Origin of the sequence: Pseudoflavonifractor phocaeensis (assembly GCF_021531375.1) — a bacterium.
GTDB classification, from domain to species: domain Bacteria; phylum Bacillota; class Clostridia; order Oscillospirales; family Oscillospiraceae; genus Lawsonibacter; species Lawsonibacter phocaeensis_B.
Genome location: NZ_JADYTU010000016.1, coordinates 1 through 52,330, shown reverse-complemented (window position 1 = coordinate 52,330; position 52,330 = coordinate 1). Strand labels below are relative to the sequence as shown.

Genomic DNA, 52,330 nt, shown 5'->3' with positions numbered 1-52,330 from the left:
GGGGAAATGGCCGAAGGCCAAAAGGGGGAGGGATAAGCCCCCGCCCTACCAAGCCCTCACCCTACATGAAACGGTAAACTAAAATTTATTTTCCCCTGGGTGGCTGAAAATGTGCAACATCTGCGCTTTGGAGGGGGAAGGGTGAGGAGGGATAGGGTGGCTAACACAAAACTCCCGGGACGGGAGCAGATTTTAAAGCGCATGTGGAAGCTGGCCAACGCCGGGGCACAGGACGCAGTCCGTCTGGCCTGCTTCCCCGAGGAGGAGTGGGGCAGTCTGGAAGGGTTGGATCTGGATGCCCTGACCGAGTTCAAGCGGGGGGCCAACGGGGTCATCGAGCTGAAATTCGCCGACCGGGGGCGGCTGCTGGAACGGCTGCTGGACGCTGCGGACCACAGCGGGGAGGAGCAGGTGGACCGCTTTTTAAAGGCCATGGAGGAGAAGGGGGAATGAGGCCGTGGAGGACATGGTGTTTTCCCCGAAACAGCGAAAGGTGCTGACCTGGTGGCGGTCCAGCTCTCCCGAGCGGGAGAGGCAGGCCATTATCTGCGACGGTGCGGTCCGCAGCGGCAAGACCCTGTGCACCGGCCTGTCCTTTTTCTGCTGGGCCATGAGCGCCTTTCACCGGAAAAATTTTGCCCTGTGCGGCAAGACCATTGTGTCGGTGCGGCGGAACCTGCTGGAGGAGCTGCTGCCCCTGCTGGAGAACATGGGGTTCCGCTGTGAACACAAGGTCTCCCGCAACATTCTGAAGGTCCGGCTGGGCGGGCACAGCAACACCTTTTACCTATTCGGCGGCAAGGACGAGGGGTCCGCGGCCCTGATTCAGGGGATCACGCTGGCGGGCGCCCTGCTGGACGAGGTGGCTCTGATGCCCCGCTCCTTTGTGGAGCAGACGGTGGCCCGGTGCTCGGTGACGGGCAGTAAACTGTGGTTCTCCTGCAACCCCGAATCCCCAGCCCACTGGTTTTATCGGGAGTGGATCCTGAAGGCGGAGGAAAAAAAGGCCTTGAGGCTGCGGTTCACCATGGCGGACAACCCCGGCCTGTCCCAGGAGGTGCTGGAGCGGTACCGGACCATGTTCGAGGGGACCTTTTACCGCCGGTTCGTTCTGGGAGAGTGGGTAGCCGCCGAGGGGCGGGTCTACGACTTTTTTGACGACAGCTATACCGAATATTTAAAAGATCTACTGCGCCCCCTGGGGGTCTGTGACCTGAACGCCCCCTTCAACGCAGGAGAATTGGAGGGGGCTGGGGAGGCTCTGGACGGAGTGGAGGGCGCGCTGGAAGAGCTCCTGCGGGAATCCAGTCTGGCCACGGCGGAGAGCTGGGGGCTGGAGCGGATGGCCCGGCTCTTCGTCCGCCGGCCGGCGGCCGGAACGCCCCGGGCGCTGGGAGCGGCTCTGGCGGCGCTGCTGCGGATCGGCGGAGACAGCTTCACATTGGAGGCCATCAATGACACCATCGCGGGTTGCGGCATCGAGGCCAGTGTGGAAGAACTGGGGGTGGGGATCGTGGAGGTCTCCTTCCCTGGCGTGGCCGGCGTACCGGAGAACTTTGAGCAGATCAAAAGGATCGTGGAGGACATTCTCCCGCCTCACCTGGATATCCAGTATTTTTTCTGGTTTCTTACCTGGGAGGGGCTGGAGCGGAAGTTCTCCTGCTGGCAGGATATCGAGGATCAGAAGCTGTCCTGGAAGGAACTGGAGGCTATGGTGTACGGATCGGGACCGAAAAAGCCGGGGTGAGGCTGGAGTACAGCCTCACCCCGGCTTTTTTTGCCGCGGGATACTGGGAACGGATCACAGCCGCAGAACGGTGGGGAAGGCGGGCGTGATCAGATAAAACGGAAGATAAAAATCACGGGAAACAGCCTGCGGGCAGTTTCCCGTGATTTTTTAAAGATTGATTTGCCGGATGAAACGGTCAGCCCTGGTTTTGGGCTTCCACCAGGCGGACGCCGCAATACTGCTCGCGCAGCTTGGGCTTTTCGATCTTGCCGGTGGCGTTTCGGGGGACGGGGGCGAAGATGATCTTCCGGGGGCGCTTGTACCGGGGCAGCTCGGTGCAGAACTGGTTGATCTCGCTCTCGGTACAGGTCATGCCCTCCTTCACCTGGATGACGGCGGCGGCGATCTCACCCAGCCGCTTGTCTGGCAGGCCGATGACAGCCACGTCGTGGATCTTGGGATAGGCGGACAGGAAGTCCTCGATCTGGACGGGGTACAGGTTCTCACCGCCGGAGATGATGACGTCCTTCTTCCGGTCCACCAGGAAGATAAAGCCGTCCTCATCCTGCTTGGCCATGTCCCCGGTGTGGAGCCAGCCGTTTTCCAGCACCTCGGCGGTGGCTTCGGGGTTGTGGTAGTAGCACACCATGACGCCGGGGCCCTTGACGCACAACTCGCCCACGTCGCCCTGTTTGACGGGCTGGTTCTGCTCGTCTACGATCTTGACCTTCCAGCCGTAGCCGGGAATGCCGATGGCGCCGACCTTGTGGACGTTCTCCATCCCCAGATGGACGCAGCCCGGGCCGGTGGACTCGGACAGGCCATAGTTGGTGTCATACTTGTGGTGGGGGAAGTAGCTCAGCCAGTGCTTGATCAGGGAGGGGGGCACGGGCTGGGCGCCGATGTGCATCAGCCGCCACTGGGACAGCTGGTAATCACTGATCTTCAGGTCTCCCCGGTCCAGCGCGGCCAGAATGTCCTGAGCCCAGGGCACCAGCAGCCAGACGATGGTGCAGCGCTCCTGGGACACGGCCTCGAAGATGGCCTTGGGGGAGTTGCCCTTCAGCAGGACGGCCCGGCTGCCGGTGAACAGGGAGCCGAACCAGTGCATCTTGGCGCCGGTGTGGTACAGGGGCGGGATACACAGGAACACGTCCTGGTGGGTGGTCTCGTGGTGGAGGGCTTCCATCCGGGCGGACTGGAGCAGGGCCTGATGCTTGAGAAGGATGGCCTTGGGGAAGCCGGTGGTGCCGGAGGAGTAATAGATGGCGGCCTCGTCCTCGTCGTCGATGAGGACTTTGGGGGCCACGCTGGAGCAGTTGGCGGTGGCCCGGTGGTAGTCCTCGGCAAAGGAGGGGCAGGTCTCGCCCACGAAGAAGAGTAGGCGGTTCTTGCCCAGAGTGGACGCGATGTTCTCCACACGGCCGATAAACTCGGGGCCGAAAAAGAGCACATCGGCGTCGGCCAGCTTGACGCAGTAGTCGATCTCCTCCGAGGTGTAGCGGAAGTTCAGGGGCACCGCGATGGCCCCGGACTTCAAAACGCCAAAATAGATGGGCAGCCACTCCAGACAGTTCATCAGCAGGATAGCTACCTTCTGGCCCTTGCGGATGCCCCGGCCCAGCAGCATGTTGGCCACCCGGTTGGCCTTTTCGTCAAAGACGGACCAGGTGATCTCCCGGCGGTAGGCGGCGGTGGCGGTGGGCTGGATGAGCTCGTACTCCTTCCAGGTCACCCGCTGCTCCTCCTGGACCTCGGGGTTGATCTCCACCAGGGCGATCTCGTCGCCGTAGAGCTTGCTGTTTCGTTCCAGCAGATCGGTAATGGGCATGATACTCGACGTTCCTTTCCAAACCGGGAACAGAGGTCCCGGGTACATGGTCTCACATGGGGGAATTTCGACCTTTAAACCATTAAAGTCAGGATAATCGTTTTTCAGGGAAAAGTCAAGGGAAAGATACAAAAGTTTGCCGAAAACTGGGGCTGTCCGCAAGCCAGTTGTCCAAGAGCCCGGCGGGAACGGAAGGCTTGACCGCCGGAGGACTTCAGGGCTTTAAAGGAGCAAAAAAATTCCGGGACGGACCTTGACAAACGGAGAGCGTTGTGTATATAATGCAAAAAAACGAAGACGGAGGCACAGTAGAGCGCGGATGATTGCCGGTTCAGAGAGTTCCCGGTCGGTGCGAGGGGCACGGCGGCGCGGCTTGAAATTTCACCTCCTGAGTTGTCCGAGGAACGGCCTGCGGGCCAAGTAGAACGGTACCGGGTGCTCCCGTTACAGAGAGAGGGTGTTGTTGGACACCCGGCGAGGCCGTCCTTCGTGAGAAGGCGGTAAATAGAGGTGGTAACACGGGAAGCTTCTCGTCCTCTGGCCAATGGGGCCAGAGGTTTTTTGTTTCTCAGGGAAAGTTCAGGTTTTTATTTACCTTTACGCTTTAATGTGCTAATATTAAGGCAAGCGACAGGCGGAGACCTGAATCAATTTGCCTGAGGAGGAGCGGAACGTATGGCAAAAGCGGAAAAGCGGGCCCGCAGCCTGGCCCTGTACGAGACCATCTTGAAGCTGAAGGATCTGGACGAGTGCTGCCGGTTCTTTGACGATTTGTGTACGCCCACCGAGCTGCGCTCTCTGGAGCAGCGGTTCGACGTGGCGGTCTATCTCCAGCAGGGTCTGGTCTATCTGGATATTCTGGATAAGACCGGGGCCAGCAGCGCCACCATCAGCCGGGTCCGGCGGTCCATGCTGGATAACGGCGCCGGCGGCGTCATGCAGGAAGTCATCATCCGGGAGGGCTTGGGCACCCCCGAGAAGGAAACGTGAACAGCCGGCTCCGGGCCGGAATTCTGAGAAGAAAGCAGGGAAAAACATGAAACAACTGATGCTGGGCAACGCCGCCGTTGCCCGGGGACTGTATGAGGCGGGATGCTGCGTGATCTCCAGCTACCCCGGCACCCCCAGCACCGAGATCACCGAAGAGGCCGCCAAGTACGACGAGATCTACTGCGAGTGGGCGCCCAACGAGAAGGTGGCCATGGAGGTGGCCTTCGGCGCCTGTCTGGCGGGCAAGCGCTCCTTCTGCGCCATGAAGCACGTGGGTCTGAACGTGGCTGCCGACCCCCTGTTCACCATGTCCTACACCGGTGTCAACGCCGGTATGGTCATCGGCGTGGCCGACGACGCGGGGATGCACTCCTCCCAGAATGAGCAGGACTCCCGCCACCACGCCATCGCCTCCAAGGTACCCATGCTGGAGCCCGCTGACTCCGCCGAGGCTCTGGAGTTTGCCAAGCTGGCCTATGAGCTGTCCGAGGAGTACGACACCCCCGTGCTGCTGAAGATGTGCACCCGCATCGCCCACTCCCAGTCCCTAGTGGAGCTGTCCGACCGGGTGGTGCCCGAGACCAAGGCCTACGAGAAAAACATCGCCAAGTACGTCATGATGCCGGGCAACGCCAAGCGCCGCCACCCCTTCGTGGAGGAGCGCACCCGCAAGCTGACCGAATGGGCCGAGACCGCCCCCATCAACCGGGTGGAGATGGGCGGCACCAAGTTGGGTATTATCACCTCCTCCACCTCTTACCAGTATGTGAAGGAAGTGTTCGGAGACTCCGTCTCCGTTTTGAAGCTGGGTATGGTCAACCCCCTGCCCGTGAAGCTCATCAAGGAGTTTGCGGCCAAGGTGGACAAGCTGGCCGTGGTGGAGGAGCTGGACCCCATCATTGAGGACCACTGCCGCAAGCTGGGCCTGGAGGTCATGGGCAAGGACGTGCTGCCTCTGGAGGACGAGTTCTCCCAGAACCTCATCGCCGCCAAGCTGGGCGGCACCGTACATACCGGCGCGGCCCTGGAGGACGCCATCCCGCCCCGTCCCCCCGTCATGTGCGCCGGCTGCCCCCACCGTGGACTGTTCTACACTCTGAGCAAGAATAAGTGCACCGTCCTGGGCGACATCGGCTGCTACACCCTGGGCGCCGTGGCTCCCCTGGCCGCCATGGATATGACCCTGTGCATGGGCGCCTCCGTCTCCGCCATCCACGGCTTCAACAAGGCCCGCGGGGCCGAGACCGAGGGCAAGACGGTGGCCGTTATCGGCGACTCCACCTTCATGCACTCCGGCATGACCGGCCTGGCCAACATCGCCTATAACCAGTCCAACTCCACCGTTATCATTCTGGACAACTCCATTACCGGCATGACCGGCCACCAGCAGAACCCCACCACCGGCTATAACATCAAGGGCGACCCCGCCGGAAAGATCGACCTGGAGCAGCTGTGCAAGGCCATGGGCTTCAACCGGGTCCGGGTGGTGGACCCCTACGATCTGAAGGCCTGTGACCAGGCGGTGAAGGAGGAGTTGGCCGCCGACGAGCCCTCCGTCATCATCAGCCGCCGGCCCTGCGCCCTGCTGAAGTATGTCAAGCATGAGGCCCCCCTGGCGGTGGATACCGCCAAGTGCGTGGGCTGCAAGAACTGCATGAAGATCGGCTGTCCCGCCATCTCCATGAAGGAGGGCAAGGCCCATGTGGACAACACCCTGTGCGTGGGCTGCGGCGTGTGCGAGCAGCTGTGCGGCGTAAAAGCCTTCCACAGCACCAAGAAGGAGGGCTGAGGATATGGAAACCAAAAATATTATGATCGTTGGCGTGGGCGGCCAGGGCTCCCTGCTGGCCAGCAAGCTGCTGGGCCATCTGCTCATGGAGCAGGGCTATGACGTGAAGGTGTCCGAGGTCCACGGCATGTCCCAGCGGGGCGGCTCTGTGGTGACCTATGTCCGCTACGGCGACAAGGTGGCCTCCCCCGTCATTGACAAGGGCGAGGCGGACTACATCGTCTCCTTCGAACTGCTGGAGGCCGCCCGGTGGCTGAGTTACTTAAAGCCCGACGGCCAGATCGTCACCTCCACCCAGCAGATCGACCCCATGCCCGTCATTACCGGGGCGGCGGTCTATCCCGAAAATTTGGTGGAGAAGATGCGCGCCGCCGGGGCCAAGGTAGACGCTCTGGACTGTCTTGCCCTGGCTGAACAGGCTGGAAGCAGCAAGGCGGTGAATATCGTCCTCATGGGCCGGCTGTCCCACTACTTCGACCTGCCCGAGGAGGCCTGGCAGAAGTCTCTGGAGGCCATGGTGCCCCCCAAGTTCCTGGAGCTGAACAAGAAGGCCTTTGCCCTGGGCAAGAACGCCTGATATGATAGATCTTCTTTTGGTAGGATTGGGCGGCGCCATGGGCGCCATGGGCCGCTACGGGATCAGTCTGTTGCCCGTCAAGGGGGAGTTCCCTATCCTGACCCTGGCCACCAACCTGTTGGGCGCGGTCCTGATCGGTCTGGTGGCGGGGCTGGCGGGGCGGGAGCGCCTCTCCGGGGGCTGGACCCTGTTTTGGAAGACCGGCGTGTGCGGCGGTTTTACCACCTTTTCTACCTTTTCGCTGGAAAGCCTGGGGCTGTTTCAGCGGGGGCGCCTTTTGATGGGCGGCGCCTACATGCTGCTGAGCGCGGCCCTCTGCCTGGCGGGCGTGGCGCTTGGCCTGCGAATGAGTCAAATTATTTCCCGCGTGTGAGCTGACGGGAGTGAAAGGAATGATCCCCATGGAAAGATATTACCAGCCCGAGATCGAGTGTGCCTCTCGGGAACAGATCAGAGCTTGGCAGGACGAGCGTCTGGTGGCTCAGGTCAAGCACGTCTGGGACAACGTCCCCTACTACCGCAAGAAGATGGAGGCCAAGGGCCTGACTCCCGACGACATCAAGGGCGTGGACGACCTGCACAAGCTGCCCTTCGTTACCAAGGCCGACCTGCGTGAGGCCTATCCCTACGGCCTGGTGGCCAAGCCCCTGAAGGACTGCGTCCGCATTCAGTCCACCTCCGGCACCACCGGCAAGCGGGTGGTTGCCTTCTATACCCAGCACGACATCGACCTGTGGGAGGACTGCTGCGCCCGGGCCATCACGGCCGTCGGCGGCACCAACGAGGATGTGTGCCAGGTGTCCTACGGCTACGGCCTGTTCACCGGCGGCCCCGGCCTCAACGGCGGCTCCCACAAGGTGGGCTGCCTGACCATCCCCACCTCCTCCGGCAACACCGAGCGGCAGATCATGTTCATCCGGGACCTGAACGCCACCATCCTGTGCTGCACCCCCTCCTATGCCGCCTACCTGGGCGAGACCATGAAGGAGATGGGCCTGACCCCCGACCAGATCCCCCTGAAGGCGGGTATCTTCGGCGCCGAGGCCTGGTCCGAGGAGATGCGCCAGGACATCCAGAACACCCTGGGCATCAAGGCCTATGACATCTACGGCCTGACCGAGCTGTCCGGCCCCGGCGTGTCCTTCGAGTGCTCCGCCCAGTCCGGCATGCACATCAACGAGGACCACTTCATTGCCGAGATCATCGACCCCGAGACCGGCGAGGTGCTGCCCGCCGGCTCCAAGGGCGAGCTGGTCTTCACCTCCATCACCAAGGAGGCATTCCCCCTGCTGCGCTACCGCACCCGGGACATCTGCCAGCTGGACTACACCCCCTGTTCCTGTGGCCGTACCCATGTGAAGATGTGCAAGCCCATGGGCCGCTCCGACGACATGCTCATCATCCGGGGCGTCAACGTGTTCCCCTCCCAGATCGAGACCGTCCTGCTCAACCACGGCTATCCCGCCAACTACCAGATCATCGTGGACCGGGTGCGGAACACCGACACCCTGGACGTCCAGGTGGAGATGACCCCCGAGATGTTCACCGACAATCTGGGCGAGATCAACCGCCGGCAGAAGGAGCTGGTGGACGGCCTGCGCTCCATGCTGGGTCTGGCCGCCAAGGTCACTCTGGTGGCCCCCAAGTCCATCGTCCGCAGCGAGGGCAAGGCGGTCCGTGTGATCGACAAGCGTAAGATTTAAGGAGGGAAAGAGCATGAGCATCAAGCAGATCTCCATCTTTCTGGAGAATAAGCCCGGCGCCCTGTACGCCATGACCGGAGTGCTGGCCCAGCACAACGTGGATATGCGGGCCCTGTCCCTGGCAGAGACCAAGGACTTCGGCATCGTCCGCCTCATTGTGGACAATGTGTACGAGGCCACCACCGTCCTCAAGGACGCGGGCTATGTCCACTCCGTCACCCCCGTCCTGGGCGTCGCCATCCCTGACACCCCCGGCGGTCTGAACAAGGTCCTCCAGGTCCTCACCAACGCCAAGGTTAACGTGGAGTATATGTACGCCTTCCTGGGCGGCAAGGACGTGGACCACGCCTACATGATCTTCCGTGTGGCGGACAACGCCGCCGCCTCCGCCGCTCTGGCTGCCCAGGGCATCCAGGTCGTGGAGCAGGAGGAGATCGAAAAGCTGTAAGGCCGCGGAGCTATCCGCGCCGTCAATACCTCGTCAGAATGAAACAGCGGGGCCGCCTTTGGGCGGCCCCGCTGTCTCTTTATATACAGGCGGTCCGGTCGAACCGGCTGTAGTATTCTTTGGTCAGGTCAATAAAGGTGCGGGCGGCGGGGGAGAGGAAGCCGTTTTTCTTGTATACCACCGCGATGGGGCAGGTGAGGGGAGGGTCCCCGATGGTGAAGCAGGCCAGCCGGTCCAGATAGGGGGTGCGGGCAATGCCGCTCTCCTGGAGGAAGGCGAAGCCCATGTTTTCCGCCGCCAGATTGATTGCGGTGGTGTTGTTGGTGGTGATGAGGATATTCTGGGGCTCCACGTTGAGGACGGAGAAGGTGTTGTGGAGCAGCTTGGACAGCCGCCAGTCGCTGGGCAGCATGATGATCCGCTCGTGCTCCAGCAGCCTCAGATCCTCAAAGCGCTTGGGGGCGTCATAGGTGCTCTGCTGTCCGCGGAGCAGGGGGTGGTCCCGGTGGCCGATGAGGAAGATGTGCTCCCGCATGACCAGCTCGTAGGCCAGCTCCGTCAGATCCCCGGGGATATGCATGATGCAGAAGTCGGTGACGCTGCCCTCGGCCAGCTGGGCCAGCTCCGGGACCGGGGCCTCGTGGAGAACCACCTGGACGTCCGGATAGTGCTGGGTAAAGGCGGGCAGCACGTCGGGCAGGAGCGTGGACCCACGCCAGGGGGATACCCCGATATGGAGGGTAGGCCGCTTCTTGTTCTGCAGGTCCCGAAGGTCGCTGACCAGCTGACGGTCCAGATAATCCTGCCGCTCCAGATAGGCGTAAAACACCTCTCCGGCGGGAGTCAGCTTCAGCGGGGTATGGGAGCGGTCCAGCAGTACAACACCAAGGCTGTTTTCCAGCTTGGCCAGGTATTGACTTAAATAGGGCTGGGACAGGTAGAGGCGCTCCGCAGCCTTGGAGATGCTGTGCTCCTTGACGATGGTCAGAAAATATTTCGGGTTTTTCACGAACATGGCAAGCAACTCCTTATAACAAATTGCTTATGTTCCAGATTATAACACAGATCCCCGGCGGAGGAAAGATAAAATAAAGCCCCGTCCGCGTGTATACGCACGGACGGGGCTGTCCGACGCGATGCCTGTCACGCCGGACCGTCTGGTGGTCAGAGAAAACGCCAATGTATAGATGGAAGAAAGCAGGGAGGATTGAGGAGGGAGGACGGCTTTCTCCAACCGAACATAGGTTAGCATAAGCTAACCAAAATGTCAAGAACTTTTCTGTATGTAAAAAATGGGGAAAGGAGAAAACGGTAAAGCTGTGCCCTGGCACCAACCTATTTCTCCCGGTCCGATGGCAGGTATGGTTCTGGAGCATTGGGATGGTTTATTGGGGGGTGTTGCCCGGGATCCATTCGCCCCATGGGTACGACGGACCTGAGTGGCTGGCACCAACTGAGCGTCTGGACGGGAGAATTGAAAACCCCATGAAAAAGTCCGGCGCGGGAACGTGAAAACGCTCCCACACCGGGCCTTTGATCCGAATTAGTTACCGGTCATCTGCCGCTTCCGCTCCACCAGATGCTCCACCATGGCCCGGTCAAAGGACAGGCAGGCCCCGAAGGGGTCCACCACAAACCCGGCGGCCCGGGTGTCCCGCACCACCATGGCGGCATAGTCGTCGAAAGTGAGGACCAGGGTCTGCTGGTTTTTGGGGCCGCACAGCTTACGCAGCTCCTCCCAGCTGGTGAAGGCAGGAAAGAAGGGCTGCCCCTCCTGGTTGGTGAGCAGCTGGAACTGGATCTGGGTCCCCTGGCCCAGCGCGGCCTCACCGGGGTCCTGCTCCTCCGGGGCCGGGGTAATGGTCACCGGGGCCAGGAACCGGGCCGTGGTGATGACCAGGTCCAGCACCGCCTCCCGGCTCTCCCGGCTGTTCTCCCGGCGCATCCGCTCCACCGCCGCCGTCAGCTCCGGGTTGGTAATGGGTCTGTTCACATCGTCCATAGATGGGGCCTCCTGTCGCGTTTTGCTATGCGCGAGAATAGTAAAATTCATGATGTGGCACTTCCCCGACCACTGTGGGACGACGGGAAATGATGCACAAAAGCTTCCTGCGCAACGAAATCTTCCGGTTCAGTGTGTTTGTATTGCGGATGAAGCTTTGTACCCATTGTACTACCGGGAGGAGCGGGAGACAAGAGGAATCTGCGGAGGAGGAGGGACGGCGTTCTACCACCGCACCCGCAAGACCGTCCGGAGGCGGATGCCCTGGGCGTGGAGGGCAGCCAGATACAGGATGGCGGCGAAGAGCAGACTGGACACAGCGGCGGGGAGAAGGGGGATTCCGGCCGCCTTCAGCTCCCGGAGCAACAGGTTGGTGGTGAGGGCGGCCAGCAGGGCGGACAGACCGGGGGCGATCAGCCAGGAAAAGAGGGGCGGCTTCAGACGGGTGTACCGGGCGGCCAGCCACAGACAGAGCCCCGCCTCCAGCAGGGCGGAGAGAAGGGACCCGGCCACATATCCAGCGATCCCCACGCCGGGCAGGGGGACCAGGACCAGGGTGCCCAGCAGCTGCACGCCGCCCCCCAGCAGAGAGACCACAGCCACGGCCTTCTGCCGGCCGATCCCGTTCAGCACCGAGCCCAGGACGGAGCAGAAGCAGCTCAGCGCCATGGTGAGGGAGAGGGGAATGAGGAACCGCCCCACGTCCTCCCGGCCAAAGAGCAGTGTGCCCAGGTCGGGGCCCAGTACCGCCATCAGGGACATGGAGGGCAGGGCCAGCACGGAGACGGCGGCTATGGCCCGGTCCGTCAGACGGCGGACCTCTCCGGGGCGGTCCAGGGCAGAGGCCCGGGCCAACCGGGGGACCAGGATCAGATTCAGAGCCCCCAGGAACACCGTGGGCAGGGCCAGCATGGGCAGCGTCATGCCGCACACCACCCCCAGCTGGGAGACGGCGGCGCTGCGGTCCATGCCCCCCTCCACCAGCTTCTGGGGGATCAGGGTAGCGTTGGCCGCTCCCATCAGATTGCCCAGCAGGGCGTTGGCACCCACGGGGAGGGCGATGGAGGCCAGCCGCCGGCAGCGGATGCGTCCGGGCTCTCCCGGACCGGCACATCCCCTGCGGCGGAGATGGACGCGGTACAGGACGGCCAGAGTAAGGGCGGAAAAGACCTCGCAGACCACCATGCCCGCCACGATGAGCCCCGCCGCCCGCTCCGGATACTGGGGAAGAAAGAGCAGCAAAAGCCCCAGTACGGCGGCGGCCCGGATCAGCTGCTCGGCCAGCTCCACCAGAGCGGGCGGGACCACCAGCCCCGCCCCGTAGAAATAGTGCTTGTGTACGTTTTCCACGCCGGTGAGGGCAACGCAGGGTACCAGGAGGATCAGTCCCAACTGGGTGCGGGCGTCCCCCAGCAGAGCCACGGAGATGGGGTCGGAGGCCAGAATGACCGCCGCGCCCAGGGGAAGGAGCAGGAGAAAGAAGGCGCGCAGGCAGGTGGACAGGGTCTGGGCCGCCGCCCGGCGGTTCCCCAGCGCCAGATATTGGGAGGTCAGGTTGGACACCACCGCGGTCAGTCCCACAGCGGTCAGGGACAACAGCACCGAGTACACCGGCATGAGCAGCTGGTACAGCCCCATGACCTCTGCCCCCACCAGACGGGACAGGGCCACCCGATAGCCAAAGCTCAGCACCTGAGACAGGACCCCCAGCACCGTGAGGAACAGGGCCCCTTTCCCGGCGGATAATGTCTGCTTGGACAAACCGATCCCCCCTTCGGGCTACTCTATTCCGGCGGCGGGAAAAACATGCCTGAAATCCGGCGGCGGGGCGGGACACGGGGCCGCGCCGTCAAATAGGAGCGGCTTGCAGAAAAGACATTGGCTGACAAGACTTGCGGCTTTGTACGTTACGCATTATAATAGAAAAGAACAAGAGCGAAATCCAAGCCGGTATTTCGATATTGAAGGAGGAGCTTACATATGGCTTTCGTAACACTGGAACAGAAGGGCCCCGTGGGGGTCATTACCATGAACCGCCCCGAGGCGCTCAACGCTCTCAACGACCAGGTGCTCCGGGACCTGGACGCGGTGCTGGATCAGGTGGAGGAGAATGAAGAGATCCTGGTAGCGGTCATCACCGGCGCGGGCCGGTCCTTTGTGGCCGGGGCCGACATCGGCCAGATGTCCACCCTCACCGCGGCGGAGGGCAAGAAGTTCGGCGCGCTGGGCAACCGGGTCTTCCTGAAGCTGGAGAACCTGTCCAAGCCCACCATCGCCGCCGTCAACGGCTTCGCCCTGGGCGGCGGCTGCGAGCTGTCCATGGCCTGCGACATCCGGGTGGCCAGCGAGAAGGCCAAGTTCGGCCAGCCCGAGGTGGGCCTGGGCATCACCCCCGGCTTCGGCGGCACCCAGCGGCTGCCCCGCATCGTGGGCACGGCCAACGCTATGGAACTGATCCTCACCGCCCAGACCATCAACGCCGCCCGGGCCCTGGAGATCGGCTTGGTCAGCCATGTCTACGCCCCCGAGGAGCTGATGGACAAGGCGATGGAGCTGGCCAATGCCATTGCCGCCAACGCCCAGGTGGCCGTCCGCCAGTCCAAGGCCGCCATCCGCCGGGGCCTCCAGACCGATATGACCACCGGCGCGGCCTATGAGAGCGAGGCCTTCGGTCTGTGCTTCGCCACCGAGGACCAGAAGGACGCCATGAAGGCTTTCCTGAACAAGGAAAAGGTCACCGCCTTCAAGAACCGCTGAGGGCGTTTATCCCTTGGCACAGGCTGCCGGTAAGAAAACAGAAGCCGGCGTGCCCTGTGGCCGTCGATTGTCCCCACCGCCTGCCGGAAACGGCAGGCGGTTTTATTTAGTCTGTCAGATGACAAAAGTATGATCCTTTGGTATAATGCTCCTACATTTCGACCGGTCTTATATTGAGGGAGAGGGTCGCTGGCCAAGAAGGAGGTCCTTCAGGTCCTCCGGCCCGAAATGAGGTGCAGAAAAGTCAATGTCTGTCTCTGTGTTATTCACCAATCTGGTGGGGCTGTTTTTGCTGATCGGGGTGGGCTTTCTGGCGGTGAAGGCCAAGGTGCTGAGCCCCTCGGCTGCGGGGCCGATGACGTCGCTGCTGATGAAGATCACGCTGCCCGCCACCATCATCTGCTCCATGCTGCGGCCCTTTGATCCCAGTTTCCTGCGGGATGCCGCGGTGATCTGCTGCCTGGGCGTCGTCCTGCATCTGGGATATATCGGGATCTGCGTGCTGCTGATCCGGCTGTTCCGGGTGCCCGAGGGAAGAAAAGGCATGTGGATGATGTGCTGCGCCTTCTGCAACAACGGATTTATGGGGTATCCCGTGGCTTACGCAGTCTTCGGCGAAGAGGGACTTGCCCTAGCGGCGATGCTGGGCATCCCCTTTAATGTGCTGGTCTATACCCTGGGGGCCAAGATGGTGGCTGCGGATAACAAGGACGGGGCAGGGGCACAGGTATCCTGGAAAAAAGTGATTTTCAGCATGATAAATCTGGCCATCGTGCTGAGCCTGTTCCTCTACTGTCTTCAGATCCCGGTGCCGGAGGCCATCCGCGGGCCCTTACAGCACCTGGCTAATGTGACGACTCCGCTGTCCATGATGATAACGGGAATGAATCTGGCGAAGAGCCGGATACGGGACATGGTCTGTGACCGGGATGCGATTACCGCCACCGCGACCCGGCTGCTCATCCTGCCGCTGCTGACCGGGGCGGTGCTGGCTCTGCTGCCGATCTCCAACCCCTTGGTGGTTGGCGTGGCATTGGTCATCATGGCGATGCCCAGCGCCGCGGCCTCTGTGGTGATGGGCGAGCAGTACGGCGGCTGTACTCAATTGGGAGCCCGGGCGGTGTGTCTGTCCAGCCTGCTGTGTGTCGTCACCATTCCCCTGATCGGACTGCTGCTGTGAAAACTGTCGGGGGCGGAATCAGAGCATAAAAACTGCCTGCCGCCGGATAGCGTCCTATGGGACGGCTTCCGGCGGCAGGCTCTTTCCATATCTGCAAAAAACCGGCCCGAGGCACTGCCTCGGGCCGGTTTATCATTGCTTTTGAGGGAAGCGGAAATTACTTCAGCTCGACCTTGGCGCCGGCCTCTTCCAGCTTCTTCTTCAGCTCCTCGGCCTCGTCCTTGGACACGGCCTCCTTCAGGGTCTTGGGAGCGCCCTCGACAGCAGCCTTGGCCTCGGCCAGGCCCAGACCGGTGATCTCGCGGACGGCCTTGATGACCTTGATCTTGGCAGCGGCGTCGAAGCCAGCCAGGACCACGTCAAACTCGGTCTTCTCCTCGACAGCCTCAGCAGCAGCGCCGCCGGCGGCGGGGGCGGCCATAGCGGCGGCGGACACGCCGAACTCCTCCTCCAGAGCCTTAACCAGCTCGGACAGCTCCAGAACAGTCAGAGCCTTCACTTCCTCAATGAGAGCGGTAATCTTCTCACTAGCCATGATGAAATACCTCCTAAATAATGGTTTTTTTAAAATTAAAAATTTGTTTTGCTCCTGATGGGAGCGGAATGCCGGGACTTACTCGGCAGCGGGGGCTTCGGCGGCAGGAGCCTCCTCGGCGGCGGGCTCGCCGTTCTTCTCGGCGATGGCCTTCAGGACGATAGCCAGGCTGGTAATGGGAGCCAGCATCATGCCCAGAGCCTGGGCCTGCAGGACGTCCTTGGAGGGCAGCTCGGCCAGAGCCATGATCTCGTCCAGGGACAGGACCTTGCCGTCCATAAAGCCGCCCTTGATGGTGAACTTACCGTTCAGCTGCTTGGCAAACTTGTTGACCACACGCATGGGGGCGATGGGATCGCCGGCGCTGGTGGCCAGAGAAGTGGTGCCGTTCAGCACATCATCCAGCTCGTTCAGACCCACGTTGTTCATAGCGAAGCGGACCAGGGTGTTCTTCACCACGCCGTACTGGACGTCGTTCTGACGCAGCTCGACACGCAGAGCGGTGTCCTCGGCCACGGTGATTCCCTTGTAGTCCACCAGCACGCCGCTGGCAGCATTCTGCAGCTGCTCAGTCAGAGCGGCAACGATGGCCTGCTTCTCGGAAAGAACCTTTGCGTTAGGCATTTTTGGATTCACCTCCAGAAAAGATTGGGTTTTACTGCTTGTGCGCAACAAAAAAATCCTCCGCGTCAACAGACAGGAGGACAGTACAATCAAAAGTATTCTTTTGAAAGCACTCTCGGCAGGACTTACTTCCGGCGGACCGGAAACCTGCTGTCTTTGAACGCAAGCGGTATTTTATCACCCCGGACAGGTTTTGTCAAGCAAAACCTGTCCGGGAACGATAAACAAAATAGATCAGGCGTTTTTGTCACGCCTTGGTTCCCTCGCGGGCGGGGGTGATAACTCCGACGACTTCGGGCAAACTCGGACCGGCTGCGCCGCTCCCGGGCTTTGCCCTGCGCTCTGTCGTTATGCCCCCTGCTCGGGAATTCGGCGCTTCTTAGGCCAGCTTGGCGCCGTTGATCTTGACGCCGGGGCCCATGGTGGACACCACGGTGCAGCTCTTGATATACTGGCCCTTAGCGGCGGCGGGCTTGGCCTTGATGATAGCGCCCATGATGGCGTTGAAGTTCTCGGTCAGCTTCTCGACGCCGAAGGAAGCCTTGCCGATGGGGCAGTGGATGATGTTGGTCTTGTCCAGACGGTACTCCACCTTACCGGCCTTGATCTCGTTGACGGCCTTGGTCACGTCCATGGTGACGGTGCCGGCCTTGGGGGAGGGCATCAGGCCCTTGGGGCCCAGCACCTTACCCAGACGGCCCACAACGCCCATCATGTCGGGGGTAGCAACGACCACGTCGAAGTCGAACCAGTTTTCCTTCTGGATCTTCTCCACCAGGTCCATATCGCCCACGTAGTCGGCGCCGGCGGCACGGGCCTCGTCAGCCTTGGCGGCCTTGGCGAAGACCAGCACGCGCTGGGTCTTGCCGGTGCCGTGGGGCAGCACGATGGCGCCGCGGACCTGCTGGTCAGCGTGACGGGAGTCAACGCCCAGCTTGACGTGGAGCTCGACGGTCTCGTCGAACTTGGCGGTGGCGGTCTCCACCACCAGCTTCATAGCGTCAGCAGTATCGTACAGGGTGTTCCGGTCGATCTTCTTGGCGCTCTCCTGATATTTCTTACCTCTAAACATTCTTGCACCCTCCTTACTCGCCCACGACGACGCCCATGGAGCGGGCAGTACCGGCGATCATGCTCATCGCGGCCTCGATGCTGGCGGCGTTCAGGTCGGGCATCTTGGTCTCGGCGATCTTGCGGACATCTTCCTTGCTGATGGTGGCCACCTTGGTCTTGTTGGGCACACCGGAGCCGGACTCGATGTTGCAGGCCTTCTTGATGAGGACGGCGGCAGGGGGGGTCTTGGTCACGAAGGTGAAGGAGCGGTCGGCGTACACGGTGATGATGACGGGGATGATCATGCCCACGTCGTTCTTGGTGCGCTCATTGAACTCCTTGGTGAAAGCGGCAATGTTCACGCCGTGCTGGCCCAGAGCGGGACCAACAGGGGGGGCGGGAGTCGCCTTGCCGGCGGGGATCTGAAGTTTTACATATCCAGTTACTTTCTGTGCCACGAAAGAGCACCTCCATTAGAAAAATGTGGTTGTTTGGCGGAGCCTCTGCGGCTCCTCCCACGGAGCGGCTTGTGCCGCATAGGATTTGTTGTTTGGTTTCGGCAGCCCGTCTGCCCACGGCAGAGCGGGCGCTTCTTGTTGTCACGCCTCGCCTGTTCGCGACGCTCCCCTTCCCGCCGACTCGGAACACAAACAGCCCCGCTTCGCGGTTCTTGGTTTGTATTCCTCGCTCCGGTCCAGGGTCGCTGCTCACGACGGCTCGGACGCTTCTTATTCGTTGGCGGGTTCCACCTGGTCCAGCTCCAACTCCACGGGGGTCTCGCGTCCAAACATGGACACCACCACGCGGACCTTGCTGCGCTCCAGGTCGATCTCCTCCACGGTGCCCAGGAAGGACTCCAGCGCGCCGTCGGTGATCCGGACGGTGTCGCCCTCCTGGTAGCTGACCACGACCTCGCGCTTTTCCACGCCCAGGGCGGCCACGTCGGCATCGGACAGGGGGATGGGCTTGTTGCCCTCGCCCAGGAAGCCGGTGACGCCGCGGATATTGCGGACCACATGCCAGGTCTCGTCATTCATGATCATCTTGACCAGAACATAGCCCGGGAACACCTTGCGTTCCACTTCCTTGGGGCCGTTGTCCGTGATCTCGGTGACGGTCTCCAGGGGAATGCTGATCTCGTGGATCAGGTCCCGCATGTTGCGGTTTTCGACATACTTTTCGATGGTGGCCTTCACCGTATTCTCATAGCCGGAATAGGTGTGTACCACATACCAATTCGCATTGTCCGCCATTTCGCTTACCTCAGGAGAGTGAGGAGGACGTCGATGGCGCCGCCGGCGATAAAGTCAAAGACCCAGATAAAAACGCCGACCACAATGACGCAGGCGATGACGATCAGGGTATTGTTGACAGTCTGCTTGCGGGTGGGCCACTGGACCTTCTTCAGCTCGCTCTTCATTTCCTTGAGCCACTTTCCGACACGGGCGAAGAGACCGGGCTTGGCGTTCTTCTTGTCCTTTTTGGCCTTATCGGCCTTGTCGGAGCTGGCCTGGGCGGCCTGCTCCAGCTTTTCGTTCTCAGCCATTGTTACCCTTCTTTCCTTTCAGCCTTGGGACGAATTACTTCGTCTCATTGTGGACAGTGTGCTTTCTGCAGAAGGGGCAGTACTTGTTCAGCTCCAGGCGGTCGGGGGTATTCTTCTTGTTCTTCATGGTGTTGTAGTTTCTCTGCTTGCACTCAGAGCACCGCAGGGTGATCTTGATGCGCGCGCCGGCCTTACTTGCCATTTGTTCGGCACCTCCTTTTAATGTGGCAGCCTCCCCGGTGGGGGGGACGCTGAGTTAGTTGAGCCATTTGCGGACGCCGCCAGAAAAGCAAAACGCCGGACCCGGCCCATACAGCCGGATCCAGCGACAGAAAGACGCAATAACAGCGTCGGCGCTACGGTGGGACCCGGCAAATTGCCTCCCTGCGTCCGCAATGCGGAGGAAGGGGTTCCTGCGTCATACACCGTAAAAATGCGCACGAAAAAAAGCCCCTTTCACAGGTAGAATCACTGTACCACAATCCCCACGGCGCAGTCAAGATATTTTTTATATTTTTTCGCAAAAAATTTGCAAAATGAGGCGGAAACCGCAAACACTCCGAATGCGCTTGAGCGAGGCCGGGGGAAATCCGTTGCAATCCCGACTTTGGTATGATATACTCAGGCTGGCAAAAAGCCTGTTTTGCCGGTCGGAGCAGCTTTCAGGACATAAAATGGACTGAAAGCGGTTGAACCGAAATTTTTCAAGAAAGCAGAGTTGATCTTTCCAACATGGAACTTGACAGTGCCAGTATAGGCATGCTGGTCACACTGGTGGTCCTGGTGGCCATGTCCGCCTACTTTTCCGCCACCGAAACCGCCTTCACTTCCCTGAACCGCATCCGTCTGCGAACCAAGGCGGACAACGGCAGCCTCCGGGCTGCTAAGACCCTGGAACTGGCGGAGGAGTATGACAAGCTGTTGTCCACCATCCTCATCGGCAACAATATTGTCAACATCACCGCCACCACTGTGGCCACGGTACTGTGTACCAAGTGGTTCCGGCAGTATGGTCCCACGGTGTCCACTGTAGCGCTGACCGTCATCATCCTCATCTTCGGGGAGATCACCCCCAAGAGCCTGGCCAAGGAGATGCCGGAGCGCTGCGCCATGTTCGCCTATCCCCTGCTGAAGCTGCTGATGGTGGTGCTGACCCCCATGAACTTCCTGTTTACCCAGTGGAAGCGGCTGCTGGGCCGGGTGTTCCGCAGCGGCGGGGACGACGGCATCACCGAGGAAGAACTGGTGGGCATGGTGGACCAGGCGGAGACCGAGGGCGGTCTGGACGAGCACGAGAGCGACCTGATCCGCAACGCCATTGAGTTCAACGATCTGGAGGTGTCCGAGATCCTGACCCCCCGGGTAGACCTGGTGGCCGCCGAGGAGGACAGCACCATGGAGGAGGTGGCCGCCCTTTTTGCCGAAAGCGGCTACTCCCGCATCCCCATCTACCACGAGACCATCGACAACATCGTGGGCGTGGTCCACGAGAAGGACTTTTACGCCGCCCGCTACCGGGGGGAGACCATGGTGTCCAACATCAAGGCTCCCGTGTTTTATACCACGGGCAACACCAAGATCTCCGAGCTGCTGCGCATCCTCCAGAAGAACAAGGCCCATATGGCCGTGGTGGTGGACGAGTATGGCGGCACCGAGGGCATCGCTACTCTGGAAGACATTGTGGAGGAACTGGTGGGCGAGATTTGGGATGAGCACGACGAGGTCATCGAGAATTTCCAGAAGCAGCCTGATGGCAGCTACCTCATCGCCTGCTCCGCCGACCTGGACGACATGTATGACCTGTTCCAGGTCAAGGGTACCTGCGACGCGGCCACCGTCTCCGGCTGGGTCATGGAGCAGGTGGGCCGGGTCCCCGAGGTGGGGGACCACTTCCAGGCCGAGGGTCTGGACGTCACCGTCACCAAGGTGGAGCACCGCCGGGTGCTGGAGATCAAGGTACGGGTCATGGAAGAAGAATCCAAATAAGCCAAGCGAAAACAAGGCGGCCGGTCTCTGGGGACCGGCCGCCTTGCGTATGTCGAGGGAACCTGCTGGCCTCAGGCCTTGCAGAGACACGGCTTGCCGTATCCGCTCCGCCTGGTCACGGCTGTACCGCCTCCGCCACAGCGTAGCCGCCGTCAGGCAGCTGGACATACAGCCTGCCGTCGGGGCCTTCAAACAGGGCGCAGCCCACATATTCCTCTGCATCGGTGGCGGGGTAGGGGGTGTCGGGATAGAGCCCGGACAGGGCCTCCAGCGCCTGGGCGTCCTCTGGCAGGTCGTCCCTGACTTCTCCGGTCAGGCGGTACTCGCCCCCGGCGGTAAAGATGGAAGCGCTGCGGGTAATATCTGCCGCTCCGGGTTCGGCTGCGGAGGCGGAGCTGGCACTGCCGCCGCTGGCGGCGTCCCAGGAGCCGCCGGGATAGGGTTCGGAAGCGCCGGCGGAAGCGGCGGGCGCGGCGCTGTTGCTGTTGCCGGACGTTACGGGCAAGTGGGTGGCTCCGTAGCCCAGGGCGGCCACCAGAGCCAGGCAGGCGGCCAGAGCGCCCCACTGTTTCTGCCAGACGGAAGCGGGACGGCGGCGGACAGGGGCCTCCGCCTCCCGGATCAGGTCGTCGTCGATGAGCCCCATGGCCTCCAATAAGTATTCCGCTGTCATACCGCGATCCCCTCCTTTTCCAGCGCCAGTTTCAGCTTTTGCCGGGTGCGGTGGAGCCGGGACTTGACCTGGCTCTCCGTCAGCCCGAAGCGTTCCGTCAGGGCGGCGATGGACTCCAAATGGAAATACCGCCGGATGAAGAGCCTCCGGTCCAGCTCGGGCTGGGCCCGGAGGAAGGCGGAGATGAGGGCGGCCGTCTCACTGGCCTCCAGTTCCTCGTCGGGGCGGCGGTGGTCGGGCAGACAGCCCTCCAGTTCGTGGAGGGCCACCTCCACCTGGCTGCCGCCCCGCTTGGCCGCCCGCTCCTTCCGCCAGCGGTCCAGAGACAGGTTTCGGGTCAGCTTGCCGAAAAAGGCGGACAGGATATTGGGCCGCTGGGGCGGCATGGCGTTCCAGGCCCGGAACCAGGTGTCGTTGACGCACTCCTCCGCGTCCTCCGCCCGGTCCAGAATGCCCCGGGCGATGGAGCGGCAGTAGGGGCCGTATTTGGCCTCGCTCTCCGCAATGGCCTGCTGGGACCGGGCCCAGTACAGCTCAATGATCTTGTGGTCTTCCATGGCGGTCCTCCTCGCTGTAAAAATGGCGGGGCCCTGTTGTCCGGACCCGTGGACGGACGGTGGGTTTTGTGTTATACTGCATGGGACTTCATTCGACAGGAGGTCCCCATGTATCAGGAGATCAAGCTGCCCAACGGCGCCCGTCTGTTGACGGAGGAGGTACCCGGCGCCCGTTCCGCCGCGTTGGGCTTTTTTGTAGGGGTCGGTTCCCGGCACGAGCAGGCCGGAGAGAACGGAGCCGCCCATTTTATCGAGCATATGCTCTTCAAGGGCACCGGGCGGCGCTCCACCGCCCAGCTGGCCCGGGATATGGACGCCATCGGCGGCCAGATCAACGCCTATACCACCAAGGAGCACACCTGCTTCTACGCCCGGAGCCTGGACGACCATCTGGACCGGAGCCTGGATATTTTAAGCGATATGCTCTTCCACTCCCGGTTCGCTCAAGAGGATGTGGAGACGGAGCGGGGCGTCATCCTGGAGGAGATCGGCATGTACGAGGACACCCCAGAGGACCTGGTGGCCGAGCGGCTGTCCGCTGCCGTCTACAAGGGAACGTCCCTGGCCCGGCCCATCCTGGGCACCCAGGCCACCCTGGAGGGGATGACCGGGGAGTGGCTGGCCCAGTGGCAGCGGCGGCACTACCGGGCCGGCGCAGTGGTGGCCGCCCTGGCGGGCAGCTTTTCCCAGCGGCAGGTGGAGGCGCTGAAGGACTGCCTGGCCGCCCTGGAGCCCGGCGGGGCCCCGGTCCAGAAGCCCGTCTCCTACCGCCCCGCCGTCACCACCCGGAAGAAGGCCATTGAGCAGAACCACCTGATCCTGGCCTGCCCCGCCCTGTCCTATCTGGACGAGCGGCGGCCTCAGCTGCTGCTGCTCAACTCCCTGCTGGGGGGCGGCTGCTCCTCCCGGCTGTTTCAGGAGGTCCGGGAGAAGCGGGGGCTGTGCTATACCGTGTACTCCTATGTTTCCGACCAGGCGGACACTGGATTTTTAGGGGTGTACACCGCCGTCAACAAGGAGCAGGAGGGTCAGGCCCTGGACACCGTCCGGCGGGTGGTGTCCGAACTGGCTGACCACGGCCCCACCCAGGAGGAGCTGGACCGGGTCCGGGAACAGGCCAAGGCCAACCTGCTTATGGGTTCGGAATCCGTCCAGACCCGGATGAGCCACCTGGGCTCCTCGGCTCTGCTGTACGGCCGGGTCCGGGAGTTGGACGAGATCCTGGGGCTCTATGACGCCGTCACCCGGGAGCAGCTGCGGGACCTGGCGGGGGAGATCTTTCAGATGGACCGGGCCTCCCTGTCCGCCGTGGGCCGGGTGGGAAGCGCCCAGAGCTACGCCCGGTGGCTGGGCCGGTAAGGTATCTCTATTTTAGCCCCTTCCCCGAGAGAAGACAAGTTACGTCTGTCAGGACGAAAAACATGGCCGGAGGTTGCGCCTCCGGCCATGTTTTTTAGAAAGATTTACGCCAGGGGCTCAAAGTCCGAGGCGGGGTGCTTACACAAGGGGCAGATAAAGTCGTCGGGCAGGAAGTCGCCTTCGTAGACATAGCCGCAGACGGTGCACACCCAGCGCTTTTTGGCGGCGGGAGCGGCGCCAGCCGCCTGGGGCTTGGGCTTGATATTGGCCTGATAATAAGCGTAGGTGACGCTGGGCACGTTGGACAGCACGTCGCCGTCCACCACGTCGGCCAGGAACAGGGTGTGGGTACCCAGGTCCAGCGTGGACACCACTTTGCAGGAGAGCCAGGCGGAGGTCCCCTGGGTCACCCGGAGGATCCCGTTTTCTCCCCGGGCGGTGTGCTGCTGGAATCCCTCAAATTTGTCCGTGTCCCGGCCGGACTGGAAGCCAAAGCGCTGGAACAGGGCGAAATCCGCCTGCTCAGACAGAATGGACAGGGTGAACTGGCCGGTAGCCAGCACCATGTCGTGGGTGTAGTTGCTCTTGTTGACGGTGATGGTGATGCGGTTAGGCGTGGTGGTCACCTGGGCGGCGGTGTTGATGATGCAGCCGTTGTCCTTCTCTCCCTGACGGGCGGTGAGGACGAACAGGCCGTAGCTCAGAGCGTACATGGCTTTCGGGTTTTTCATGGCGATCCTCCTATTCTTTGCGGTGGTTGGCGCGGAGCGGGTTTCTTGTGGCCAAGTATACCACAGGAAAAGCGAAAAGTCCAGACTAAATAGGAATTATTCTTATTTATTTTTCGGTCAGGGACAGTAGTTTGGCCGGAGACGGATAAAAAAACCGCCGGAAGAGCTTCCGGCGGTTTTTGGAATGGAGATTCTGGGTGGGGATCACTTCTTAGCCTTGGAATCCACCACGTCCTTCAGCAAGGCGGTGAAATCGTCCATAGACATGGCGCCCAAGTCGCCGTCGGCGCGGTGGCGGGGAGAGACGGTACCGTTCTCCATGTCCCGGTCGCCCACGACCACCATGTAGGGGATCTTCTCCAACTGGGCTTCCCGGATCTTCTTGCCGATCTTCTCGTTTCGGTAATCCACCTCCACACGGTAGCCCAGGTCGGACAGCTTTTTGGCCTGCTCCGCACAGTAGTCGGCGGCGCGGTCGGTGACGGGGAGGAAGCGGACCTGTTCGGGGGCCATCCAGGTGGGAAGGGCGCCGGCGTACTCCTCAATGAGGTAGGCCAGGGTCCGCTCATAGCAGCCCAGAGAGGTACGGTGGATGATATAGGGCAACTTCTTCTCGCCGTTCTCGTCGATATAGTACATGCCGAACCGCTGGGCCAACAGCATATCGATTTGAATGGTGACCAGAGTGTCCTCCTTGCCGTAGACGTTCCGGTACTGGATGTCCAGCTTGGGTCCATAGAAAGCGGCTTCGTCGATCCCGATGGTATACTCCACGTTCAGATCGTCCAGAATTTGGGCCATGACCCGCTGGGCCTCTTCCCACTGCTCGGCAGTCCCCTCATATTTGTTGTTGGGGTTGGCGGGGTCCCACTGGGAGAACCGGAAGGTACACTTGTCCAGCAGACCCACGGTGCCCAGGCAGTACTTGGCCAGATCCAGACAGCCCTTGAATTCCTCCTCCAGCTGGTCGGGGCGCAGGACCAGATGGCCCTCAGAGATGGTGAACTGGCGGACGCGGATGAGGCCGTGCATCTCGCCGGAGTCCTCGTTGCGGAACAGGGTAGAGGTCTCACCCAACCGCATGGGCAGGTCACGGTAGGACCGCTGGCGGTTCAGATAGACCTGGTACTGGAAGGGGCAGGTCATGGGCCGGAGGGCAAAACACTCCTTCTCCTCGTCATAGGGATCGCCCAGGATAAACATGCCGTCCAGATAGTGGTCCCAGTGGCCGGAGATGCGGTACAGGTCCCGCTTGGCCATCAGGGGGGTCTTGGTCAGCAGATAGCCCCGCTTCTGCTCGGTGTCCTCCACCCAGCGCTGGAGGGTCTGGATGACGCGGGAGCCCTTGGGCAGGATGATGGGCAGGCCCTGGCCGATGGAGTCCACGGTGGTGAAATACTCCAGCTCGCGGCCCAGCTTGTTGTGGTCCCGCTTGAGCGCCTCGGCCTGCTTGGCCAGATAGGCGTCCAGCTCGTCCTTCTTAGGGAAGGCGATGCCGTAGATGCGCTGGAGCTGCTTGCGGGAGGAATCCCCCCGCCAGTAGGCGGCATTGCAGGCGGTCAGCTTGATGCCGTTGCCCTTGATGCGGCCGGTGGAGTCCAGGTGGGGGCCGGCGCACAGGTCGGTAAAGTCGCCCTGCTTGTAGAAAGAGATGACCGCGTCCTCGGGCAGGTCGTGGATAAGCTCCACCTTGTAGGGCTCGCCTTTCTCCTCCATAAACTTCAAAGCTTCCTCCCGGGGCAGCTCGAACCGCTCCAGCTTCAGCTTTTCCTTACAGATCTTCCGCATCTCGGCCTCGATCTTCTCCAGGTCCTCGGCGGTGAAGGCCTCTTCGCTGTCCAGGTCGTAATAGAAGCCGTTGTCAATGCTGGGGCCGATGGCCAGCTTGGTCTCCGGCCACAGACGCTTCACGGCCTGGGCCAGCACGTGGGAGCAGGTGTGCCAGTAGGTCCGGCGGTACTCTTCGTTCTCAAAGGTATACTGGTTGTTTTCTTCGGACATTTTATAATCCTCCATTCCGCCGCTGTACGCGGCACAAATAAAATGATTTTCCCCCCGGCGAAATGGGGGATTTTCGCCATCATCGCCGGTTGCCGCGTCAGCGGCGAGGCGATGGGCAATTCGGATATCGTGGGAACATCACACGATATCCTCCTTGTATTGAGGGGTGAAAAAGAAAAATCTCACCCCTGATCTCATCAGGGGTGAGATACGAACAATCGTATTCCACGGTTCCACCCTGCTTACGGCCTGTGGCCGTCGCTCGTGTCCTCTGTAACGGGAGGGTCCCGTCCCGGTCATCCCGGGCGGCTCTGGAGTGGTACGGCCGCTTTCCCCGCGGGACGCTCCCACCAAACGCGTCCCTCTCTGGGCGGTTCCAACGGTTTCTTCTCCGTCAACGCCGATTTCACGCCTGACACTATATCACCCCGGTCCAAAATTGTCAAGGGAGGCGCCGGGACTTTCCACGCTTTTGATTGACAAAGGTCCACCGCTCCGCCTATACTGGATACCAATAAAAAGGGGGGCGAGGCCGTGACTAAAAAGGAACTGCTGGACCGCTGCGCCCACAGCGAGGAGGAACGGGTGCTGCTGGCCCGGGTGCTGGACAAGCTGGAGCTGGCCCAAAGCCGGGGCGTCCCCGCCCATACTCCCTTCCTGTCCCCTGGGGAGAGGGCATCGGTGACCGATCTGCTCAACGCCTGGGGCCGGCCCCGGCACCTGTTCTGGGGCGGCTGTGAGGGGGCGGAGCGGACCGTCTGCGCCTTTTTGCCCGACTGGCAGGAGGCGGAGGAGCTTCTCGCCGATCCGGAAGGGCCCCTCGCCGCCGTGGAGGGAGAGTTTCCAAAGAACGCCGCCCCGGGTCACCGGGACATTTTGGGTTCCCTCATGGGTCTGGGGCTTGCCCGGGAGAAGCTGGGGGATATCCTTCTGCCCGAAGAGGGCAGGTGCCAGGTGGTGGTCCTCCGGGAGGCGGCGCCTATCCTCCTGTCCCAGTGGGAGGGAGCGGGACGCTGGAAGGTGAAGCTGCGGGAGATTCCCCTGTCCGACCTGGCCCCCAGACCCGCCCAGGTGAAGACGATTCGGGACACGGTGGCCGCCCCAAGGCTGGACGCGGTGCTGGCTGCCGGGTTCTCTCTGTCCCGGTCCAAGGCGGCGGCCTATATCTCCGCCGGCAAGGTGGCGGTCAACCACCGGGACTGCCTGAAAGGGGACAAGCAGGTGGAGGAGGGGGACGTGCTCACCTGCCGGGGTCTGGGCAAGTGCGTGGTGAAAGAGGTCCCCGGCCAGTCCAGAAAGGGCCGCACCATGCTGGTGCTGGAGCGGTATGTATAGGGAAGCGGCTTTGGTAAATGCCGCCTTTGGACACCGCCGCCCGTCCTCGGATATATGGGAGATCGCACCGGATCGCCCCACGATCCTAAATCAGATTTAAGGAGAATATCATGGAACAATCCAAGCTTGACCGCATCAACGCCCTGGCCAAAAAGGCCAAGAGCCCCGAGGGCCTGACCCCGGAGGAGACCGCCGAGCGGGACGCCCTGCGCCGGGAGTATATCGACGCCTACAAGCGCAGCCTCACCGCCCAGCTGGACAATACCTACATCCAGTACCCCGACGGGACCCGCCGGAAGCTGGAGAAAAAAGGATGAAAAGAAGGACCCGCCGCAGGAGACGCGCGCTTCTCCCGGCGGGTCCATTTTCAGCACAAACTGCCAAAACTGTCGAAATCTGAAGACGTTCTGAACGGGGCGGCGCATTGACAAACAAGGACTTTTTTGCCATAATAACTCCGTATAATGCTTATGAAAACGGGGCTCGCCCCGCTTAAGGGAGGCTGCTATGGCTCGTATCAAGTTTTCCACCGATTCCGCCGCCGACATCCCTGACGCCCTGCGGGAGGAACTGTCCATCCAGGTCCTGCCCTTTCCCATTGCCATGGGAGAGAAGGAACTGAACGACGGCTTTGATTTTGCGCCCCAGGAATTTTATGGGATGCTGCTCTCCACCCCCCAGGCGCCCACCCACGCCCAACTGAATCCCTATGTGTTTACCCAGTGTTTCGAGCAGGCCTGGAAGGAGGGCTATACCGATCTGATCCATACCTCCATCAATTCCAAGGGCTCCGCCACCTACGGCAACGCCCTTCAGGCCCGGGAGGAGTTTTATGAGGACCATCCCGAGGCCAGGGATACCTTTCACATTTATATCATTGACTCCCATAACTACACCATGAGCTACGGCTGGCCGGTGCTGGAGGGAGCCCGTATGGCCGCCGCCGGAAAGGAAGCGGAGGAGATCGTGTCCTACATCCAGGACTGGGTGGACCACGCCCGGGTGATCTTTGCCGCTCTGGACCTGCGCTTTGCCAAAAAGTCCGGCCGGATCTCCGCGGCTGCCGCCTTCATGGGGGAGGCCCTGGGGCTGAAGCCCGTCATGACCTTTGAGGACGGGGAGTCCAAGATCCTGTCCAAGGTGCGGGGCGAGAAGAATGTGATCTCCGCTATCGTAGAGCTGTGTAAGAAGGAGCGCCGGCCCGACAGCCCCATCCTGCTCATCCGGGGCAACAATGACGAGCAGGCGGACAAGCTGGCTCAGGCCTGCCGTCAGGAGCTGGGCCGGGAGCCGGATCTGACCTACTGCATCGGCGGCGTGATCGCCATCAACGCCGGCCCCAATCTGGTGGGCCTGCTGTATTGGGACTGAATCAAACAGACAAAACAGGATTTCCCGGCTCCATGCCGGGGAGTCCTGTTTTTTGTGTCGGACCAGCCTGTACGCCACGCCTTCACACAGAAGGGCTTCCAAGTTTTACATTTTATTCATGCTTTTTGTGGTAAGGTGGGATAGGATACTCAAAAAAACAAAGGCGGCGAAACGAATGAGACCTGGACAATTGACCTGGCGCCAGCGGGGCTGGCTGTGGCTGCGGCTGGGGATCCGGCTGATTCTGGCGGTGCTGGTCCTGTTTTTGGGGGCCAGATTCGGCCGGCCGCTGCTGTCCCTGTTCGCGCCCTTTCTTGCCGCTCTGGCGGTGGCCGTCCTGCTGAATCCGGCGGTCAAGTGGTTCCAGCGCCGGATCGGCTGGTCCCGGCAGACGCTGGCCCTGTTGATCCTGATATTGCTCTTCGGGCTGGCGGGAGGGGCGGTGGCCCTTCTGGTCTATGCCGCCGGCAATGAGGCGGCCCTGCTGCTCCAGAACTGGGACGGCCTGCTGGCCGGCCTGCAGTCGGCCCTGGAGCAGACGGAAGCCCTCTTTGCCCGCCTGTGGACCCTGGTGCCCCCTCAATTGAACGAGTCGGTGCAGTCGGTGCTGGACGGACTGCTCAATTGGCTGAGCACCGCCACCCCCACCCTGCTGAACGGAGTGCTGGACTATACCAAGGACAAGGCCATGGGCTTGCCCTCCTTTGTGGTAGCGCTGGTGATTTTTGTCATGGCCACCTACTTTCTGACGGCAGACTACCCCTATCTGCGCACCCGGGCCGTCCAGAGCATGGACGAGAGCCTGCTGCGCTTCCTGGGCCAGGTCAAGACCGTGGCCCTTGGGGCCTTCGGCGGCTATCTGAGAGCCCAGGTCTGCTTGTCAGTAGGGGTGTTTTTCATCCTGCTGGCCGGCTTTTTTGTGATCGGACAGCCCTACAGTCTGCTGCTGGCCCTGGGGCTGGCGGTGCTGGACTTTATCCCCATCGTGGGCTCGGGGACCGTAATGGTCCCGTGGGCGGTCATCGCCCTGTTTACCCGGGACTTCCCCGCGGCTGTGGAGATCATGGTCATCTGGGGTGTGGTGGCCATGTTCCGCCGGGTGATGGAACCCAAATTTGTGGGAGACCAGACAGGGCTGTCCCCCATCCTCTCCCTGGTCAGCATCTATGTGGGCATGAAGCTGGCGGGGGTGCTGGGCATGGTCCTGGGTCCCATCCTGCTGCTGGTGCTGCTCAACCTGGCGGGGATGGGCATGTTCCGGGGACTGCGGCTGGACCTGGCTGCGGCGGCCCAGGATGTGGCCGCCATTCTGTCCGAACGTCCGGACCGGCGTTGAGGTCAAGAAAATTTTGGGGAAAGTTTAAAAATAAGTCCTGTTTTCTTCATGCTTTCTTCATAATTCCGCGCTATCATATCCACAGTTCGAAAAGAGAAGAAAAATATGGACAACATATTTTGAAGGGAGCACAATATTATGAGCGACTTCAATTTTTATAACAGCGAAAACGACGGCTATAGGGGCGGCTTCGGCGATTACACCGACCCCATCCCCACCAGCGGAGGCCACGTGGGTCCCGAGAGCCAGCCTCCCAAGAAAAAGGGAAACGGGAAGCGGATCGCCGCGGCCCTGCTTGCCTGCGTTCTGGTGGGCGGCTGCGCCGGCGCGGGAGGCGCGGCCCTGTACGGACGGCTGAGCGGCTCCGGCAATGAGACCACCATTTACGAGCAGGAGCGGCCCCAAGTCCAGACCGTGGTGAACACCAACAAGGGCCAGCCCATGGAGCCCCAGGAACTGTACGCCGCCAACCTGCCCTCCTGCGTGGGCATCACCGTCTCCACCACGTCGGTGAACATCTTCGGTCAGACCACCACCTCCGCCGCATCCGGCTCCGGCTTTGTGCTGACCGAGGACGGCTACATCGTCACCAACTACCACGTCATTGAAGAGGCTGCGGAGGACAGCTCCGTAACCATTGAGGTCTCCTTTGCCAACGGCGACAAGTATACCGCCAAGCTGGTGGGGGGCGAGAAGGATAACGACGTGGCCGTGCTGAAGATCGAGGCCACCGGCCTGACCCCCGTTACTCTGGGCGACTCGGACAAGCTGGTGGTGGGTGAGGCCGTCTACGCCATTGGCAACCCCCTGGGCGAGCTGACCTTCACCTATACCAACGGCATGGTGTCCGCTCTGGACCGCCTGATCTCCACCGGGGACAACGTGACCCTGAACATGCTCCAGACCAACTGCGATATCAACCCGGGCAACTCCGGCGGCCCCCTCTTTGACAGCTACGGCAACGTCATCGGTATTACCACCGCCAAGTACACCCAGTCCTCCTCCGGCGTCTCCGCCGAAGGCTTGGGCTTTGCCATCCCCATCAACGACGTGAAGGACATCATTGCCGACCTGATCGAGCACGGCTACGTCACCGGAAAGCCCTATATGGGCATCCAGGTGAGCGCCGTCTCCAGTGACGCCCAGCGCTACGGCATTCCCGCCGGCGCCGCGGTCACCTATGTGGCGGAGGGCTCCTGCGCCCAGAAGGCCGGCCTGCAGGTGAACGATGTGATCACCGCCATCGACGACACCGCCATTGATTCCCCCTCCGCCTTGACCGCCGCCCTGTCCAGCAATTATAAGGCCGGCGACACCGCCACCCTCACCGTCATCCGTTCCCAGCAGGAGCAGAAGCTGACCATCACCTTTGACGAGAAGAACGCCGAGACCCAGGCTAACAACCAGCTCCAGCAGGATACCCAGCAGCAACAGCAGCAGAACCAGAACGGCCAGAGCGGCTACTACTACCAGTGGCCCTTCGGCGGCTTCCCCTGGTGATCCATCCTCTTCCAGGCCTTCCGCCCGCGATCCGGCAGGACCGCGGGCGGTTTTTTGCGCCGTGAGGCGTTGGGCAGGAACGGGCTTCTCCACCCGCCCGGCTCGCTGGGTAAAATCGACGCCTTTTGGGACAAAGGGATGGACAAACGGGGAAAACGCGGTATAATGTAACATGGAATATTACGGGGCGGCAGAGAACCGTCCCTTGATTCGGGGCCGCGCCGGGAGAGGCGTTGAGAACATCGTTCAGTTGGGAGGCCTTGGATCGCATCCAAAGAGACTGCAAGGAAGGAACGACAAGACGATGGAAATCAACGGACAGACGGTAAACGATACGGTGGAGTACGCCCAGCTGGGCCTCTCCGCCGAGCTGATGCGGGCCATTGAGAAGAAGGGCTACGTTCAGGCCACTCCCGTCCAGGCGGGGGCCATCCCCTACTTTATGGAGTGGAAGGACGTGATCGCCAAGGCCCCCACCGGCACCGGCAAGACCTTTGCCTTTGGCATCCCCATGGTGGAGCATATCGACCCGGAGAGCAGCGAGGTCCAGGCCCTGGTGCTGGCCCCCACCCGGGAGCTGGCCATCCAGATCCAGGACGAGCTGCGGGACCTGTGCGCCTTCAAGGAGGGGGTCCGGGTGGTGTGCCTCTACGGCGGCCAGCCCATCGACAGGCAGATTACCCAGCTGAAGAAGTCTCCCCAGATCGTGGTGGCCACGCCCGGCCGCCTGATGGACCACATGAAGCGGCGCACCGTCCGGCTGGAGAAGGTCCAGACCGTGGTGCTGGACGAGGCCGACCGGATGCTGGACATGGGCTTCGTCCGGGACGTGACCCACATTCTGGACAAGATGCCCAAGCGGCGGAATCTGGGCATGTTCTCCGCCACCATCTCCCGGGAGGTCATGGATATCTCCTGGGTGTACCAGCGGGACCCGGTGGAGATCACCGTCCCCGCCGACCAGGAGAACCGGCCCGACATCGCCCAGTATCGGCTGGATGTGGAGCGCAGCGAGAAAGCGGACACCATGGCCCGGCTGCTGGACATGGGGGACTACGAACGGGTCATCGCGTTCTGCAACACCAAGAACATGACCGACCGGCTGGCCGGACTGCTGGGGATGCGGGGCATCTCCTGTCAGGCCATCCACGGCGATATCCAGCAGTCCGCCCGGGAGAAGACGCTGAAGAAGTTCCGGGACGGGCAGATCCGGGTGCTGGTAGCCACCGACGTGGCCGCCCGGGGCCTGGATATCGACGATGTGGACGCGGTGTTCAACTATGACGTCCCCGACGAGAACGAGTATTATATCCACCGCATCGGCCGCACCGGCCGGGCAAAACGCCACGGCGTGGCCTTCTCCCTGGTGTCCTCTGTCACCGAGGGCATCCGGCTGGACGAGATCAAGAAGATCACCGGCAGCGATATCCGCACGGTCCGCTTCAACGAGCGGGGCGATCTGGTGGCCACCGTGGGAAAATAAGGGGCAGCTTTCCGGGATTTTATCGTTTTTTAATCTTTTCCCTATGGATTTTTTAGTCCTCCAGGCGTATCCTGTATCCAGAAGAACAAATTGGACACTACATTTTGGAATAGGAGAGGATCTGTATGGATAAAAAAAGATTGTACCGGACCGAGGGCGGCTGCAAAATGATCTGCGGTGTGTGCGGCGGCCTGGCGGAGTACTTTGACATCGACCCCACCCTGGTGCGGGTGGCCTGGGTCATCGCCGCCTTCCTGGGCTCCGTCGGCTTCTGGGCCTATCTCATCTGCGCCATCATCATGCCCAAGAAGAGCGACGTGTACCCCGGCTGCTGAGAAACGTCAAAACAAAGCCAGGAGCGGACGGGCCGGCCCCGTCCGCCCCGTTTTTTATCCCGCCAGCTCTTGGAAACGGCAGATTACCCATTATATTTCATGTTCAGGGAGGAGACTTCAATGCGTACCGTCCGTCCGTCCACCCCCGCGGATATCCCCGCACAGCGGGAGCTGTGGACCCTGGCCTTCGGAGACCCCGCGGCCTACCTCGACAACTTTTATGATACCTACTACCGCCCGGAGCGGGTGCTGGTGCTGGAGGAGGAGGGGCGGGTCCGCTCCATGACCGCCTGGTTCGACACTACCTTTGTGGTTCCCGGCCAGGGGAAGTACCGCGCGGCCTATCTGTACGCCGTGGCCACCCACCCGGACTGCCGGGGGAAGGGACTGGCGGGAGAACTGCTGGCGGGGGCGGACGATTATTTCCGTTCCCTGTCTATCCCCGCCGTGACCACGGTGCCTGCCGAACCCTCCCTCCACGACTTTTTCGGGGCCAACGGTTTCCGGGAGTGCTTTCGGCTGGTTGAGAGCGAGCTGAGTCCGGCCGAGGTCCCGGCGCTGAACGGCGCCAGTCCGCTGCGTCCCGCCTCGCCGGCGGAGTATGGGGCGGTCCGGGAAGGGCTGCTGGCCCATCTGCCCCACATTGCTTACCCTGAGGACGCCCTGGCCTATCAGGCCGGCTGCTGCGCGCTGTCGGGCGGAGGGATGTATGTGGGGGAGACCCAGGCCGGTCCGGTCTGTCTGTGCGCCGAGGGGGCCGGGGGCGGGCTGATGGTGGTGAAGGAGTATCTGGGCGCCCCTGCCGCCCGGCGTCTGGCCCTCCCCGGCCTGCCCCAGGCGGCCCCGGCGGAGCGATGGCTGGTACGGCGGCCCATGACTGAGGACGGAGCAGAATCCGAAGGCTGGAAGTTTGCCATGCTGAAATGGCTGGACCCGGAGCGGCAGACCCGCTGGGATTGGAACTCCACCGCCTACCTGGGCCTTGCATTTGACTGAAAACTTGCATGATATGACAAAAATGACCGTTCTTTTTTGTGAGAACGGTCATTTTTTTGCAGTTACCCGGACTTTCGTCATAAGGGAGTTGGACACCACAGCTATTTGATTGTGGAGACCCCCACAAAATTGGTGCTTTACTCTTCCAATTTTTATGTTATGATATACATATAAAGAGCAAAAACGGAGCCTTTTCCTGGGAGTTTTCCTAGTTTCCTTCAAAAAATGAAGGGGCTCCGTCAAAATCACCTTGCGTTTCATATTTTGAAGGAGGAGATTCCAATGAACAAGTACATTGAGCGCGTCCTGGCCGATACCAAGGCTAAGAACGCCAACGAGCCCGAGTTCCTGCAGACCGTCGAAGAGGTTCTGTCCTCTCTGGAGCCTGTCATCAACGCCCACCCCGAGTACGAGAAGGCCGCTCTGCTGGAGCGTATGGTCGAGCCCGAGCGCGTCATCGAGTTCCGCGTTGTGTGGGAGGATGACAACCACGAGTGGCAGGTCAACCGCGGCTACCGCGTTCAGTACAACGCGGCCCTCGGCCCCTTCAAGGGCGGCATCCGCTTTGACCCCTCTGTCAACCTGTCCATCATCAAGTTCCTGGGCTTCGAGCAGGTCTTCAAGGACGCTATGACCGGCCTGCCCATCGGCGGCGCCAAGGGCGGTTCCGACTTCGATCCTCGCGGCAAGTCCGACGCTGAGGTCATGCGTTTCTGCCAGGCTTTCGTCACCGAGCTGGCCCGCCACATCGGCCAGGACATCGACTGCCCCGCCGGCGATCTGGGCGTGGGCGGCCGTGAGATCGGCTATATGTATGGCCAGTACCGCCGCATCAAGGGCAATGCCGAGTTCGGCGCTCTGTCCGGCAAGGCTGTCTGCACCGGCGGTTCCATCCTGCGTCCCGAGGCTACCGGCTACGGCGCTGTCTACTATCTGGTCGAGGCTCTGAAGCACGACGGCGAGTCCATCGAGGGCAAGCGCATCGCCATCTCCGGCTACGGCAACGTGGGCTGGGGCATCATGAAGAAGGCCGCTGAGCTGGGCGCCAAGGTCACCTACTTCGCCGGCCCCGACGGCTACATCCACGATCCCGACGGTGTTGTCACCGAGGAGAAGCTGAACTACATCCTGGAGATGCGCGCCAAGGATCCCATGCACTGCGCTCCCTATGCCGAGAAGTTCGGCTGCGAGTTCGTTCCCAACACCAAGTGCTGGGGCGTCAAGGACGTGGACATCTACATGCCCGCCGCTACCCAGAACGACGTCAACCTGGATTGGGCCAAGAAGATTGCCGAGTCCGGCGTGAAGTACTACATCGAGGTCGCCAACATGCCCACCACCAACGAGGCTCTGGAGTTCCTGAAGGGCCAGAAGCACATGGTGGTCGCTCCCTCCAAGGCTGTCAACGCCGGCGGCGTGTCCGTCTCCGAGCTGGAGATGGCTCAGAACGCTGAGCGTCTGTACTGGTCCGCTGAGGAAGTGGATGCCAAGCTGCAGGGCATCATGAAGAACATCTACGCTTCCTCCGTCGAGGTCGCCGAGCGCTATGGCCTGGGCTACGACCTGGTCGCTGGCGCCAACATCGTTGGCTTCCAGAAGGTCGCCGATGCCATGATGGCTCAGGGTATTTTCTAATCCAAACTCTTTTATACTCACACTTTGGGCCCTGCCGCTTCCGGCAGGGCCCAAAGTGTTTTAAAGGCCGGACGGCCCTCTCAGGAGGGCCATCCGGCCTTTATACTGCTTTTCGAAATGATTGGGTCCTTTGATCCGACGGCGTGTCCCGTCCTGTCACTTCACCGGGAGGGGGAGAAAGCCGGGGCGCAGCAGGGTGGCGGGGACCAGAGCGGCCAGCAGGGGGACGGCCAACACCTGGAACGGCAGGGAGGCGGACGCGCCCCGGGCGGCGTCTTCCATTTGGTACAGGGAGGACCGGCCGGCCTCCGCCCGCTCTAGGGCAGTCAGCGCGCACAGCGCCTGTTCCGAGGCCATCTGATCGGTGCCGCCCCCCGGGAGGTGGGCAAAACCGCCGTCAGCCCGCTGAAAGGAGAGCAGCTCCGCCAACAAATCGTCGGGGACGGGCTCATCCAGGGCGCACAGGGCGATGACGGTCTGGGCGTAGGCCTCGGAAGTGGAGTAGGCCCCCGCGCTGTGAAGGGTGGTCAGGCAGGCCAGACCGGAGGCCACGGCCTTCTCCTGGTCTGCGCGGTAGAGGGCCAGAGCTTGGAGCGCCTGGGCGGTGACGTCGGGGTCGGCTTTGCTGCCGGACAGAGCCCAGCCGCCGTCGGCCAACTGGGCATCCAGGATATATTGAAGATATTGCTCCCGGAGGCCGGGGGCGGCGTCATAGCCGCCGCTGTCCAGGGCGATGAGGGCAAAAATGGCTCCGTTGAGGCCCTGGCGCACCGTCCGGTCAAAATCTTCCAGAGGGGCCAGCAGGTCATAGCCCGCCGCCTCCTGGGGGTCCTCGCCCAGGGCGGTCAGAGCCAGGATGGCCCGGTCATACTCGGTGTGCTTCCGGCTGGACAGGACTCCCTGCTTTTCACGAAGAACGGCCTCCAGGTTTTCCAGGTAGCGGTCCCGCTGGGCTGAATCCAGCCGTTCCCCACGGGCCAGACCGATGACAGCCCACTCTCCGAAGGTGGAGGAGGGCTGCGGGTCGGGGACGGTTTTTTTGACGTAGGCGGCGGCCTGGTCCAGGGCCTGGGTCCAGTCCGCCCCGGCCGCCAGGGACGGAACAACCGCGGACAGGGTCAGGACGACGGCCAGGAACAGGGACGTTAGACGGGTGGGGACTTTTTTCATGGGTGGGCTCCCTTCTTTGAAACGAAAGACCGGGCAGTTATCCGGATGGGCTCGGCCGTTTGTGGAATGGTGTTATCCAATGAAATGTGGACATGCTTGATTGGGTGGGCATTGCCTGCCACAATGCCGTTTTGAATGGCTGCCAGTATGAGCTTATACCTCAAATATTACGAAAGAACGGCTTTGTTGTCAACCTTTCCCCTTGCGGGATGGCCGTCCGTATGGTAAAATAATGAGCTAACTGAGATTTTTTGTAAGGGAGTGGACCCTTTGTCAAAATACGAATCTGAGATCAACCGCCGCCGGACCTTTGCCATCATCTCTCACCCCGACGCCGGCAAGACCACCCTGACGGAAAAGTTCCTGCTCTACGGCGGAGCCATCGCCCAGGCCGGCCAGGTCAAGGGCAAGAAGAATACCCGGGCCGCCACCTCCGACTGGATGGAGATCGAGAAGCAGCGCGGCATTTCCGTCACCTCCTCCGTCATGCAGTTCCAGTACGAGGGCTTCTGTATCAACATTCTGGACACCCCGGGCCACCAGGACTTCTCCGAGGATACCTACCGCACCCTGATGGCCGCCGACTCCGCCGTCATGGTCATCGACGCGGCCAAGGGCGTGGAGGCTCAGACCCGGAAGCTGTTCAAGGTCTGCGCCATGCGGGATATCCCCATTTTCACGTTCATCAACAAGATGGACCGGGAGGCCCGGGACCCCTTCGAGCTGTGCGAGGAGCTGGAGAAGGAGCTGGGTCTGGACACCTACGCCATGAACTGGCCCATCGGCTGCGGCAAGGAGTTCAAGGGCGTCTATGACCGGCAGAACCGGAAGGTCATCCACTTCACCTCCAACACCAATGCCAAGGCTGCCACCGCCACAGAGATCGAGCCCGATGACCCCGCCCTGGCCGACCTGATCGGTCAGGCCAAGCGCGACCAGCTGGTGGACGAGATAGAGTTGCTGGACGGGGCCTCCTGCGACTTCGATATGGACCGGGTGCGCCACGGCAAGCTGTCCCCCGTGTTCTTCGGCTCCGCCCTGACCAACTTCGGCGTGGAGCCCTTTCTGGAGGAGTTCCTGCGCATGACTACCGCCCCCCTGCCCCGCAGGGCCGGGGATGAGGTCATTGACTCCTTCGACGACGATTTCTCCGCCTTTGTCTTCAAGATCCAGGCCAATATGAACAAGGCCCACCGGGACCGCATCGCTTTCATGCGGGTGTGCTCCGGCAAGTTCGAGGCGGACAAGGAGGTCTATCACATCCAGGGCGGCAAAAAGATCCGTCTGTCCCGCCCCCAGCAGCTGATGGCCGCCGAGCGTGAGATCATTGAGGAGGCCTACGCCGGCGACATCATCGGCGTATTTGATCCCGGCATCTTCTCCATCGGAGACACCCTTTGCGCCCCCGGGAAAAAATTCACCTTTGACCCCATCCCCACCTTTGCCCCCGAGCACTTCCAGCGCATCCGCTCCATCGACACCATGAAGCGCAAGCAGTTTTTGAAGGGTGTGGAGCAGATCGCCCAGGAGGGAGCCATTCAGATCTTCAAGACCCCCTATACCGGCATGGAGGAGGTCATTGTGGGCGTGGTGGGCACCCTGCAGTTCGACGTGCTGGAGTACCGCTTACGCAGCGAGTACAACGTGGAGCTGTACAAGGAGGGCCTGCCCTACGAGTACCTGCGGTGGATCGTCAAGGAGGACGAGGACGCCCCCGCCCTGAAGGAGGAGGACCTGCTGCTGCCCAACGACGCCAAGCTGGTGGAGGACTACAAGGGCAACCAGCTGCTGCTGTTCGCCTCCCAGTGGTCCATCCAGTGGGTCCAGGACCGGAACAAGGGACTGCAGCTGGCCGAGTTCGGTGGGGCCAGGTTTTAAAGGAGTGAGGCCGAAATGAGGCCAAAGCTGATATTGACCGATTTGGACGGCACCCTGCTCCGGGACGACAAAAGCCTCTCGCCCGCCAACCGGCAGGCTCTGGAGCGGGCCGCTGCCCAGGGGGCACAGGTGGTCATCGCCACCGGCCGGTTTTACGAGGGCATCCCCGTGGAGCTGCGTGACCTGCCGTTCCTGCGCTATTTCATCCTGATGAATGGGGCCAAAGCCTATGACCGGGCGGAGGACAAGGTGCTGTACCGGGCCGAGCTCGACATGGCCGCGGCCGAGCGGGTCTTTGACCTGCTGGAGCCTCTGGACGCCAGCATGGACTGTTACCAGAACGACCGGGGGCTGATAGACCGGAAGTACTACGACCGGCTGGACTACTATATTCCCGATCTGGAGGCCCGCAAGCTGGCCCGGCGGACCCGGACCCCCCTGGACAATTTCCGGGAGGAGATTCGGACCGGGGGAAAAACGGTCCAGAAGATCCAGATCTACACGCCCCATCTGGAGCTGCGGCCCAAGGTGATGGAGATGTTGAACCGGGAGCTCCCCCAGCTGGTGCTGTCCATCTCCATGCCGTACAATCTGGAGGTCAACGCCCCCGGCGCTACCAAGGGGGAGGCGCTCCTGGCGCTGTGCCGGGCGCTGTCCGTGGACCCGGCGGAGACGGTTGCCTTCGGAGACGGCACCAACGACCGGACCATGCTGCGGTGTGCCGGGGTGGGGGTGGCCATGGCCAACGCCGCGCCGGAGACGCGGGCGGAGGCGGACCTGGTGGCCCCCTCCAACCAGGAGGACGGCGTAGCCCAGGTTTTGAGTCAGTGGTTTGGAGCATAAAGTCAAAAAAGGACGCGAAAGCGTCCTTTTTTTGCGCCTGTCAGAGCTAGCGGCATAAAAATTGATTTTTTGCTCAAGCCGCTCCTTGACCGGACCGGGAAAGCTCCTGGGCAGGTCCATGAGGAGTGAGGCACCAAGGGGCGCGCCCTTGGATAAGATGGACAGAGGGGGTGCCCTTTATGAATGAAGCGCAAAAGCGGGAGCTGTGCCGTCAGCTGGGGATCGCGGACACGTCGCTGGCCTTCCTGGTCCTGCTGATCTTATCCATCTGTCTGTCCTGGAAGGGGACGGCCATCCAGCGGGACGGGCTGTGCCGGATCCTGCGGGGGGAGGAAGAGGAGGTCCCTGACGTCTTTTCCATCCGTCTGGTGGCCAGCGCACTGGTGGTCGGGTGCCTGGCCTACTTTTTTGGCCTGGCTCTGGATACCTGGGAGGAGAGCCGGTCTGGGGACTGTGCTGCGCGCGGTTCCGCGGACCGGAACGCCTGGGCTTCTCTGTTTGTTCTGGCCGCCGCCCTGATCCGGCTGTGCGATCTGATCCTGACCCGATGCCAAAGCGGCGAAGAATAATAGATATAAAAGGAGGATGCAGCGATTCACTGCATCCTCCTTGCGATGATAGGACATATGGAGGGCCATGACGGCCGATATGCGGGAAGAACCCGTCAGATAGACCAGCCGCCGGAGTTTCCGCCGCGCTTGTTCCCGAACTGGAACCAGAGGGCGATGACCAGCAGGATCAAGCCAATGATGCTGCTGATGGCGGAGAGCGTCTCCGATATGATCCCGTTGCTGTACAGCAGCTGGCAGATGGCCAGAAAGACCAGGTCGCCCAGGAGCAGATTACGGGCGGTGGGGTCCATGCGTTTCTGCATCCGGTCCTTTTCGTCGGCCAACTTGGCCTGGTTGGCCTGGCGCTTGGCGTTGATGGTGGACTGGGAGTGACGTTTTTTATGCTTCTTCTGGCTCATGGGTCAAGGTTCTCCTTTCAAAATGGTGGCTCCGCCGACCACAAGGTCGCCGTCGTAGAAGACTACGGCCTGGCCGGGGGTAATGGCCCGTTGGGGCTGGTCAAAGGTGACCCGGATAGTGTCCGGACCGGTCTGCTCCACGGTGCAGGGCTGCTCCGCCATGCGGTAGCGGATCTTGGCCCGTAGACGGAGAGGCCCGTCCAGCCGGGAGACGGGGATGAGATTCAGCTGGTCGGCGGTGAGAGAGCGGGCAAAGAGGCCGGCGTTGTCTGAGAGAACTACCGCGTTGTCTTCGGGACGAAGCTCCTTCACATAGAGCCGGCCCTGGTTGGAGGATACCCCCAAACCCCGGCGCTGTCCCACGGTGTAGTCTACGATGCCGGTGTGGGTGCCCAATTGGCGGCCCGTCTGATCCAGGAAGGGGCCGGCAGGGTAGTCCCGGCCGGTGTGCCGGCGGATAAAGGCGGCATAGTCCCCGTCCGGGACAAAGCAGATATCCTGGCTCTCCCGCTTGTGGGCGTTGATCAGGCCGTGCTCCGCCGCGATGGTCCGGATCTCCTCCTTGGACAGTCCGCCCAGGGGGAACAGACTGTGGGAGAGCTGGTCCTGGGTCAGGCTGTACAGCACATAGCTCTGGTCCTTTTCCGGGTGGAGGGCCTTGCGGAGCAGCCAGCGGCCGGAGCCCCCGTCAAATTCCAGACGGACATAGTGGCCGGTGGCTACCTGGTCCCGGTCCAGCTCCCGGGCCCGCTGGAGGAGTGCGCCGAATTTGAGGTACCGGTTACAGTCGATGCAGGGGTTCGGGGTCTCGCCCCGCTCGTATGCGCACACAAAGCGGTCCATGACCTGGGTGCGGAAGGGCCGGGAGAAGTTGAAGACATAGTGGGGGAAGCCCAACTGCCGGGCCACCGCCCGGGCGTCCTCGGCGTCATCCAGGGAGCAGCAGGCGCTTTCTCCCTGAATACCGGCGTCGCCGTTGTCAAAGAGCTTCATGGTGATCCCAATCAGATCATGGCCGGCCTCCCGCAAAAGAAAGGCGGCGGCGGAGCTGTCCACGCCGCCGCTCATAGCGACGGCAACGCGGGCGCACATTGGCAGATCCCTCCCTGTTCCCGCGGCGGGCGAGCGCCGCGGTCAATTCGCTGAAATTCAAATGAAAGTATACCACATATTATGCCCAAGGGCAACCGAAAGGGGCGAAAAACGGACGGAAGCGGCGAAATCCGACATTTATCTGCATGAAAAGGAAGAACATAATATTGTATCTAAAATTCTAAAGAGACAAAAAACAGCACAATATATTGTGTAGAAATACAATAGACAAAAGAGAGCGCCCGTGTTATACTAACCTCCGATGTATTTCGGCGGGCGCTGCGCCGATGATAGATAAATACCCTCGCTAAGGAAAGGAGATCGTGCAATGAAGGTCATTAAACGAGACGGGACCATCGTGGATTACGACAGGAGCAAGATCGTCACAGCCATTGAAAAAGCCAATGCGGAGGTCCCCCAGGAGGACCGGCTGAGCCGGGACCGCATTGATGCCATCATCGACCGCATTGAGGGGATGAAGCGTCCCCGGATGCTGGTGGAGGACATTCAGGACCTGGTAGAGCAGGGGCTGGTGGCGGAGAACAAGTTCCACCTGGCCAAGACCTACATCATCTACCGCTATAACCGGGCCCTGGTCCGGAAGGCCAACACCACCGATGAGTCCATTCTGTCTCTGCTGCGTAACGAAAATCAGGAGCTGGCGGAGGAAAACTCCAACAAGAACACCATGATCGCCGCTACCCAGCGGGATTATATTGCCGGCGAAGTGAGCCGGGACCTGACCCGCCGCATCCTGCTTCCTGAGAAGATCTCCAAGGCCCACGACGAGGGGACCATCCATTTCCACGACGCCGACTACTTCGTCCAGCCCATTTTTAACTGCTGCCTCATCAACATCGGGGACATGCTGGACAACGGAACCGTGATGAACGGAAAGCTCATCGAGTCTCCCAAGAGCTTCCAGGTGGCCTGCACCGTGATGACCCAGATCATCGCCTGTGTGGCCTCCAACCAGTACGGCGGCCAGTCCGTGGACCTGCGGCACCTGGGTAAGTATCTGCGCCGGAGCAAGGAAAAATTCCGCAAGCACATCGCCTACGAGTGCGCCGGCCAGGCTGACGACGCCACCGTGGAGCGGCTGGTCAACGACCGTCTGAGGGACGAGCTGAAGTCCGGCGTCCAGACCATCCAGTACCAGATCAACACCCTGATGACCACCAACGGCCAGTCTCCCTTCGTCACCCTGTTCCTCAACCTCCAGGAGGGCGACCCCTATCTGGAGGAGAACGCCATGATCGTGGAGGAGGTGCTCCGCCAGCGGCTGGAGGGCATTAAGAACGAAAAGGGCGTCTATATCACCCCCGCTTTCCCCAAGCTGGTCTACGTTCTGGACGAGCACAACTGCCTCAAGGGCGGTAAGTACGACTATATCACCGAGCTGGCCGTCAAGTGCTCCGCCAAGCGGATGTACCCCGACTATATCTCCGCCAAGAAGATGCGGGAGAACTACGAGGGCAACGTGTTTTCCCCCATGGGCTGCCGCTCCTTCCTGGCCCCTTGGAAGGACGAGAACGGAAACTACAAGTTCGAGGGCCGCTTCAACCAGGGCGTGGTCTCTCTGAACCTGCCCCAGATCGGTATCCTGGCCCGGGGCGACGAGGAGAAGTTCTGGGAGCTGCTGGAGGACCGCCTCCAGCTGTGCTTCGAGGCCATTATGTGCCGCCACAACGCGTTGAAGAACGTGAAGTCCGACTCCAGCCCCATCCACTGGCAGTACGGCGCCATCGCCCGTCTGCCCAAGGGCGCTCCCATCGAGCCCCTGCTCTACGGCGGCTATTCCTCTATCTCCCTGGGCTATATCGGCCTGTACGAGGTGACTAAGCTGGTGAAGGGAGTCAGCCACACCCAGCCCGGAGGCACCGAATTTGCCCTGAAGGTGATGAACCGGCTGCGTAAGGCCTGCGACGACTGGAAGCGCGAGACCAACATCGGTTTCGCCCTCTACGGCACGCCCGCCGAATCCCTGTGCTACCGCTTTGCCCGCATCGACAAGGAGCGCTTCGGCACCATTCCCGACGTCACCGACAAGGGCTACTATACCAACAGCTACCATGTGGACGTGCGGGAGCATATCGACGCCTTTGAGAAGTTCACCTTCGAGAGCCAGTTCCAGAAGATCTCCACCGGCGGCTGCATCTCCTATGTGGAGATCCCCAACATGCGCAACAACCTGGAGGCCCTGAAGGAGGTCGTCCGGTTTATCTATGACAATATCCAGTACGCCGAGTTCAACACCAAGAGCGACTACTGCCAGTGCTGCGGCTTCGACGGGGAGATCATTATTAACGACGATAACCAGTGGGAGTGCCCCGCCTGCCATAACACCGACCGCTCCAAGATGAACGTCACCCGCCGAACTTGCGGTTACCTGGGTGAGAACTACTGGAACGTGGGTAAGACCAAGGAGATCAAGGCCCGGGTGCTGCACCTGTGATGCCAGGTGTGGGTATGTGTTGATTTGAGACTCTATCGCGAACAGAAGTTTGTGTTCAGGTGTTTTCGCAGTGCCCCTCATTCATTCTACCGAATATTTACGCATATTAAGATATATAAGAACACCTCCTCAATGAGGAGGTGTTCTTATATCATATCAGTCATTTAAAACTTCTTTCTTCAAATCTTCGGTAGAGATAGTTTGTTTGAATGGTTTGCCGATTCCCAGTGGAAGGTGACTTCATCAGTATTTTTATTGTTGCCTTTGCGAGATGAGCTTCCCACATTTTTTGGTTCTTTCGTATGTCCGTCACCAGCGTGTTGCCGCTGTATCTGGCATGGAAGGAGGCAGAGGTGAGAAACAGGATGGGGACTTTGGACACCTTTCGGCTCTCCCGGCACCAGTGGCAGCCGTTGAAAAAGGGGAGGGAGATATACCAGATGGAGATAAGGTTGCGCACTCTGCCAGCACGTTGTCAAACTGCTCCGCATAGACCACCTGATACCCCCAGCGCTCCAGATGCCGCTGCACGGCCCAGGTGATGACGGGGTCATCCTCCGCCACAATATAAAATCCCCAAAAACTATTGACTACCGAACGATAGGTAGTTATACTGTAAATAGTTATCAACTGATATGCCATTCTTCATGCAGATGGCAGAATACTTTGGTTACAATGAAGGAGAAGTGGTTATGGATCGAGGAAACACAAAGCGGGAGATCCTGGAAGCGTCGCTGAATCTGTTTTCCGTACAGGGATTTGAGGCCACCTCGATCTCCCAGATTGCGGGTGCCGTCGGCATTCGGAAGGCGTCACTTTACAGCCATTTCGAGAGCAAGCAGGCAATTCTGGACGCACTTGTCAAGGATGTTTTGGACCAGTATGCGACGCATTCTATTTTTGCGAAGACCAATTGGGAGAAGGATTCGGATAACCTTCCTCGGACTCCCGATGCGGCTGTGCAAATGATCCTGGGACAGATCCGTTATATCCTCCATGACCCCTCTATCAGCAGGGCACGAAAAATGCTGGTCATCGAACAGTTCCAGAATCCGGAGCTGGCGGAGCTGCAGAGCAAGCAAAATTATTCCGACGTGATGCAATACTTTACCGGGCTTATCAAGGTTCTGATCCGGCAGGGTATTCTGTCGGACGATGACCCTGAGATCATGGCGGCTCAATTCTGCCTCCCTATTTCCGTGTGGATCAACCTCTGTGACCGGGAGCCGGACCGGGAGCCAGAGGTCATGGAACTGGTAAGCAGGCACATTCAGCAGTTTTTCAGGCTCTATCGGCCGAAAGAGCAGACGGCCTTTTTTCAGAAGCTGGATTGAGGACTTTTGATGTATAAATCGGAATTTGAGGAGGCACATAACCATGAGAGATATGATTGCTTACTGCGGGCTGGATTGTGAAAAATGCGACGCATATCTTGCAACGATCAATGACAATCAAGCGTTGCGTGAAAAAACTGCAAAATTATGGGCGGAGTTAAATAATGCTCCCATTCTGCCTGAACATATCAAATGCCAAGGCTGTCGTGTGGATGGGATTAAAACTGTATTCTGCGATAGTCTTTGCGGGATTCGTCAGTGTGCGTTGAAAAAAGGTGTGACGACATGTGGTGACTGCCAAGACATGGAAAAATGTCAGACGGTTGGAATGATTATCTCAAATAATCCCGAAGCTCTGAACAATTTGAGAGGATAGACTACATAGGTTGACAGCGTTCAGTTTATAGAGCAGGATTACTGACCATTTGCAAAAATTGCGGCTGTGTCCGCTGCGGCATGGCCGCTTCATTTTGAAAGCGCTTCCTACCGAACGATAGGAAGCATTTCTCTGGCCGGTTTTGAAAGGAATTTAAGAATATGAACGCAGAAGAAAAGACGGCATGGATCGATGAGGAAAACAAAATTGTGTCGTTCCATGCAATTGATAACGGAAAAATGATAAGAAAAGCGGAAAGCCTGTTTTGGGACTTTATATCCGGACTGGCGAAATCAGGATACCGGGTCATGTAAAGGGAGATTGTTTTAATATGAAAAGAATAACCGTACTGCTTCTGGCAGCGATCCTCTGCCTGTGCCTGGCAGCGTGCAGCAAAGAGCCTGAACCCGAGCAAAGCCCGCAGGAAACCCATACGGAAGCGACCGAAACAGGAGAAAGAACTGAGGAGATGCAGCAGCAAAGCGACAGTTCCTCCCACAGCGGAAACGCGGCAGAAAAGTCAGAAGAACCTGTACAGCAAAGCATCGAATTGGCCGGACTGTGGCATCTGGACAGGGAGAGGAATGACCTGGCCGAATTTGCGGATTCACTGGACTTGTTCCCTGGCTACGGGGAATGGGGCGCCAGTATGGAGATCCGGAGCGATGGGCAAATGAGCTGGTACATCGGAGCCGAGGGCTGGCACGGAACCTATACCCTGGAGGATGGGGTAATTCACGCCCAGTTGACCTCTGATTTGGAGCAGTCCACACGGCTCTGGGACTTCCGTATCGCCATAGAAAATGAAACGGCAGAGCTGGAAATGGATTATGAGGATATGACGATCTATTGGGTTTATGGAGATCAAAAGGACCCCGCAAGTGGGACTGACAACGCGTAACAGAAGAATTGGAAAGAGATAAGCGCAAATCTGTAAAATTGACACATTCAGATGTAAAAACCACCTATATGCAGCCGGAATTCTCTTGTAAACTATAGAGCGTAAGATGATGTAAATTGGGAACTCACCAATACTGAATTATGTAAGGAGAAAAAGCTATGGAAAAGAAGTCAATTCACGAGATTATCTCTGTCATTTTCAAAGCGGTGACCCTGGCCATGGGCGTCGCCGTTGTGGTGCTGTCCTGCCTGGGCAGTCTGGAACCGCAGACCGCTGTTACCCTGCTTGGCATCGGACTTGCCTGTGCCGGAATCTCCATGCTGGAGAAACGGTAATGGAAAGATGTTGCAGGCAACCTGTCCCTGTAAACGCACAAACTGTCCCAGACACGGTGACTGCGCAGCCTGCCGGGAACACCATCACGCGTCCAGCCGTAAACCGCTGACCCGGTGCAAAAGGCTGGAGCGGAAAACTGAAGTGATTTAGAGAGGTTTGCTAGGATGAAAATTGCCATCATTCACGGACAGAGCCATGAGGGAAGCACTTGTATGGCGGCAAGGGAGCTTGCGAATAAGGTGGGCGGGGAAATCCGCGAGTTTTTTCTGCCGCGGGATTTTAACAAGTCCTGCCTTGGCTGCTATACTTGCTTCAAAACAGACTTATCCAACTGTCCGCATTACAAAGAGCTGGAGCCGCTGGTGACGGCGATTCTGGATGCGGATCTGCTGATTCTGGAAAGTCCGGTATATGTGTATCATGCCACGGGCCCGATGATGAGCTTTCTGGATCATTTTGGGGCTTGGTGGATGGTCCACAGGCCTTTGCCGGAAATGAGCGGGAAACAGGCAGTCGCCATAGCAACCGCGGCCGGCGGCGGGATGAAAAGCACCGTGCGGGATATGGCCGACAGTCTGGAAATGTGGGGCATCCACAAGGTATATAAGCTGGGTTTTGGGGTCCAGGCGACCAAGGCGGAGGAGATCCCGGAAGGGATCCTGCGGAAGATCCACAGAAAGACGGACCGGTTGGCCTGCCGGATCCGAAAAAACGTAGGCAAGCGCGGCTGTAATGGCCGGGCAAAAAAGTGGTTTTATCTAATGCGCTTTGCCCACAAGCATTTCCCTCCCATGGAGCCGGATTACAGCTATTGGGAAAAGCAGAACTGGCATGGTAAAGACAGGCCCTGGCATCAGGCCTGACAAGTCGCATCGACGCTTGATTCCCAACGCCGATTCCATACATAGGAGAAAACGAAAATGAAAGCATGGAAAAGAATCGTGACTGTGCTGTTGGTGATTGCAGTCATTCTGGCGGCGGTGTTCCTCGCCGGACGCTACGGATGGAAGCTGGGCGGCTTTCGCGCCTGTCAGGGCGCGGGGATCACCTCTGTGGAAGTCAACGAGAAGGCCGTGCATATCACAGGTTTCTACCCAGGCTCCTTCCCGGAGGGTTTCTGCGGTTACTATGCCAAGGAGCAGGACGGCAAACTCTATGTGGGCTTCCGGTTCAGCGCAGTGTTTGGTTTCTTTGAGACAGGTGACTTTGATGTCACCATTCCGGTCAAGGGCGAGATCACCGAGGTGATCTTGAAAACCAGCATGAACGAAATCTCTGTCTGGAACGCGCGGACCGACTTCCTCCCCCAATCGGAGCAATACGGCGTCTATGTGAAGCTGGAGCGAGACGATGTGTATTCCGTCTCCATGTCTTACGACGGCTTCAGCGGAGGTGTGCGCTGCGCGGATTACACAGCCATGGACAGCGGAGAATACTGCTTTATGGATAACGATATCATGATGGCCTCCAAGGCTGCGGACGCCCCGGTGCCCTTTACCATTACCGTACAAGACACAGGCGGAGTCGTGGTAGCGTCCGGTAAATTCTCCTTTGATGCCAATATGGAAAAAATGTATCTGACCGTCACCTCAGACGGCAAAATCATAGAGGACAAAGATTATGAAGGATAAGCATTTTACTTCCCGAATGCTCATCTGCGCCGGAGCGCTGATCAGTATATCCGGCATTCTTATCGCCATCTGCGCACAAATCGCCTATGGCGGTATCCTGTTCGCGGCGGCCGCCTGTATGTTCTTTGCGGCGCGCAATTTCCGCATTGCGGAAGATCAAACAAAAAATGAGAATCAGGAGGCGGAGACAGAACATGGGCAGGAATAAGAAAACCATTCTCAGATGGATCTGCGGTATTGTCGCCGCACTTCTTGTCATTTTCGCCGCAGGCGCATGGATAATGTTCGGCACCTTCATTACAGCGGCAAACAGCATCGAAAAGCTGGAGGACGGCCTGTACTCCATGGAGTACAACGGGGATTACGGATTTGATGACTTTCTGGCCCGGGGCGGTGCTGCCAGCGACGGCGAAGTGGCGGATTATCTGGTATCGTTTTTGTCCCGCGGCTTCTACAAAATCGAAAGTGATGTACAGACCGGGGAGTTTGGCTGCTCCACGGTTTGTACACAGGATGAGCACGGCACTATCTTCTTTGGGCGCAACTATGACTGGGAAGAATGCCAGACCATGATCGTACATACCAAGCCAAAAGACGGCTATGAGTCCGTGTCCACCTGCTGTCTTGACTTTCTGGGTTTCGGCGAGGGCTATGCTCCCGACGGCTCCATGATGGATCGGATGCAGACCCTGGCTGCCATCTATGTTCCCTTGGACGGAATGAACGAAAAAGGCCTGGTGGTCGCCGACCTGATGGCTGGAGACACGGAGGAGACCCACCAGCGGACCGATAAGCCTGATCTGACTACAACAACCGCCATTCGCCTTCTGCTGGACCGGGCGGCAGATGTGGATGAAGCAATTGCACTGCTGGAGCAGTACGATATGAACTCCTCCGTCGGCTCGGCGCACCATCTCTCCCTTGCGGACGCCAGCGGAAAGAGCGTGGTGGTGGAGTATGTGGACGGCGAGATGCTGGTCGCGGAGACGAAGGTAGTCACCAACCACTATCTCAGCGACTGCGAAAAGCAGGGCGTCGGTTCGGAGCAGTCCCATCTCCGGTTTGATACCCTTTCCGCCTACACCGGCTCTGCCGATGAAATGGATGTCCGGGATATGCTGGAATCCGTGGCGCAGAAGAACTACCCGCAGACAGACAGCAGCTATGAAAAGACCATGTGGAGCATTGTGTATTGCCCGCTGGGCCGGTGCGCCGATTTCTACTTCGCTGAAAACTATGAGCACAGCTATGGGCTGCTGCTCCAGGAAAAGGGCGGCTTTTTGAAGCGTTAAGGAGGGAGCGTCTGATCATGGAAGATGTATTTGATTTTGTTCATGCGGCCCTGCCGTGGATCGCGGTGGGCCTGCTCCTCGCGGTGTTTTTTGCAAGAAGTGCAGGGAAGAAAAAGAAGGAAGAACAAACCAGTGATTATGGAACCGAGGGTATGTGTCTGGGAATGTGCCTTGGCTCGGCAATCGGAGCATCAGGCGCTGTCAGCATTGGGATTGGGCTGTCCCTCGGTATGCTGATCGGGTTGGTCATCGGAACCTGCATCCAGAAAGAGAATCGCGGCGAGGACAATGACCAAAAGTAAAAGAGCTGTTCTTATCATGCTTCCCCTGCTGCTTCTTGCAGGGGGTGGCGTGTTCCTGTTCTGTTGCAATCAGGAGGGCTTCACGGGCAGCTGCATCAAAAATCCGGACGCCTATCTGCTGGACCTTCAGCGGATGGACGGCACCGATCTGCATACTTTGGAACTGCACGAGGGGGACGTCCTTCAGATCGAATTTGAAACAAAGAAAGGTTCTCTGTACATGGAGATCAAAGCGCCGGACGGGACAACCATTTACCGTGGGAACGGGAAAGAAACTACCGAGTTTACGGTGAACATCCGGGAAAGCGGTGTCTACACGATTGTTGTGGAAGCCCGGCACGCAAAAGGAACCATTCATATTTCAACTTGAGGAGGAAACAACATGAAATCTCTGCAAACCATCCAAAAGACCTTTCGGGTCTTTCAAATTCTCACAAAAATTGCTTGGGTCCTTTCCATCGTCGGTGCGTCCATCTGTGCTGTCGGCGCTCTGTGCGCTATGGCATGGTACACCGGAGGACAGGTATTCAGCCTCTTTGGTGAACCGATAACGATTTTTGCCAGCGGCGAGAACCTGAATCAGATGCTGGCAGTGCTGCTGTCTGATCTGATCCTGCTGTCTACCGAAGCGATCCTGCTGGCCCTCGCCGGACGGTATCTCAAAACCGAACAGGCCGAGGGTACCCCCTTTACGGAAAACGGTGCGAATCTCATCAAGAAGCTGGGCATCCGCTGCATCTATATGCCCATCGTAGCAGTGGTGATCGCATCTGTCATCACGGTTTGTCTGGGCGTGGAACGAAGCGGCGATATCAGCAATCTCCCCAGTGTGGCCACCGGCATCGTTCTGATCCTGGCTTCTCTGATCTTCCGGTACGGCGCAGAGCTGGAGGAAGGAAAGCGCTCCCTGATTTCTGACGGGGAAGAATAAATCGGGCGCAATCAAAATCAGGAATGAGGAAAGTCTGTGAAAAGGAATGTTAAGCAAGTCCACAAATGGAATACAGCAGATACCATAACATCTGTGCGGATCGCCGCTTCTCTTTTCCTGCTTTTCCTCCCTCTGCGCTCTGCCGGGTTTCTTGGGGTTTATACCCTCGCCGGTCTGACGGACGCACTGGATGGCTGGCTGGCGAGGAAAGCAGGGACGGCCAGTGACTTCGGCGCAAGGCTGGACAGTATTGCGGACTTAGTATTTTACGCCGTTTTGCTGCTCCGGCTTTTCCCGCTTTTATGGCGGACGCTGCCGGTGGCGATCTGGTATGTTGTGGCAGGTATTTTGCTTGCGCGGTTGGCCGCCTATGCTGTGGCGGCAATCAAATACCATCGTTTTGCTTCCCTGCATACCTGGCTGAATAAGCTGACGGGCGTTGGCATTTTCCTGCTGCCCTATGTCTTTGCGGTGTCAACAGGTGTTGGATACAGCTGGGCGGTTTGTGTGCTTGCCCTTGCCGCGTCTTTGGAGGAACTGGCGATCCATCTTTGCCGAAAAGATTACTGCTCTGACAGGAGATCCATCGTTCAGAGAGAAAACGGAATTAGAACATGAAAAGATGTGAAGCGACAAAGCTGTTTGGCAGGTGATATGAGAATGGCTGCGATTCTGAAATAAAAAGGACCTGTTGACAAAGTGGCGTATAAACCCTTTCTATGGTACAATAACTATAGGGAGGGATGTGGCATGATGG

General features: G+C 60.0%; 56 protein-coding genes. 38 read left to right on the top strand and 18 right to left on the bottom strand.

What is annotated here, in order from left to right; translation table 11 throughout:
• Positions 1-156: 156 nt before the first annotated feature.
• A complete protein-coding gene (locus tag I6E39_RS07035) occupies positions 157-453 on the top strand; it encodes an XRE family transcriptional regulator (RefSeq protein ID WP_235380897.1) in 297 nt (98 codons plus the stop codon).
• 4 nt (positions 454-457) lie between these two features.
• Entirely contained in the window at positions 458-1,747 is a 1,290-nt protein-coding gene (locus I6E39_RS07030; RefSeq protein WP_235380896.1) for a PBSX family phage terminase large subunit, read from the top strand.
• Positions 1,748-1,925: 178 nt separating this feature from the next.
• On the opposite strand, the gene I6E39_RS07025 is transcribed toward I6E39_RS07030, so the two are convergent.
• Positions 1,926-3,560, bottom strand: a complete 1,635-nt coding sequence (locus I6E39_RS07025; RefSeq protein ID WP_235380895.1) for a class I adenylate-forming enzyme family protein — start codon at positions 3,558-3,560, stop codon at positions 1,926-1,928.
• Positions 3,561-4,235: 675 nt separating this feature from the next.
• On the opposite strand from I6E39_RS07025, the gene I6E39_RS07020 reads away from it, so the two are divergent.
• From I6E39_RS07020 to I6E39_RS06995, 6 genes are read left to right on the top strand one after another with little or no spacing between them, the layout of a single operon-like run.
• Positions 4,236-4,550 carry a YerC/YecD family TrpR-related protein gene (locus I6E39_RS07020; protein WP_235380894.1) on the top strand — a complete coding sequence of 105 codons (315 nt, stop codon included), beginning with the start codon at positions 4,236-4,238 and terminating at the stop codon, positions 4,548-4,550.
• A gap of 46 nt (positions 4,551-4,596) precedes the next feature.
• Complete coding sequence (iorA, locus tag I6E39_RS07015) at positions 4,597-6,339, top strand: indolepyruvate ferredoxin oxidoreductase subunit alpha (protein WP_235380893.1); 1,743 nt, start codon at positions 4,597-4,599, stop codon at positions 6,337-6,339.
• 4 nt (positions 6,340-6,343) lie between these two features.
• Positions 6,344-6,916 carry an indolepyruvate oxidoreductase subunit beta gene (locus I6E39_RS07010; protein WP_235380892.1) on the top strand — a complete coding sequence of 191 codons (573 nt, stop codon included), beginning with the start codon at positions 6,344-6,346 and terminating at the stop codon, positions 6,914-6,916.
• Between the two features lies 1 nt (position 6,917).
• Complete coding sequence (gene crcB, locus I6E39_RS07005) at positions 6,918-7,289, top strand: fluoride efflux transporter CrcB (protein WP_268842226.1); 372 nt, start codon at positions 6,918-6,920, stop codon at positions 7,287-7,289.
• A 28-nt stretch (positions 7,290-7,317) separates the two neighbouring features.
• On the top strand, positions 7,318-8,619 hold the full coding sequence (locus I6E39_RS07000) for a phenylacetate--CoA ligase family protein (protein ID WP_235380891.1): 1,302 nt from the start codon (positions 7,318-7,320) through the stop codon (positions 8,617-8,619).
• Between the two features lie 13 nt (positions 8,620-8,632).
• On the top strand, positions 8,633-9,067 hold the full coding sequence (locus I6E39_RS06995; protein ID WP_235380890.1) for an acetolactate synthase: 435 nt from the start codon (positions 8,633-8,635) through the stop codon (positions 9,065-9,067).
• A gap of 79 nt (positions 9,068-9,146) precedes the next feature.
• Here I6E39_RS06995 and I6E39_RS06990 read toward each other — a convergent pair whose 3' ends face one another.
• The 3 genes from I6E39_RS06990 to I6E39_RS06980 form a co-directional block, all read right to left on the bottom strand.
• Positions 9,147-10,082 (bottom strand): LysR family transcriptional regulator, encoded by a 936-nt coding sequence (locus I6E39_RS06990; RefSeq protein WP_235380889.1) that lies wholly within the window; start codon positions 10,080-10,082, stop codon positions 9,147-9,149.
• Positions 10,083-10,610: 528 nt separating this feature from the next.
• Complete coding sequence (locus I6E39_RS06985; protein WP_235380888.1) at positions 10,611-11,069, bottom strand: SseB family protein; 459 nt, start codon at positions 11,067-11,069, stop codon at positions 10,611-10,613.
• A 225-nt stretch (positions 11,070-11,294) separates the two neighbouring features.
• On the bottom strand, positions 11,295-12,830 hold the full coding sequence (locus I6E39_RS06980; protein ID WP_235380887.1) for an oligosaccharide flippase family protein: 1,536 nt from the start codon (positions 12,828-12,830) through the stop codon (positions 11,295-11,297).
• A gap of 219 nt (positions 12,831-13,049) precedes the next feature.
• Here I6E39_RS06980 and I6E39_RS06975 point away from each other — a divergent pair, with 219 nt between their 5' ends.
• The gene (locus tag I6E39_RS06975) at positions 13,050-13,826 is read left to right on the top strand and encodes an enoyl-CoA hydratase-related protein (protein WP_235380886.1); all 777 of its coding nucleotides are present in this window, start codon (positions 13,050-13,052) and stop codon (positions 13,824-13,826) included.
• A 247-nt stretch (positions 13,827-14,073) separates the two neighbouring features.
• Entirely contained in the window at positions 14,074-15,006 is a 933-nt protein-coding gene (locus tag I6E39_RS06970) for an AEC family transporter (protein WP_235380885.1), read from the top strand.
• A gap of 157 nt (positions 15,007-15,163) precedes the next feature.
• Here the strand turns inward: I6E39_RS06970 and rplL are convergent, their stop codons facing one another.
• From rplL to rpmG, 7 genes are all read right to left on the bottom strand, one after another.
• Complete coding sequence (gene rplL / locus I6E39_RS06965) at positions 15,164-15,541, bottom strand: 50S ribosomal protein L7/L12 (protein WP_235380884.1); 378 nt, start codon at positions 15,539-15,541, stop codon at positions 15,164-15,166.
• Between the two features lie 78 nt (positions 15,542-15,619).
• Complete coding sequence (gene rplJ / locus I6E39_RS06960) at positions 15,620-16,165, bottom strand: 50S ribosomal protein L10 (protein ID WP_235380883.1); 546 nt, start codon at positions 16,163-16,165, stop codon at positions 15,620-15,622.
• Positions 16,166-16,544: 379 nt separating this feature from the next.
• The gene (rplA, locus tag I6E39_RS06955) at positions 16,545-17,237 is read right to left on the bottom strand and encodes a 50S ribosomal protein L1 (RefSeq protein ID WP_235380882.1); all 693 of its coding nucleotides are present in this window, start codon (positions 17,235-17,237) and stop codon (positions 16,545-16,547) included.
• A 13-nt stretch (positions 17,238-17,250) separates the two neighbouring features.
• Entirely contained in the window at positions 17,251-17,676 is a 426-nt protein-coding gene (rplK, locus tag I6E39_RS06950) for a 50S ribosomal protein L11 (RefSeq protein WP_087287566.1), read from the bottom strand.
• A 270-nt stretch (positions 17,677-17,946) separates the two neighbouring features.
• A complete protein-coding gene (gene nusG / locus I6E39_RS06945) occupies positions 17,947-18,471 on the bottom strand; it encodes a transcription termination/antitermination protein NusG (RefSeq protein WP_235380881.1) in 525 nt (174 codons plus the stop codon).
• A gap of 5 nt (positions 18,472-18,476) precedes the next feature.
• Positions 18,477-18,764, bottom strand: coding sequence for a preprotein translocase subunit SecE (gene secE / locus I6E39_RS06940; RefSeq protein ID WP_235380880.1), 288 nt, complete (start codon positions 18,762-18,764; stop codon positions 18,477-18,479).
• Positions 18,765-18,798: 34 nt separating this feature from the next.
• Entirely contained in the window at positions 18,799-18,966 is a 168-nt protein-coding gene (rpmG, locus tag I6E39_RS06935) for a 50S ribosomal protein L33 (protein ID WP_008980220.1), read from the bottom strand.
• Positions 18,967-19,496: 530 nt separating this feature from the next.
• On the opposite strand from rpmG, the gene I6E39_RS06930 reads away from it, so the two are divergent.
• Entirely contained in the window at positions 19,497-20,750 is a 1,254-nt protein-coding gene (locus I6E39_RS06930; protein WP_235380879.1) for an HlyC/CorC family transporter, read from the top strand.
• A gap of 115 nt (positions 20,751-20,865) precedes the next feature.
• Here the strand turns inward: I6E39_RS06930 and I6E39_RS06925 are convergent, their stop codons facing one another.
• Both I6E39_RS06925 and I6E39_RS06920 read right to left on the bottom strand, forming a co-directional pair.
• Positions 20,866-21,423 carry a hypothetical protein gene (locus I6E39_RS06925; protein ID WP_235380878.1) on the bottom strand — a complete coding sequence of 186 codons (558 nt, stop codon included), beginning with the start codon at positions 21,421-21,423 and terminating at the stop codon, positions 20,866-20,868.
• Entirely contained in the window at positions 21,420-21,980 is a 561-nt protein-coding gene (locus I6E39_RS06920) for an RNA polymerase sigma factor (RefSeq protein ID WP_235380877.1), read from the bottom strand. Before I6E39_RS06920 ends, I6E39_RS06925 begins: the two co-directional genes overlap by 4 nt.
• Positions 21,981-22,088: 108 nt before the next feature.
• On the opposite strand from I6E39_RS06920, the gene I6E39_RS06915 reads away from it, so the two are divergent.
• Entirely contained in the window at positions 22,089-23,339 is a 1,251-nt protein-coding gene (locus I6E39_RS06915) for a M16 family metallopeptidase (protein ID WP_235380876.1), read from the top strand.
• Between the two features lie 104 nt (positions 23,340-23,443).
• Here I6E39_RS06915 and I6E39_RS06910 read toward each other — a convergent pair whose 3' ends face one another.
• Both I6E39_RS06910 and thrS read right to left on the bottom strand, forming a co-directional pair.
• A complete protein-coding gene (locus tag I6E39_RS06910) occupies positions 23,444-24,070 on the bottom strand; it encodes a flavin reductase (protein WP_235380875.1) in 627 nt (208 codons plus the stop codon).
• Between the two features lie 204 nt (positions 24,071-24,274).
• A complete protein-coding gene (thrS, locus tag I6E39_RS06905; RefSeq protein ID WP_235380874.1) occupies positions 24,275-26,071 on the bottom strand; it encodes a threonine--tRNA ligase in 1,797 nt (598 codons plus the stop codon).
• Positions 26,072-26,605: 534 nt separating this feature from the next.
• Here thrS and I6E39_RS06900 point away from each other — a divergent pair.
• From I6E39_RS06900 to gdhA, 9 genes are all read left to right on the top strand, one after another.
• Positions 26,606-27,406 carry a YlmH family RNA-binding protein gene (locus tag I6E39_RS06900; RefSeq protein WP_235380873.1) on the top strand — a complete coding sequence of 267 codons (801 nt, stop codon included), beginning with the start codon at positions 26,606-26,608 and terminating at the stop codon, positions 27,404-27,406.
• A 110-nt stretch (positions 27,407-27,516) separates the two neighbouring features.
• The gene (locus I6E39_RS06895) at positions 27,517-27,723 is read left to right on the top strand and encodes a DUF896 domain-containing protein (RefSeq protein WP_235380872.1); all 207 of its coding nucleotides are present in this window, start codon (positions 27,517-27,519) and stop codon (positions 27,721-27,723) included.
• A 190-nt stretch (positions 27,724-27,913) separates the two neighbouring features.
• On the top strand, positions 27,914-28,777 hold the full coding sequence (locus I6E39_RS06890) for a DegV family protein (RefSeq protein ID WP_235380871.1): 864 nt from the start codon (positions 27,914-27,916) through the stop codon (positions 28,775-28,777).
• Between the two features lie 175 nt (positions 28,778-28,952).
• A complete protein-coding gene (ytvI, locus tag I6E39_RS06885; RefSeq protein ID WP_235380870.1) occupies positions 28,953-30,113 on the top strand; it encodes a sporulation integral membrane protein YtvI in 1,161 nt (386 codons plus the stop codon).
• A gap of 138 nt (positions 30,114-30,251) precedes the next feature.
• Positions 30,252-31,613 carry a S1C family serine protease gene (locus I6E39_RS06880; RefSeq protein WP_235380869.1) on the top strand — a complete coding sequence of 454 codons (1,362 nt, stop codon included), beginning with the start codon at positions 30,252-30,254 and terminating at the stop codon, positions 31,611-31,613.
• Positions 31,614-31,917: 304 nt separating this feature from the next.
• Positions 31,918-33,096 carry a DEAD/DEAH box helicase gene (locus tag I6E39_RS06875; protein ID WP_235380868.1) on the top strand — a complete coding sequence of 393 codons (1,179 nt, stop codon included), beginning with the start codon at positions 31,918-31,920 and terminating at the stop codon, positions 33,094-33,096.
• A 125-nt stretch (positions 33,097-33,221) separates the two neighbouring features.
• Positions 33,222-33,431, top strand: a complete 210-nt coding sequence (locus tag I6E39_RS06870; protein ID WP_235380867.1) for a PspC domain-containing protein — start codon at positions 33,222-33,224, stop codon at positions 33,429-33,431.
• A 120-nt stretch (positions 33,432-33,551) separates the two neighbouring features.
• Positions 33,552-34,427, top strand: a complete 876-nt coding sequence (locus I6E39_RS06865) for a GNAT family N-acetyltransferase (RefSeq protein ID WP_235380866.1) — start codon at positions 33,552-33,554, stop codon at positions 34,425-34,427.
• A 282-nt stretch (positions 34,428-34,709) separates the two neighbouring features.
• On the top strand, positions 34,710-36,062 hold the full coding sequence (gdhA, locus tag I6E39_RS06860) for an NADP-specific glutamate dehydrogenase (RefSeq protein WP_235380865.1): 1,353 nt from the start codon (positions 34,710-34,712) through the stop codon (positions 36,060-36,062).
• A 156-nt stretch (positions 36,063-36,218) separates the two neighbouring features.
• Here the strand turns inward: gdhA and I6E39_RS06855 are convergent, their stop codons facing one another.
• Positions 36,219-37,232: a prenyltransferase/squalene oxidase repeat-containing protein gene (locus tag I6E39_RS06855; protein WP_235380864.1), complete on the bottom strand. Its 1,014-nt coding sequence runs from the start codon at positions 37,230-37,232 to the stop codon at positions 36,219-36,221.
• Positions 37,233-37,502: 270 nt separating this feature from the next.
• Here I6E39_RS06855 and I6E39_RS06850 point away from each other — a divergent pair, with 270 nt between their 5' ends.
• The 3 genes from I6E39_RS06850 (at position 37,503) to I6E39_RS06840 (ending at position 40,522) form a co-directional block, all read left to right on the top strand.
• The gene (locus I6E39_RS06850; protein ID WP_235380863.1) at positions 37,503-39,110 is read left to right on the top strand and encodes a peptide chain release factor 3; all 1,608 of its coding nucleotides are present in this window, start codon (positions 37,503-37,505) and stop codon (positions 39,108-39,110) included.
• Between the two features lie 15 nt (positions 39,111-39,125).
• Entirely contained in the window at positions 39,126-39,953 is an 828-nt protein-coding gene (locus I6E39_RS06845; RefSeq protein ID WP_235380862.1) for a Cof-type HAD-IIB family hydrolase, read from the top strand.
• A gap of 179 nt (positions 39,954-40,132) precedes the next feature.
• Positions 40,133-40,522 carry a hypothetical protein gene (locus tag I6E39_RS06840; RefSeq protein WP_235380861.1) on the top strand — a complete coding sequence of 130 codons (390 nt, stop codon included), beginning with the start codon at positions 40,133-40,135 and terminating at the stop codon, positions 40,520-40,522.
• A 95-nt stretch (positions 40,523-40,617) separates the two neighbouring features.
• On the opposite strand, the gene I6E39_RS06835 is transcribed toward I6E39_RS06840, so the two are convergent.
• Both I6E39_RS06835 and mnmA read right to left on the bottom strand, forming a co-directional pair.
• Positions 40,618-40,923, bottom strand: coding sequence for a hypothetical protein (locus I6E39_RS06835; protein WP_235380860.1), 306 nt, complete (start codon positions 40,921-40,923; stop codon positions 40,618-40,620).
• A 3-nt stretch (positions 40,924-40,926) separates the two neighbouring features.
• Positions 40,927-42,015: a tRNA 2-thiouridine(34) synthase MnmA gene (gene mnmA, locus I6E39_RS06830; protein ID WP_235380859.1), complete on the bottom strand. Its 1,089-nt coding sequence runs from the start codon at positions 42,013-42,015 to the stop codon at positions 40,927-40,929.
• A gap of 328 nt (positions 42,016-42,343) precedes the next feature.
• Here mnmA and nrdD point away from each other — a divergent pair, with 328 nt between their 5' ends.
• The 14 genes from nrdD to I6E39_RS06755 all read left to right on the top strand — a co-directional run bounded on the left by nrdD (position 42,344) and on the right by I6E39_RS06755 (position 52,191).
• Complete coding sequence (gene nrdD / locus I6E39_RS06825) at positions 42,344-44,470, top strand: anaerobic ribonucleoside-triphosphate reductase (protein ID WP_235380858.1); 2,127 nt, start codon at positions 42,344-42,346, stop codon at positions 44,468-44,470.
• 692 nt (positions 44,471-45,162) lie between these two features.
• On the top strand, positions 45,163-45,804 hold the full coding sequence (locus I6E39_RS11090) for a TetR/AcrR family transcriptional regulator (RefSeq protein ID WP_268842225.1): 642 nt from the start codon (positions 45,163-45,165) through the stop codon (positions 45,802-45,804).
• Positions 45,805-45,847: 43 nt separating this feature from the next.
• On the top strand, positions 45,848-46,180 hold the full coding sequence (locus I6E39_RS06810) for a DUF3795 domain-containing protein (protein WP_235380857.1): 333 nt from the start codon (positions 45,848-45,850) through the stop codon (positions 46,178-46,180).
• A gap of 161 nt (positions 46,181-46,341) precedes the next feature.
• On the top strand, positions 46,342-46,494 hold the full coding sequence (locus tag I6E39_RS06805; RefSeq protein WP_235380856.1) for a hypothetical protein: 153 nt from the start codon (positions 46,342-46,344) through the stop codon (positions 46,492-46,494).
• 17 nt (positions 46,495-46,511) lie between these two features.
• On the top strand, positions 46,512-47,081 hold the full coding sequence (locus I6E39_RS06800) for a hypothetical protein (protein WP_235380855.1): 570 nt from the start codon (positions 46,512-46,514) through the stop codon (positions 47,079-47,081).
• Between the two features lie 158 nt (positions 47,082-47,239).
• Positions 47,240-47,416, top strand: a complete 177-nt coding sequence (locus I6E39_RS06795) for a hypothetical protein (protein ID WP_235380854.1) — start codon at positions 47,240-47,242, stop codon at positions 47,414-47,416.
• 165 nt (positions 47,417-47,581) lie between these two features.
• Positions 47,582-48,280: a flavodoxin family protein gene (locus tag I6E39_RS06790; protein ID WP_235380853.1), complete on the top strand. Its 699-nt coding sequence runs from the start codon at positions 47,582-47,584 to the stop codon at positions 48,278-48,280.
• 57 nt (positions 48,281-48,337) lie between these two features.
• Complete coding sequence (locus I6E39_RS06785) at positions 48,338-49,048, top strand: hypothetical protein (RefSeq protein ID WP_235380852.1); 711 nt, start codon at positions 48,338-48,340, stop codon at positions 49,046-49,048.
• Positions 49,038-49,256, top strand: a complete 219-nt coding sequence (locus I6E39_RS06780; protein ID WP_235380851.1) for a hypothetical protein — start codon at positions 49,038-49,040, stop codon at positions 49,254-49,256. Before I6E39_RS06785 ends, I6E39_RS06780 begins: the two co-directional genes overlap by 11 nt.
• A 73-nt stretch (positions 49,257-49,329) precedes the next feature.
• Positions 49,330-50,340 carry a C45 family autoproteolytic acyltransferase/hydrolase gene (locus I6E39_RS06775; RefSeq protein WP_235380850.1) on the top strand — a complete coding sequence of 337 codons (1,011 nt, stop codon included), beginning with the start codon at positions 49,330-49,332 and terminating at the stop codon, positions 50,338-50,340.
• A 17-nt stretch (positions 50,341-50,357) separates the two neighbouring features.
• Positions 50,358-50,642 carry a glycine zipper domain-containing protein gene (locus I6E39_RS06770; RefSeq protein WP_235380849.1) on the top strand — a complete coding sequence of 95 codons (285 nt, stop codon included), beginning with the start codon at positions 50,358-50,360 and terminating at the stop codon, positions 50,640-50,642.
• 16 nt (positions 50,643-50,658) lie between these two features.
• Positions 50,659-51,012, top strand: coding sequence for a PPC domain-containing protein (locus I6E39_RS06765; RefSeq protein ID WP_235380848.1), 354 nt, complete (start codon positions 50,659-50,661; stop codon positions 51,010-51,012).
• Between the two features lie 12 nt (positions 51,013-51,024).
• Entirely contained in the window at positions 51,025-51,573 is a 549-nt protein-coding gene (locus I6E39_RS06760) for a hypothetical protein (RefSeq protein WP_235380847.1), read from the top strand.
• Between the two features lie 36 nt (positions 51,574-51,609).
• Positions 51,610-52,191 carry a CDP-alcohol phosphatidyltransferase family protein gene (locus I6E39_RS06755; protein ID WP_235380846.1) on the top strand — a complete coding sequence of 194 codons (582 nt, stop codon included), beginning with the start codon at positions 51,610-51,612 and terminating at the stop codon, positions 52,189-52,191.
• Positions 52,192-52,330 lie beyond the last annotated feature (139 nt).

Coding starts and splice junctions, on each gene's coding strand:
- gdhA (WP_235380865.1), top strand. CDS start 34,710: ATGAACAAGTACATTGAGCGCGTCCTGGCCGATACCAAGGCTAAGAAC.
- I6E39_RS07010 (WP_235380892.1), top strand. CDS start 6,344: ATGGAAACCAAAAATATTATGATCGTTGGCGTGGGCGGCCAGGGCTCC.
- I6E39_RS07025 (WP_235380895.1), bottom strand. CDS start 3,560: ATGCCCATTACCGATCTGCTGGAACGAAACAGCAAGCTCTACGGCGAC.
- ytvI (WP_235380870.1), top strand. CDS start 28,953: ATGAGACCTGGACAATTGACCTGGCGCCAGCGGGGCTGGCTGTGGCTG.
- I6E39_RS06865 (WP_235380866.1), top strand. CDS start 33,552: ATGCGTACCGTCCGTCCGTCCACCCCCGCGGATATCCCCGCACAGCGG.
- nrdD (WP_235380858.1), top strand. CDS start 42,344: ATGAAGGTCATTAAACGAGACGGGACCATCGTGGATTACGACAGGAGC.
- rpmG (WP_008980220.1), bottom strand. CDS start 18,966: ATGGCAAGTAAGGCCGGCGCGCGCATCAAGATCACCCTGCGGTGCTCT.
- I6E39_RS06915 (WP_235380876.1), top strand. CDS start 22,089: ATGTATCAGGAGATCAAGCTGCCCAACGGCGCCCGTCTGTTGACGGAG.
- I6E39_RS07020 (WP_235380894.1), top strand. CDS start 4,236: ATGGCAAAAGCGGAAAAGCGGGCCCGCAGCCTGGCCCTGTACGAGACC.
- I6E39_RS06990 (WP_235380889.1), bottom strand. CDS start 10,082: ATGTTCGTGAAAAACCCGAAATATTTTCTGACCATCGTCAAGGAGCAC.
- I6E39_RS06840 (WP_235380861.1), top strand. CDS start 40,133: ATGAATGAAGCGCAAAAGCGGGAGCTGTGCCGTCAGCTGGGGATCGCG.
- I6E39_RS06875 (WP_235380868.1), top strand. CDS start 31,918: ATGGAAATCAACGGACAGACGGTAAACGATACGGTGGAGTACGCCCAG.
- I6E39_RS06760 (WP_235380847.1), top strand. CDS start 51,025: ATGAAATCTCTGCAAACCATCCAAAAGACCTTTCGGGTCTTTCAAATT.
- rplA (WP_235380882.1), bottom strand. CDS start 17,237: ATGTTTAGAGGTAAGAAATATCAGGAGAGCGCCAAGAAGATCGACCGG.
- I6E39_RS06785 (WP_235380852.1), top strand. CDS start 48,338: ATGAAAGCATGGAAAAGAATCGTGACTGTGCTGTTGGTGATTGCAGTC.
- I6E39_RS06810 (WP_235380857.1), top strand. CDS start 45,848: ATGAGAGATATGATTGCTTACTGCGGGCTGGATTGTGAAAAATGCGAC.
- I6E39_RS06985 (WP_235380888.1), bottom strand. CDS start 11,069: ATGGACGATGTGAACAGACCCATTACCAACCCGGAGCTGACGGCGGCG.
- I6E39_RS06925 (WP_235380878.1), bottom strand. CDS start 21,423: ATGACAGCGGAATACTTATTGGAGGCCATGGGGCTCATCGACGACGAC.
- crcB (WP_268842226.1), top strand. CDS start 6,918: ATGATAGATCTTCTTTTGGTAGGATTGGGCGGCGCCATGGGCGCCATG.
- I6E39_RS06805 (WP_235380856.1), top strand. CDS start 46,342: ATGAACGCAGAAGAAAAGACGGCATGGATCGATGAGGAAAACAAAATT.
- I6E39_RS06775 (WP_235380850.1), top strand. CDS start 49,330: ATGTTCGGCACCTTCATTACAGCGGCAAACAGCATCGAAAAGCTGGAG.
- thrS (WP_235380874.1), bottom strand. CDS start 26,071: ATGTCCGAAGAAAACAACCAGTATACCTTTGAGAACGAAGAGTACCGC.
- mnmA (WP_235380859.1), bottom strand. CDS start 42,015: ATGTGCGCCCGCGTTGCCGTCGCTATGAGCGGCGGCGTGGACAGCTCC.
- I6E39_RS07000 (WP_235380891.1), top strand. CDS start 7,318: ATGGAAAGATATTACCAGCCCGAGATCGAGTGTGCCTCTCGGGAACAG.
- I6E39_RS06835 (WP_235380860.1), bottom strand. CDS start 40,923: ATGAGCCAGAAGAAGCATAAAAAACGTCACTCCCAGTCCACCATCAAC.
- I6E39_RS06975 (WP_235380886.1), top strand. CDS start 13,050: ATGGCTTTCGTAACACTGGAACAGAAGGGCCCCGTGGGGGTCATTACC.
- rplL (WP_235380884.1), bottom strand. CDS start 15,541: ATGGCTAGTGAGAAGATTACCGCTCTCATTGAGGAAGTGAAGGCTCTG.
- I6E39_RS06845 (WP_235380862.1), top strand. CDS start 39,126: ATGAGGCCAAAGCTGATATTGACCGATTTGGACGGCACCCTGCTCCGG.
- I6E39_RS06780 (WP_235380851.1), top strand. CDS start 49,038: ATGAAGGATAAGCATTTTACTTCCCGAATGCTCATCTGCGCCGGAGCG.
- I6E39_RS06970 (WP_235380885.1), top strand. CDS start 14,074: ATGTCTGTCTCTGTGTTATTCACCAATCTGGTGGGGCTGTTTTTGCTG.
- I6E39_RS06870 (WP_235380867.1), top strand. CDS start 33,222: ATGGATAAAAAAAGATTGTACCGGACCGAGGGCGGCTGCAAAATGATC.
- I6E39_RS06800 (WP_235380855.1), top strand. CDS start 46,512: ATGAAAAGAATAACCGTACTGCTTCTGGCAGCGATCCTCTGCCTGTGC.
- I6E39_RS06890 (WP_235380871.1), top strand. CDS start 27,914: ATGGCTCGTATCAAGTTTTCCACCGATTCCGCCGCCGACATCCCTGAC.
- I6E39_RS06895 (WP_235380872.1), top strand. CDS start 27,517: ATGGAACAATCCAAGCTTGACCGCATCAACGCCCTGGCCAAAAAGGCC.
- I6E39_RS06765 (WP_235380848.1), top strand. CDS start 50,659: ATGCTTCCCCTGCTGCTTCTTGCAGGGGGTGGCGTGTTCCTGTTCTGT.
- I6E39_RS06795 (WP_235380854.1), top strand. CDS start 47,240: ATGGAAAAGAAGTCAATTCACGAGATTATCTCTGTCATTTTCAAAGCG.
- I6E39_RS06910 (WP_235380875.1), bottom strand. CDS start 24,070: ATGAAAAACCCGAAAGCCATGTACGCTCTGAGCTACGGCCTGTTCGTC.
- I6E39_RS06920 (WP_235380877.1), bottom strand. CDS start 21,980: ATGGAAGACCACAAGATCATTGAGCTGTACTGGGCCCGGTCCCAGCAG.
- secE (WP_235380880.1), bottom strand. CDS start 18,764: ATGGCTGAGAACGAAAAGCTGGAGCAGGCCGCCCAGGCCAGCTCCGAC.
- I6E39_RS06770 (WP_235380849.1), top strand. CDS start 50,358: ATGGAAGATGTATTTGATTTTGTTCATGCGGCCCTGCCGTGGATCGCG.
- I6E39_RS06855 (WP_235380864.1), bottom strand. CDS start 37,232: ATGAAAAAAGTCCCCACCCGTCTAACGTCCCTGTTCCTGGCCGTCGTC.
- I6E39_RS06790 (WP_235380853.1), top strand. CDS start 47,582: ATGAAAATTGCCATCATTCACGGACAGAGCCATGAGGGAAGCACTTGT.
- nusG (WP_235380881.1), bottom strand. CDS start 18,471: ATGGCGGACAATGCGAATTGGTATGTGGTACACACCTATTCCGGCTAT.
- I6E39_RS11090 (WP_268842225.1), top strand. CDS start 45,163: ATGGATCGAGGAAACACAAAGCGGGAGATCCTGGAAGCGTCGCTGAAT.
- rplJ (WP_235380883.1), bottom strand. CDS start 16,165: ATGCCTAACGCAAAGGTTCTTTCCGAGAAGCAGGCCATCGTTGCCGCT.
- I6E39_RS06930 (WP_235380879.1), top strand. CDS start 19,497: ATGGAACTTGACAGTGCCAGTATAGGCATGCTGGTCACACTGGTGGTC.
- I6E39_RS06995 (WP_235380890.1), top strand. CDS start 8,633: ATGAGCATCAAGCAGATCTCCATCTTTCTGGAGAATAAGCCCGGCGCC.
- I6E39_RS06880 (WP_235380869.1), top strand. CDS start 30,252: ATGAGCGACTTCAATTTTTATAACAGCGAAAACGACGGCTATAGGGGC.
- iorA (WP_235380893.1), top strand. CDS start 4,597: ATGAAACAACTGATGCTGGGCAACGCCGCCGTTGCCCGGGGACTGTAT.